This is a genomic window from Micromonospora sp. NPDC005291 (assembly GCF_040607415.1).
GTDB lineage: Bacteria > Actinomycetota > Actinomycetes > Mycobacteriales > Micromonosporaceae > Micromonospora.
In genome coordinates, this window is record NZ_JBEXGR010000005.1 from 171,876 (window position 1) to 229,546 (window position 57,671).

Below are 57,671 nucleotides of genomic sequence, written 5' to 3' on the forward strand. Positions count from 1 at the left end.
AACTCCGGCGGCCCGGCGGTGCCGAGCAACCGCGCCCTGGACCACGCCCGCGGGCGGTACGTCTTCTTCATCGGCTCAGACGATCATCTCGGCCCGGAGGCCCTGGAACGCCTGGTGGACGCCGCCGACCGGTGGGGCTCCGACGTGGTGCTCGGGCGGATGGTCGGCACCAACAAGCGCTACGTGCACCAGGCCGTCTACGCCGAGACCCGGGAGCAGGTCGATCTCGTCGACAGTGCGCTGCCCTGGTCGCTGTCGAACACCAAGCTGTTCCGGCGGGACCTGATCGAACGGCACGGGCTGCGCTTCCGTACCGATATGCCGATGGGCAGCGACCAGCCGTTCACACTGGAGGCCTGCGTCCGCGCGAACAAGGTCTCCGTCCTCGCCGACTACGAGTACTACTACGCGGTCAAGCGGCACAACGCGCAGAACATCACCTACGCCAGCCGCTTCGAGGAGCGGCTGCGCTGCGCCGAGGAATTGGTTGGCTTCGTCGCCGGTCTGCTCGAGCCCGGGCCGCGGCGGGACGCGGTCCTGCTGCGTCACTTCAGCTGGGAGGTGGCGAAGCTCCTCAAGAGCGAGCTGCTCGACCTCGCCGCTGACGTCCAGGAGCGCGTCCACGACCGGATCCGCAAGTTGGTCGAGGCGTACCTCACCGACGACATCCTGGCCCGGTTGGCCCCCGACCTGCGGCTGCGGCTGGTCGTCGCCCGCGACGCCGAACTGGAGCGGCTGTGTGAGCTGATCCGGCAGCAGGCCGGGCGGACGCCACCCGAGATCAGCGTCGACGATGGCCGCTGGTATGCCCACTATGTCGGCTTCCGTGACCCGTCGCTCGGCTACCCGGACGAGTGGTACGACGTGACCGACGGCTCCGCGGAGGTGCTGGCGACGCTCACCGCGACCCGGCTGGCCTGGGGACGGGACGCCGCCGGCGCCCGGTCCCTGGTGGTCACCGCGCAGAGCCGCTGGGCGGAGCTGGCCGACCTGCCCGCCGAGGCGCTCCGGGTCAGTGCCGGGAAGGTGGCCGGCGTGACATCCGTCACCACCGGTGAGCCCGGTACCGTCGTACGGACGGTCTTCGCGGTGGACCGGCTGCTCGCGGCCGTGCTGCCCAACGGCGGACGGGAGACGGTACGGGCCGAGGTGAGCACCCCGGCCGGGGCCGGTTCCGCGCCGTTGCGGACCGACCGCCGGGTCGGCGCGCCCCGCCTGCTCACCCGCCACGGCGTCCGGTTGCACCTCGTCACGCCCACCACGAACCACAAGGGCCAGGTGATCGTCGCGATCACGCCGGTGGATGCCGGTCGGTTCCTTGCCCGCCTGCGCCGAATCTGGCCCTCTGGAGGAAAGTAGTTTCATGAACATCTGCGTCGTCGCGCTCGGAAAGATCGGCCTTCCGCTCGCCGTGCAGTTCGCCTCGAAGGGGCACCGGGTGATCGGTGCCGACGTTTCCGAGCGGGTCGTCCAGCTCGTCAACGATGGTGCCGTGCCGTTCCCCGGCGAGGCCGACCTGGACGTGAAGCTGAAGGAGGTGGTGGCGGCCGGGTTGCTGTCGGCCACCACCGACACCGCCGCCGCGGTCGCCGACTCCGAGGCCGTCGTCGTGGTGGTGCCGCTCTTCGTGGACGCCGACGGGGTACCGGACTTCGGCTGGATGGACGACGCCACCCGGGCCATCGCCCGCGGCCTGAAGCCCGGCACCCTGGTGAGCTACGAGACCACCCTGCCGGTCGGCACCACCCGCAGCCGCTGGGCGCCGATGCTCCAGGAGGGCTCCGGCCTCACCGCCGGCAGGGACTTCCACCTGGTCTTCAGCCCGGAGCGGGTGCTCACCGGGCGGGTCTTCGCCGACCTGCGCCGCTACCCGAAGCTGGTCGGTGGCGTCGACGAGGCGTCCGCCGCGCACGGCGTGCGCTTCTACGAGGCGGTCCTCGATTTCGACGAGCGCCCCGACCTGGAGCGCCCGAACGGGGTGTGGGACCTGGGCTCGGCCGAGGCGTCTGAGCTGGCCAAGCTGGCCGAGACGACCTACCGGGACGTCAACATCGGCCTGGCGAACCAGTTCGCCCGCTTCGCCGACACGGTCGGCGTCGACGTCACCAAGGTCATCGAGGCGTGCAACACCCAGCCGTACAGCCACATCCACTCGCCGGGCATCGCCGTCGGTGGCCACTGCATCCCGATCTACCCGCGGATGTACCTCTGGAACGATCCGGCCGCCACCGTCGTCCGCTCGGCCCGGGAGGCCAACGCAGCCATGCCGGAGTACGCGGTCGACCTGCTCGCCGCCGCGTACGGGGACCTGACCGACGTGGGCGTGCTGGTGCTGGGGGCGGCCTACCGGGGTGGAGTCAAGGAGACCGCCTTCTCCGGCGTCTTCCCCACCGTCGAGGCGCTGCGTCAGCGGGGCGCCAAGCCGTACGTCTCCGACCCGATGTACACCAGCGAGGAGCTGGTGGCGCACGGCCTGCCGGCGTACGACGGTGAGCCGCTCGGCGCTGCGGTCATCCAGGCCGACCACGCGGAGTACCGCAGCCTCGTCCCGGCCGACCTGCCGGGCGTGACCGTTCTGGTGGACGGTCGGCGGGTCACCGACCCGGCCCGCTGGGCCGGCGTCCGCCGGGTGGTCATCGGCGGCTGATCCCCACCCGTCCGCTCCGGGCCCCGGCCGTTCCACGGCCGGGGCCCGTTGCGGTGCGCCACCCGACGCACACCGCCGGTGAGTCGCCCCTCCCGCCCGTTCACCCACGAGACACCCCGGCAATACTTGTGTTACTTGCCCCGTTTAGGGCTGCGGCGGCCGATATCGAACGCCGTCAACACCGGTGAGCAGACAGGGAGCGTGTCGTTGTTCAGCAGAATACGGAGCCAACAGGGTGTCGCCGTCGCCGGCGTGACCCTGCTGAGCTACGGGATCATGGTTCTGGCCGGCGTCCTGGGCTGGGCGATTCCGTTCGTGGTCGCCGCGTTGGTCGCGACAGCGGGTGAGTTCGCCCTCGCCAACCGGTTCGCCGCCACAGCCGTGCTGCTGGAGAAGGCCGGTATCGAGCCGGTCTGGCGGTGGCTCGTCCGCGACCTCTCGGTGGTCCTGCTGATCGTCAGCACCGTCCGCCCCGGGGTGGCCGCCACGATCGGGATCATGCTGCTGCCGGCCGCGCTCTGGGCCGTCGCCGTCGGAACGACCGCGTTGAACCGGGTCGTCGAGGGCCGCGCCGCGACGCCGGCGTTCACTCGCAACATCGACCTCGGCGCGGTACGTAGGGCACCGGTACCGCCGGCCTGGGCCGAACGCGTCTCGGGCCTGCGGATGCCGGTGCTCAACTTCCTGCTGCCGCCGGCGGCCGTGGTGGCCGCGCTGGTCGACCGGATCACGCCCGTGCTGGTGACCGGTCTGGTCACCCTGGCCATCGGGCTCGTCGCGGCGGCCGTGCTGACTTTCACCCTGCTGCGTGGGCGTGGCCGTAGCCCCGGGGTGCTGCCCGCCGTGCACGACTGGCTGGCCCGGGAGCGTCCGGAGGTGGCGCTCTACTTCGCCGGCCCCGGCAAGGACGTCTACCAGGCCAACATGTGGCTCGCCCCGGTGGAGGCGGCGGGCCGCCGCGCGGTCGTGCTGCTGCGCGCCGAGGACGCCTTCGAGGCGCTGGCGGACACCCGGCTGCCGGTGATCTGCGTACCGGCCGGGGTCGACTTCATGAACCTCGATTTCAGCCCCGTCCGGGTGGCGCTCTACGCGGCGAACGTGGGCGCCAACATCCACATGATCCGCGAGCCGGGCGTCCGGCACGTCTTCATCGGGCACGGCGACAGCGACAAGCAGGCCAGCGTCAACCCCTTCAGCAAGGTGTACGACGAGGTGTGGGTGGCCGGTCGAGCCGGTCGGGAGCGGTACGCGCAGGCCGGGGTGGGCGTGCTCGACCGGGACATCGTCGAGGTCGGCCGGCCGCAGTTGTCCGGGGTGCGGACCTTCGGCTCCGGCGCGACCGACCGTCGGTTCACGGTGCTGTACGCCCCCACCTGGGAGGGGTGGCTGGACGACGACCCGCACCACACCTCGCTGGTGTCGATGGGGGAGCGGATCGTGTCGGGCGTGCTCGCCGCGAACGTGCGCCTGATCTACAAGCCGCACCCGCTGACCGGCACCCGCTGGCACAAGGCTCGGGCGGCCAACGACCGGATCGTCAGCCTGATCCGGGCTGCGGGCGGCAAGGTGGACGTGACCTCGCTGGACGGCGACGCCCATGTGGTCGTCACCGGCCGGGTGCCGGCCCTGTTCGACTGCTTCAACGTCACCGACCTGCTGATCAGCGACGTGTCCAGTGTGGTCTCCGACTTCGTGCAGAGCCAGCGGCCGTACGTGGTGGCCAATCCGGCCGGCCTGCCGGAGGACGAGTTCCGCCGCGCGTACCCCACGTCACGGGCGGCGTACCTGCTCTCCGCCGACTGCGGTGAGCTGGGGAAGATTCTCGACCTCACCCGGGCCGGCGACGACCCGATGACCGAGGCTCGGCGTGAACTGAAGGAGTACCTGCTCGGCCCGGACGAGCCGAACCCGATGGATCGTTTCCGCGCGGAGATCGAGCGTCTCTGCGCCTGAACTGCGCCGGTTGCCGGTGAGGGGCGCTCCGCTCACCGGCAACCGGTAACGGTCAATTCCGACGCGGCGGGTTCGCCACGTCCCGGGAGACGACCTCGCCCTTCTCGTCGACCCAGCCTTTCGGCCGGGCCGGGTTGCCGGCCACCAGCTGGTACGGCGCCACGTCCCGGGTGACGACCGAACCAGCGGCGATCATCGCGTACTCGCCGACCTCGATGCCGCAGACCAGGGTCGCGTTCGCGCCGATGGAGGCGCCTCGCCGGACCAGGGTCGGCGTGATCGTCCAGTCCGGATTCTGCGCCCGCGGCCGGAAGTCGTTGGTGAAGACCGCGCACGGGCCGACGAAGACCTCGTCCTCCAGGGTCACACCCTGGTAGACGGAGACGTTGTTCTGGATCTTCACGCGGTCGCCGACCGTCACGGTGGCGTCGACGTACACGTTGCGCCCGATCACGCAGCCCGCGCCCACCTGGGCCGACGATCGGATGTGGGCCAGGTGCCAGACCTTGGTGCCGTCGCCGACCTGGGCGCCGTCCTCGACGTCGGCGGTGGGGTGGACGAAGACCGAGGGGGCCGGTGAGGTGCTGTCAGTCATCCTTCAACTCGCATGTGTCGCAGGGCGCGCCGGGCGCCGTCGGTGACCCGCGCCGGCTCGGGCCGGAGACCGGGCACCGGTCGCGCGGATCGGGGCTGCCACGCTGCCCCGGGCACGGAGCGTGTCGTCGGGGCGCGGGACTCGGCGTAGCATATCGACCGCTCAGCCGAGCAGCGCCGCCACCGCCTCGGCGGCCGGGGTGTCCGCCGGCAACGCCTGCGCCGCCACCACCGCCGCGACTGCCAGCGGGCCGTACACGTGCGGGAAGAGTTGTCCGCCGCGCGACGGCTCCCAGCGCAGCGCGTCGCCCAGCCGCTCTTCCGCCACGCTCAGCAGGGTCAACCCGGTCGCCCCGGTGAAGTGCCGGCGCGCCGTCTCCACCACCTGGTCGCGGCCGGAGAGGTGGATGAAGCCGTCCTGCCGGTCCACGGCGGAGCCGGTGAAGGCGCCGGCGGCGAGGGCGTCGTCCCATTCCGTGGTCGGCAGCAGTTTGTAGATCACAGCGGCAGCCTACGGGGGCACGCCCGGGGTGCTCGCCCGGTTTTCGCCGGTACCGCCGCGCCCGTCGCCCCCCGCCGGGCATGCTCAGGTCAAGGGCCGCGGAGGGATGGGCGATGCAGAGCTACGACGACGACTGGACCGACAGCCAGCGCGCGCTGTACGACGAGTGTTACCGGGCCGGCGGCGAGTGGGCCGAGGACCCGGACACTCCGTCCGACGACGTACAGCACGTGATCAACCTGGCCGAGGCGGACGATGACGCCTTCCAGGACGCCGAGATCGACTATCCGCCCCTGGTCGACGCGGTCACCCAGGCCAGCGGAGTCAACGTCACCAGCGTGCCGGCCAGCCACGAGGACCCGGGTTTCCGCGGCTTCACCGACGGGGTCCGGGACGCCACCGCCGACGACGTCTTCGGCCTCTAGTCGACCCGTCGAGGTAGGCGGACCGCGCGCCGGCCGCAGGCTTCTGCCACCATTCGCAGAACAACGCTGCGACGGACGGGGGCCTGGGTGCGGATCCTGCTGGTGGAGGACGACCGCCGGGTGGCCGCCGCGCTCTCCTCCGCCCTCACCCGCCGTGGGTACGAGGTCGAGCACGCGGGCACCGTCGCCGCCGCGCTCTCCGCCGCCCCGTGCGACCTGGTGCTGCTCGATCTGACCCTGCCTGACGGGGACGGCACCGACCTGTGTCGGGAGCTGCGTCGCCGCAGCAGCCAGCTCGGCATCATCGCGGTGACCGCGCGGGGCGAGGAACGCGATCGGGTGCTGGGCCTGCGCCTCGGCGCGGACGACTACGTCGTCAAGCCGTTCTCGATGGTGGAGTTGCAGGCCCGGATCGAGGCGGTGCTGCGCCGGGCCGCGAACGCCCTCCCGGAGCGGCACTTCATCGAGGCCGGGTCGGTACGCATCGACGTGGCCGCGCGGGCGGTGACCGTGGACGGCCGCGCGGTCACGTTGACCCGCAAGGAGTTCGACGTACTGCTCTCGCTGGCCCGCCAGCCCGGGGTGGCGGTGCCCCGCGATCGCATCCTGCTCGACGCCTGGGGCACCACCTGGGCCGACCGGCACACGGTCGAGGTGCACGTCGGTTCCCTACGCGGCAAACTCGGCGACGCCCGCCTGGTGGAGACCGTACGCGGCGTCGGCTACCGGCTGCGCGACGCGTGAGGGGCTGACGTGCGCCGTCGACTGGTGATCAGCTACCTGCTGCTGATGGTGCTCGTCCTCATCGCGTTGGAGACCCCGCTGGCCGCCACCATGGCCAGCAGTGAAACTGAACGGATCCGCGCCGACCGGCTCGCCGACGCCACCCGGTTCGCCTCGTTGGCCGGGCCGGCGTTACGTGACGGCGGGCCGGGCGCGATCGAGTCGGAGCTGACCAGCTACGACAACCTGTACGCGATCGGCGCGGCGGTCGTCGACCGGGACCGGAGCACCTCGGTCTCCTCGCCGAGTTGGCAGCCAGGCCCGGGGACCGCGGCGGTGCTGGACATCGCGCTGTCCGGGCAGCAGACCAGCGCCCCCGAGTCGGTCTGGCCCTGGACGACGGGCCCGGTGGTGGTGGCGGTGCCGATCAACGACGGTGGTGAGGTGCTGGGCGCGGTGGTGATCGTGACCCCTTCCGGCCCGATCCGCCGGGCGGTCGTCTTCTGGTGGCTGCTGCTCGCGCTGGCTGGTCTGCTCGCCGTGCTGGCCTGCGTGCTCACCGCGTTCGGGTTGGCCGGTTGGGTGCTGCGCCCGGTCACCGAACTGGACGCGGTCACCCACGAGATCGCCGAGGGCGACCGGGGTGCCCGGGTGCAGCACCGCCTGGGCCCGCCGGAGCTACGCCGGCTCGCGGCCAGCTTCAACCACATGGCCGACGTGGTCTCCGACGTGATGGATCGGCAGCGTGCCTTCGTCGCGCACGCCAGCCATCAACTGCGCAACCCGCTCACCGCGCTGCGCCTGCGGGTGGAGGAACTGGGCCCCAGCCTCAGTGACCCGGACGGCCGAGCCGAGCACCGGCTGGCGCTGGAGGAGACCGACCGGCTGGCGTTGGTGCTCGACGCGCTGCTGACCCTCGCCCGGGCCGAACGGGAGGAGAACGAGCGGATCACCGTGGACGCGTCGGCGGTGGCCGCGTCCCGGGTGGCCGCGTGGGCGCCGCTGGCCCGGCACCGCTCGATCGCCTTGCGGCTGGCCACGACCGACGCCCCGGCGTATGCCCAGACTGTGCCGACCGCCGTCGACCAGGCGCTGGACGCGCTGATCGACAACGCGGTGAAGTTCAGCGGGGCCGGTGGGGTGGTGACGGTGACCGTGGTCCGACGTGACAACGGGGTGGCCCTGGAGGTGCGAGACTCCGGTCCGGGCATGACCGAGAGTCAACTCGGCCAGGCGACCGAGCGGTTCTGGCGGGCGCCGGACGTGCAGAACGTGGACGGCGCGGGTCTCGGCCTGACCATCGCCGCGGTGCTGGTGGACGCGTCCGACGGGCGGCTCACCATGCGCCGGGGGGAGTCCGGCGGGCTGGTCGCCGTCCTGTGGTTCCCGGCGCCTGAGGCCGACCTGTCAGTGGAGCCCTCGGACGAGGAATTGGCCGCCGACCTGCGGCCCACCCCGACGGGGTGAAGGCGGGCCGTCAGGGTTTGGCCGCGCGGTACCAGGCGGCGGCCCCGGGGTGCAGCGACAGCGGCGCGGTGACGATCGCCGAGCGCGGGCTCATCCGCCCCGCCGCGGGATGCGCGGCGGCCAGCTCGGCCCGGCGTTCCATCAGCAGCCGGGTCACCTCCCGGACCAGCGGCTCGGGCAGGTTGGCCCGGACGATCAGGTAGTTCGGGTTGGCCACCGTGGTCATCGCGTCCACCCCGTACACCGAGCGGGGGATGTCCCGGGAGACGTAGACCTGGCCGTAGCGGGAGCGCAGCGGCTCCGTCCATTCGCTGAGGTCCACGATCCGGGTGGCGCTGCGCCCGGCCAGCTCCTCGATGCCCCGCACCGGCAACCCGCCGGAGAAGAAGAACGCGTCGATCCGCCCGGAACGGAGCGCCGCCACCGAGACGTCCAGTCCGAGCCGCTCGCGGTGCACCTCGTCACCGCCGAGTTGGGCCACCTCCAGCAGCCGGGTCGCGGTGATCTCGGTGCCCGATCCGGGTGCGCCGACGGAGACTCGGCGACCGCGCAGGTCGGCGACCGTGCGGACCGGACCGCCGCCCGTGGTGACCAGGTGCAGTTGGTCGTCGTACACCCGGGCGATCGCGTCGACCGAGGGGCTCTCCGCCGTGGTGGCGGGCAGCACGTCGGCCTGGGTGAAGCCCAGCTCGGCCCCGCCGGAGCCGACCAGCTGAACGTTCTGCGCCGACGCTGCGGTGATCACCACGCTGGCCCGCACCTTGGGCATTTCCCGGTTGAGGATGGCCGCCAGGGACTGCCCGAACGCGTAGTAGACGGCGGTGGGGCTGCCGGTGGCGATCCGGATCGACGTCGGCTCGATCGGGGCGTCCCGGCAGCCGGCGGCGGTCAGGATCGTGGTCAGCAGCACCGTCAACAGGGCAGCCGTCCCCGCGTGGTGGCGGCCAGGCCGGCTGGACGAGGTACGACTCACGCGGTGCACTGTGCGCCGTCGGACCGGCGCGCGCAAGCCCCTTCCGGTGGTGCGCGACCTGATCACCGATCAGCAGGCCGGACGACGTGTCGGCGTCACGACCACGCCGCGCGCCGGCTCCAGGGCAGCGCTGCTGAGGATCCGCTGCCGGTCCGGGCCGTCGGCCACGCTGACCAGGAAGCAGCCGGTGCCCGGGCGGAGCCCGGCCGGCACGTCGAGCACCGCCGCGCCCCGAATCAGCACCGCGGCCAGCTCCCGGTCGGTGAGTCGTACGCCGAGGATGTGCCGGCGGACGTGCCGCCCGGCGGCCAGCAGCGCCGACCGCCAGGCCGCCGCTGCCAGCCGGGTCACCATCCGCCGGCGCGCCGGCGAGGCGCCGGGCAGCGGCCCGCCGAGCAGCTCACGCCGCCCCTGCCACCAACCGGCGTTCAACACCCGGGTGTACGCGCCCTGGTGCTCCTGGGGCACCCAGAGCCGGTGCAACTCGTAGCGGCGGCGCAGGCCGCCGACGGCCACCTCGTGGGTGACCGGGATGTCCAGCCGGGCGAGCAACTGCCGCATCCGCTGCGCGGCGTCCTGCCGGTTGAACTCCACCCCCGGCGAGCGCGCCGGGAGCGCCACGCTCGGCCGGGCGGCGGTCGGCGGCGGCGTGCAGCGCAGCAGGCAGGCGGCCTCGAACGCGTCGCCCAGCGTCAGCCAGTCCAGCGGGGGTGGCGATGCCGGGGAGCGGGGCCGGTCGAGCAGGGCGGGTTCGCGGGCCAACGGAGGCTCCCTTGTCGGAGTCTGGGTTCCCCTACCGTGGCCCCTGCGTCGCCGTTACGGAACTGGTCGCGCCCAGCCTTGAGCAAATCTTGCGGCTGCCCCGCCGCTACAGGTCGCTGACCACCAGATCCACCTGCCGCACCCGGCCGGGTGCGGTTGCCTGCTCGACGACGGTGTACTTCAACTCCCGCAGCGTGCCGACCATTTCCGCGGCGGTGCGCGGCCGGGCCCCGGCGACGAGCAGGTCACGGACCAGCCGCCCCTTGGTCGCCTTGTTGAAGTGGCTGACCACCGAACGCACCGGCACGCCGTCGACCTCGCGCTCGTGCAGCACCCGCACGGTGACGGTCCGGTCGGCCAGCTCCCCGCGCGGCGTCCAGGTGGCCGCGTACGCGCCGGAGCGCAGGTCCAGCACCGGGCCCTTGCCGGCGGCGGCGTCCAACGCCGGCGCCAACTCCTTGCGCCAGTACGCCGACAGCGCCCCGACGCCCGGCAGGCGAGCGCCGATCGGGCAGCGGTACGGGGGGATCCGGTCGGCCAGTCGGACCGCGCCCCACAGCCCGGAGCTGATCAGGATCGACCGTCGGGCCGCCCGCTGCGCCGCAGTCGGCAACGAGGTCAACTCCAGCGCCTCGTAGAGCACCCCGGTGTAGAGCCGCTCGGCCGGCGCGGTGGCCGCCTCCCGCAGCCGGGCGTTGCGGCGCAGGTCGCCCCGCTGGCCCTCGCTGAGCCCGAGCGCGGCCCGCGCCGCCGCCTCGTCCGGCCCGGCGCTCAGCGCCACCAGCGCGTCGAGCACCCGCTCGCGGGCCGGGTTCAGCTCTGGCAGCGAGACCTTGTCCGGGGTCCACCGCCGTCCGGTGCCGGCGTCGGCCTTTCCCTCCGAGGGCGGCAGCAGGATGAGCATCGGGTCTCCTCGACGGGCGGGACGGCGCCCCACGCGCCGGCCCGGCCAGCGTACGACCCGCCTCTATCGCCAGGGCCGCAGCGGGGTGTCGGGGTGGTACACGCGATAGCCGCCGACCTCCTGCACCGGCGCGGCGTCGGCCCGGTCGGCGAGCAGCGCCCGCAGCCGCCGATCCATCGGCGAGTCGACCTTCATCACGTAGCCCGGTCGCTCGGCCTGCCCGACCTGCCGCCAGTACGGCCGGTAGCGGTTCTGCCCGGGGGACAGGTCGCCGTCGAGCACCCCGCAGACCACCGTCTCGTCCGTATTGAAGATCAACCGGTTGCAGGTCCAGTAGTCCCCGTACACCTCGTGAGGGCCGTTGGTGCGCAGCGCGGCGGCCAACTCCCGGGCCTGGCGCTCCTCGGTCCGCGACGTGGCGGTGCCGGTGGCCGCGAAGAGCACGGTGATCACCAGCGTGGTCGCGGTCAGTGCGGCCAGAACGGCGGTGGACAGCGCCCCGGTGAACCGGCCGAGTGCGCCGACCGTGCCCCGCCAGCAGGCCACCGCTGCCACCCAGAGCGGCCAGAGCACCGCCGGCAGCGACAGTTGCAGCACCGACAGGTAACGGGCGTTCTCCAGTGGGTTGGTCGCGGCGAGCGGGCTGCGCACGTACGACAGCAGGGTCAGCGCCGCGCCGACGACCAGCGCGAGCTGCACCACCGGCCCGACCCGCTCGCCGCGCGGGGCTCCCGCGGCCCGGCGGTACGCGAGGACCGCGAGCACCGCGCCGGCCACCAGCAGCACCGGATACAACAAGCCGAACCACTGTTGCCAGCGTCCGCAGCCGTCCACCGGGCAGAGCCCGTGCGCCAGCGGAACCCCCTCCAGGAGGCCGCCGCGGATCCGGTCGGACCAGGGCGGGGTTGGCCCGGCCTTGGTGCTGACCTCCCGGAACACCGACAGCGAGTCCGCACCGGGCGGGGCTCGCAGGTTGTCCCAGAGCATCGGCGCCACCCCGACGACGACCCCCGCCACCAGCAGCAGGCCGGACCAGCCGAACAGCTCTCGCCGCACCGCCCACACCAGCGTCAGCCCGGCCACCGCCAGGTACGGCAGGATCAGCCAGTCCGACCAGGCGGCGAGCCCGACGAGCAGGCCGAACAGGGCGAACGCGAGCCGTCGGCGGTGGATCGTCCCGGCGGCCAGCCCCACGGTGATCAGCAGCATCAGCAGCACCGCCGGCTTCACCTCGGGTCGGCCACCGACGACGGTGAGTTGGTCGCGCACCACCCGCTCGCCTCCGAGCGCGAGCAGGCCCACGACGAAGGTGGCGAACCAGGGTGTGCAGAGCCGGCGGGTCAGCCGGTAGATCAGATAGAGGAAGACCGCGTACAACGCGAGCATCGGCAGCCGCAGCACCGGCCAGCTCGGCCCGGCCACCGCCACCAGGGGAGCGGCCAGGTACGACTCCAGCATCCCCATGTAGTGCTGCCCGTAGAGGAAGACCGGGCGTTCCCGGCCCTGCGCGATGTGCAGCGCTGCGAGGCCGAACGTCGCCTCGTCACTGTTCGACACCGGCACCGTGTACAGCGTCAGGACCAGTCGATACCCGACGCCGGCGAGCCCGAACAGCAGCGCGACGAGCGCCGGCCGGTCGAGTCTCGGGCGCCATCGCCCACGGTGCTGCTCTGGATGTGACACGACCACGCCCCCGTCGTCGTCCCGACGGAGTGTTTCACGTTTGGTGGGGTGGCCGGGGTGGATCGGCTCAGCCGGGGCCGGCTCGCGTGGCCGTGGCTGTCGACGTGTGGCAGGGTTGGCGGGTGCCACCCACTCCCGCCGGCCAGTTGGCCGTTACGAATCTGCACCGGGCCGCGCGGATCGAGGACGCCGTGCACCAGCTCGTCCAGCGACGGCTGCGGCGCACCGGCTGGCGGGTCAACATCGTCGCGTACACCGGCTATGGCGCGCCCGGCTGGGTGCGGGTGATGTGCCGGGTGCTGCTGGGCCGACCGGACACCCGCCAGCGGGGTCGGCTGGACAAGGTCCGCGGCTGGCGCAGCTTCACCACCCTGCCCAACAAGCACGTCACCGTGACCATCGAGGCCGGCGGGGTACGGCACGAGACGCAGGCCGACCGCAGCGGCTTCGTCGACACGCTGGTCGAGGCCGACCTGGCGCCCGGGTGGGGCACGGTCCGCCTCAGCGTTCCGGACGCCGAGCCGGTCGACGCGCCGGTGCGCATCCTCGACCCGGAGGTCAAGTTCGGCATCCTCTCCGACATCGACGACACGGTGATGGTGACCGCGCTGCCCCGGCCGCTGCTCGCCGCGTGGAACACGTTCGTGCTCGACGAGCACGCCCGCAACGCCGTTCCCGGTATGGCGGTGCTCTACGAGCGGCTGGTCACCGCGCACCCCGGCGCACCGGTCTTCTACCTCTCCACCGGCGCGTGGAACGTGGCCCCCACCCTGACCCGCTTCCTGTCCCGGCACCTCTACCCGGCCGGGCCGTTGCTGCTCACCGACTGGGGCCCGACCGCCGACCGCTGGTTCCGCAGCGGAATGGAGCACAAGCGGGTCACCCTGGCACGGCTGGCCAAGGAGTTCCCGGAGGTGCGCTGGCTGCTGGTCGGCGACGACGGGCAGCACGACCAGGAGATCTACCGGGAGTTCGCCGCCGCCCACCCGGAGAACGTCGCCGGGGTGGCGATCCGCCGCCTCTCCCCGACGCAGTCCGTGCTGGCCGGTAGCCTGCCCGCCCCGGCCGGTCGCCCGTCGTCAGGGCCGGTGGGTCAGAAGTGGTTGTCGGCCCCGGACGGCGCAGGCCTGTGGCAGTTGCTCCGCGAAGCCGGCCTGGTCTGATCTCCTCACATCTGCCGGTGGCGATGTGAGGTCGTTGCGGGAAAATCGTGAAGAATACTTGCGCAGCGGGTCGGCAGCATTGAACATATTTTCGTGCGCAGAGACTATGGTCAATATCTTGCAGGGCTGGCGCTGGTAGCGGCGCTGGTGCTCGGCGCGGCTGCCCCCGCCTCCCCGCCCACCCCGCCGGACACCGTGCCGGTGGCCGCCCAGGCGGCCTGCGTAACCGATCCGGCCACCCCGAAACGGCAGTTCCGGGGCATGTGGATCGCCAGCGTGGCCAACATCGACTGGCCCAGCCGCACCGGGCTCACCCAGGCGGCCCAGCAGGCCGAGTACCGGGGCTGGCTCGACCTGGCCAAGCAACGTCGGATGAACGCCGTCGTCGTGCAGATCCGCCCCGCCGCCGACGCGTTCTGGCCGTCGACGTACGAGCCGTGGTCGCAGTGGCTCACCGGCGCCCAGGGCGGCAACCCCGGCTACGACCCGCTGGCCTTCATGGTGGCCGAGGCGCACGCCCGCAACCTGGAGTTCCACGCCTGGTTCAACCCGTACCGGGTCGCCACCGACACCGACCTGACCAGGCTGGCGGCCAGCCATCCGGCCCGCAGGAACCCGGGCTGGGCCGTCGCCTACAACGGCCAGCTCTACTACAACCCCGGCATCCCCGCTGTCCGCGCCTTCGTGCAGGACGCCATGATGGACGCCGTCCGCCGCTACGACATCGACGCGGTGCACTGGGACGACTACTTCTACCCGTACCCGGGCAGCGGTGGCGGTTTCCCCGACCAGGCCACCTTCTCCCAGTACGGCGCCGGCTTCAGCACCATCGCCGACTGGCGGCGCAACAACGTCAACCTGCTGGTCCGGGAGATGCGCGACCGGATCCGGGCGGTCAAGCCGTGGGTGAAGCTCGGCGTCAGCCCGTTCGGCATCTGGCGCAACGCCGGCACCGACCCGCTCGGCTCGCGCACCACCGGCCTCCAGTCGTACGACGCGATCTATGCCGACACCCGCCGCTGGGTGAAGCAGGGCTGGATCGACTACATCGCCCCGCAGATCTACTGGCACATCGGCCACTCCTCGGCCGACTACGCGGAGCTGGTCCGCTGGTGGTCCGAGACCGTGGCCGGCACCGACGTGCAACTGCTCGTCGGGCAGGCCACCTACCGCGCCGGGGCGTCCGGGCAGGACGCCGCCTGGCAGGACCCGGCCGAACTGACCGACCACCTGACGCTCAACCGCACCCACCCCCGGATCCTCGGCGACATTCACTTCAGCGCCAAGGACGTCCGCGCCGACCGCATCGGCGCCGTCTCCCGGGTGGCGACCGACCACTACCGCCGGCCCGCGCTGGTGCCGGCCGGGGTGGGCGGCGCCCCGCCCGCCGCGCCGAACCTCACCTCGGCGGTACGCGGCACCGGCGGCGTGACCCTGAACTGGCAGCGCGGTGCGACCGGCAGCACGGCCTCGTACGCGGTGTACCGGCTGCCCGGCGACGGCGCGGTCGACCCCTGCGACCTCGCCGACGCCCGCAACCTGCTCGGCACGGTCCGCGCCTCGGGCAGCACCGGGACGTTCACCGACGCCACCGCCGCGGCCGGGTCGACCTACCGGTACCTGGTGACCGGGCTGGACCGGCTGCACCACGAGAGCCCGGCGAGCAACGCGCGGGTGGTCACCGGCACCGGCGGCACGTTCAGCGTGATCGTGGACAACGCCACCGCCGGTGGCTTCACCGCCGCCGCCACCTGGGGCACGTCGTCGTACCTCAGCACGCGGTACGGCGCCAACTACCGGTTCGCCGAGCCGCAGGCGGTCAGCGACCCGGCCTGGTTCAGCGCGACGCTGCCCGCCGCCGGCTCGTACCGGGTCGAGGTCTGGTACCCGGCCGACTCCGGCTACAACAGCGCCACGCCGCACCTGGTCGCGACGGCGAACGGGACCGTGACGGCCACCGTCGACCAGCGCAGCGGCGGCGGGCAGTGGCGGGTGCTGGGCACCTACGACTTCGCCGCGGGAACGCGCCAGGTCGTCGGGGTCAGCCGCTGGACCAGCACCCAGGGGTACGTCGTCGCCGACGCCGTCCGGATCACCCGGCTCTGAGGCGATCCCAGGAGGAGCGGATCAGCTCCCGCTCGGTGGCGGCGAGGTGGGCAACCGTGGCCAGCCAGGCCCAGGCGTACCGGTCCGGGTCGGGATCGGTACGCCGACCGAACGCATCCCGCCCGCGCCGGTCGGACTCGTCGGTGAGCGCGGCGACCACCGTGGCGGCGGTCGTGAAGCCGGCGCGGCGCAGCGGACCGGTCAGCGCGGTGCCCTCACCGCGGGCCGTCTCGACGACGGCACGGCGACCGCCGGAGACGGCCAGCTCCACCAGCCGGCGAACCCGCCACAGCGGGGACTCCGCGACCGGGTCGACACCGACGGCGAGGACCTGTTCGGTCATCGCGGCCGGGTCACGCGGCGGTAGGTGACCGCCCTGGATCTCCTCGTAGCCGAGGTCGGCCCGGCCGTGCCAGTCCGCCGGCAGCCGGAGCGTCGTGGCGGCACCGGGCACCGGGCCGACCGCGAGCGGGCGCAGGGTGCTGGCTCGGTCCGGGTCCAGCCGGCCGACCACCCGGATCCGCAGGCCCGGCCGGGAGGCGAGCCGCCGTAGGTTGGCCACGTGGGCCAGCATCGGGTGGGAGCCGGCCGGCGCCAGCCGGATCAGCGGGCCGTCCGGCACCGGCGCCCGCTCCGGTCCGGTGTCGGTGGCGGGGGCCAGCTCGCGGGCCAGCACCTGGTCCCCGACGGCACCCACGACCATCAGGTCACCGCCGACCAGCGCGGTACCGGCCCGGATCGGGTCCTCCGGGTCGTCGGCGGCGAGTTGGGCGGTCACCATCTCGGCGAGTGGGCGGGCGAACAGTTCCGCCAGCGGTCCGATGGCCCAGTCGGTCTCGGGGAGCGGGCTGGCGCGGACCCCCTTGCCGGCGCCGAGCCGGCCGTCCGGGGAAACCGTGGTGCCGGTGATCCGCAGGCCGCCGCGGGCCAGTACCGCGTGGTTGACCGCGACAGCGCCCATCTCGGTGACCGCCCGGGCGCAGTCCCGTGCCCGCTTCGGGCCGCCCGGTTTCACGTCGCCGAAGGAGAGCCGGCGCCCGTCAGCGGCGACCAGATGGGTGACCACTCCGGCGTATCCGTTCGCGCTGATCACCGGCTCCCGGCAGACGCCGTACACCTCCAGCGTTCCGTCCGGCTGGTAGGCCCGCCGGAGGATGCCGACCAGCGCCGGGTCGGGATCGCCGGCGGCCAGCCGGCCGACCACGTAGAGCAGGTCGTGCAGCACCTCGACCAGCTCGGCCAGCCGGTGGCCGGCCTGTCGTTCCCGTTGGGCGCGCAGGCCACGGACCGTGCGCAGCGCGGCGCTCTCGGCTCGCGGCAGGCCGGCCAGCCGCGCGCTGTGGGCGGCCCGCAGTAGTTCGGCCTGGGGAACCGCACCGGCGGCCGGCACGCCGGCCGCGAGCACTGCGGCGGCGGCCCGCCACAGCGCACCGGCGGCGGCCCGTTGCGCCTTCGTCGGTGCCGTGTTCTGGCCGGCACGACCGGCGGCCGATCTCTCGGTCCGTCCGGTCCGGCCGGTTTTAGCGCCATGGCCGTCCGGAGCGGACGACGCCCCGGCGGACGCCGGGTCCGGATGGGTAACCGGATCGGCGACCGGGCAGGTGACCAGGACTGCGGTCCGGTGCAGACAGCGGGGTGCCAGCAGGCAGCTGCACCGCGCCTGGTGCCCTCCGGTGACCGCGCCGGTCGGCCCGGGCGTGAGGGTGACCAGGGCCTCGGCGTCGCAGTCGACCGATACGCCGCCGTCGACCCGGCCGACCGGTACCCCGGCCAACCGTCCGACGGCGGCGTCCAGCCGCTTGTGCAGCCGGGGTGGCAGGGCGGCCACCGCCGCAGCGGCGACCTCCGGCAGCACCGGCGGCAACAGGTCGGTGGGTGTGCGGTCCGTCAACGTGATCCTCCGCGGATACGATCGCCCACCCAGCGGGCGAGTTCGAGCGGGCTGAGCGCGGCGACCGGCATCCCGGCCGCGACGAGTTGCTCAGCGACCGGTACCGAATAGCAGGGCGCGCCCCGGTCGTTCAGCGCGGCGCAGCCGAGCAGATGCACACCGGAAGTGGCCAGGGTGCGGACCTCGCCGAGCAGCCCGGCCAGCGGGTAGCCCTCCTCGAAGTCGCTGACCACCGCGACGATGGTGCGGCTCGGCACGGTCACCAGCGAGCGGGCGTGGGCCAACCCGGCGGCGATGTGCGTACCGCCGCCGACGCGCACCTCCAGCAGCAGCGACAGCGGGTCGTCGACCCGGTCGCTCAGGTCGACCACCTCGGTGGAGAAGGCGAGGAAGTGGGTGGACAGGGTCGGCACCCCGCCCAGCACGGCGGCCGTCAACGCCGACCACACCACCGACGCCTCCATCGAGCCGGACACGTCGACCACCAGCACCAGCCGCCAGTCGGCTTCCTTGCGGGTCCGGGCGTTGAAGACCGGGCGTTCCGGCACCACGACCGTCCGGCCGTCGTGGAGCCGCTGGGTGTGCTGCAGGTTCGCCCGCAGCGTACGGGCGAGGTTGATCCGGCCCCCGGGACGGCGGGACGGACGCGGGTTGGTCAGCCCGGTCAGCGCCGGACGCATCTGGGTGGCCAACTGCTTGGTCAGTTCCTCGACCAGCCGCCGGACCAGTGGCCGCAGTTTGGCCAGGTGCCCCTCGGGCAGTCCGCCGGCCAGTGACAGCACCGAGGTCAGCAGCTCCATCGAGGGGCGTACCGCGGCCGGGTCGAGCTCGGTGAGCACGTCGGTACGGCCGTTCTCGGCCGCCCGGGCGATGACCTCCTCTCGTACCGAGGTGCCGAAGAGCGCCTCGAGTTCGTCGGCCCACTCGCGTGCGGTCGGGAAGGAGGCATCCTGGCCACCCCCACCGCCAGCCCCCTGGCCGACGTTGGTGGCGCCCTCGCCCTGGCCCGCCCCGTACAGCTCGTCCAGGGCGCGGGCGTAGCGGCGGGCGCCGGCCGGCAACCGGTCGGGTTGGCGGCCGAGCAGCAGCCGCCACCGGTCGGTGGGGGTGAGCTGGGCAGCCGGCGTGTCCGGGCCGGGTTCGGTGTCGGCGGAGCCGCTCGGCGTGTCCGGGCCGGGTTCGGTGTCGGCGGAGCCGCTCGGCGTGCCCGGGATCGGTATGCGGCGGGCGATCAGGGCGGCCCGACCGGCAAGGTCGGCGGCGGTCCAGCGGGCCAGCATCTCGGGCGGGACGGACAGTGCCAGATCGAGCCGATCGCCGAGCCGGTCGGCGACGGTGTGCAGCAGCCGGTCCCGGGCCGCCGGGGTGAGCACGTCGAACCCGCCCCGCAGTGCCGGCAGCCGGTCCAGGAACTCGGTGTCGGTGAGCCGCTCGATCCGCTCCAGCAGCGGGTCCAGCGCAGCCGGGGCAGACTGCAGCAGCGGATGCGCCGCAGTGAGCAGACCCCCGAGCAGCCGGTGCAGCTGCCGACGGGTGTCCGGTCCGGTCGCCGCGTCGATCCAGCCGGCCATCCGGGTGCCCAGGACCTCCAGGTCGGTCAGGTCGAGCAGCACCCGGGCGGCCAGGGCGGCGCCCTGGATCAGCGGCGAACCGGCCCGGGCCAGGTGGCCGAGGGCCTCGTCCAGGCGCAGGCCGATCCGATCCTCGCCGGCGCGGACCGCGAGGTCGACCAGCGCGGCGGCGTCGGCTGTGGCGTCGCTGCCGGCCAGGCCCGGCAGCCCGCGGACCGCCGCGTCCAGCAGCACGACGGCCAGCTCGGCAGCCCGGGCCCGGCCGTCGGCGGTGGTGCCGGGCAGATGCTCGCGGCGCAGGGCCTCCAGCAGGTCCAGGGCGGCCAGCAGCTCGGGCAGCGTGCCGGTACCAGGCAGCACCACGGTGGCCAGCTCGAGCCGGTCCGTGACCAGCTCGGGCAGGTCGCAACGGGCGGCGTCGCGCAGCCCGGTGAGCAGCTGCGCGGCGGTGGGGCCCCCGTCGGCGGACTCCCGGCGGAACCGGTCCCGCAGGGTGCCGGTCGCGGCCAGCGCCGCGGTCACCCCGCGTACGCCGACCAGGTCCAGCCGGGCCGCCACGGACGGCGTCCAGGCCAGTTGCCAACGGGTGGTCAGGGCGGTGCCGTCGCCGGTGCCGGAGACCGCGATCGGCTCGCCGTAGCCGACGCCGCAGATCTGCAGGCGTTGCAGCAGATTCTCTCGCCGCCCGTCCAGCTCGGTGCGCAGCGGATCCAGCCGGACCTCCCGGGACTTCGGGCTGTCCGGGTTGGGCAGCCGCAGCGCGGTGAGTTCCGCCTCGACGGCGGGACCGAGGCCGGACCGCGGCGTACCGGGGGCGATCCGGCCGCGCTCGGCGCCGACCAGCACAATTTCCAGCGCCTTGGCCAGCGCTCGGCCGCGGCCGAGCAGTTCACCCTGGCCGAGCACGGTGGTCACCGCCTCCAGCACCTCGCCGCGGCCGGGGGCGGGCAGGTCCCGCAGCCGGGCCAGGTCGCCGGCCAGCCGTACCGTCTCGGCGGCCTCGCCGGTACCGGCGGTGTGACCGGCCGAGCGGAGTTCCCGGCACAGGTCGGTGACCGCCCGGGCGGCGGCGACCCGGATCTGTTCTGGGTCGCCGGCAGCGGTGAAGACGGACTGCTGCCAGCGCGGGTCACGGATCCCGGCTGGGTAGCCGGAGCGGGAGTCGAGCAGGTCGAACGTGTACGGCACCAGCGAGGTGATCGCCGTGTCGCCGCCCTTGGTGGTCGGCCCGGGCCGGGTCGTCACGGACCGGACCGTACCGGCCTGAGTGGCGCCGCCAGCCGTGCTGGCCGTGGGGGCGGGGCCAGCGTCGGTCGACGGGGTGGCGAGCAGGGCCGGGGCGTGGAAGGCGCCGATGACGGCGGCGACCCGCCGGCCGTCCGCGCTGGTCTCGGCCAGCACCTGGCGCATGTGTCGCTCGCGGGCCAGGTCCCGGGCCGGTATGCCGTCGCCGCTGGCGCTGTCGGTACGCATCGCCCATCCGACGCCGAGGGCGGCCCGACGGACCGCCTCCGGTGGGCAGCCCGGGGCGCGCACCTCGACCACCCGGTCCCACAGGTCGTCGCCGTCGCGGCCGGTGCCGCTGGCGCTGAGGGCGGCGGCGTAGCCGGACTGGCGCGGGCCGCGCACCGGCTCACCGGCGTCCGGGTCGCCCTCGGCGTCCGGCTCGGACCCGGCGATCGAGTCGGAGTCGGTGGCCGGTTCGATGGTGTCGGCGCTCCAGCCGGGGTCGGTCAGCGGCAGGTCGCAGCAGACCACCTCGACGCCACGCTGTCGGGCCCAGCGGATCGCGGCCAGTTCCGGAGAGAAGTCGGCGAACGGGTAGAAGCCCGTCGGCCCGTCCTCGCCGTGGCTGCCGACCAGGGCCAGCGGGGCCCGGGCGGCCGGGTCGGACAGGTACGGCAGCCAGCGCTGGAAGTCGGCCGGCAGCTCGATACAGACCACCTCGGCCGCGGCGGCGTCAAGCAGCGCGGGGAGCGCCGCCGCCAGGGCCGGGCTGTGATGCCGCACCCCGATCAGGTACGGCCGGACGCAACCGGCGAGCGCGTCGACCACGGCTCGTGGGTCGGCCGGCGTCGAATCGACAGTCGACGGGCCGGCCGCCACCGGGTCGGCGGTCGGCGGTGCCCCACCGGGCGACGTGCGGGGTACGGTCGTCACCGCAGGTTCTCCCGCAGATCCCAGAGCCGGCGCCACATCGCCGAGCCGTCCTCAGCGCGGCGGCGGACCGGGCCGTCCCAGTAGCCGAGCAGCCGGGCGTGGTCGTTCTGGTCGTCCTTGCGGACCACGCCCAACAGGTGCCCGGGGACCAGGTCGAGCGCGTCCCCGCCGGGCAGGTACGCGGCGGCCAACCCGAGCGAGGCCGCCACCTGCACCGCCTCGGCGGTGGACATCACCGTGCCGGGCCGTTCCACGTCCCAGCCCTCGCCCGACCGGCCGGAACGCAGGTCGCGGAACACGGTGACCAGGGCGTCCAGCACCGCGTTGTCCACGGTGTACGCCGCGCCGGCGCGCTGCACGGCGGCGGTGGCCTGCCGGCGTACCAGGTCGGTTTCGGTGTCCACATCCGAGATCGGGTGGATGGTCTCGAAGTTGAACCGGCGCTTGAGGGCCGAGGACATCTCCGAAACGCCCCGGTCCCGCAGGTTGGCGGTGCCGATCACGGTGAACCCGGGTGCCGCGCGGATCAGGCCGTCCTCGGTGCCGCTCAGCTCCGGCACGTTCATCCGCCGGTCGGACAGGAGGGACACCAGCGCGTCCTGCACCTCGGGCAGGCAGCGGGTGATCTCCTCGATCCGGACCACCCGGCCGGTACGCATCGCGGTCAGCACCGGCGAGTCGACCAGCGCCTGCGGGGTCGGGCCCTGGGCGAGCAGCAGGGCGTAGTTCCAGCCGTACCGGAAGGCGTCCTCGGTGGTGCCGGCGGTGCCCTGCACGGTCAGAGCGCTGGTGCCGCACACCGCGGCGGCCAGCAGCTCGGACAGCATGGACTTGGCGGTACCGGGCTCGCCGACCAGCAGCAGGCCCCGCTCGCCGGCCAGAGTGACCACGCACCGTTCGACCAGGCTCCGCTCACCGACGAACTTCGCCGGGATGGTCATGCTGGCCGGCAGTTCGGTGTCGGCCGGGCCGGTGCGCCGGTCGGCGGGCAGCTTCAGCGTCTCGCCGTCGCTGCCCCGGATGAAGGTGACCACGGCGCGCGGGGTCAGCGCCCAGCCCGGCGGCCGGGCCCCGTCGTCGTACGCGGCCAGGAAGGCCAACTCGTCGGCGTACCGCTGTTCGGCGGAGAGGACCTGGGCGGCGGTCTCCGGCACCACGGTGGGGCGGACGTGTTCCGTCACGGTCACGGATGTTCCTCGATCTCTATCTGGTTCGGGCGAGGGTCAGCGGCGGGTGCCGCGGGTGGGCAGGTTGTCGAATCGGGGCCGGTCGCCGTCGCGGAGGCGTTGCCAGGCCCGCAGGTAGAGGTCGGCGGCGGGCTCGAACGGGACGGTCACGCCGAGCCCGGCCGTACCGTCTGGTGCGAGGCCGAACAGGGTGGTCTTCCAGCCTTCGATCGGTTTCTGCCCGCGGCCGCGCTCCAGCCATGGGCCGGGCAGGAACAGCGACCGGCCGGCGCGGGACCGGCTGGCCTCGACGACCAGTTCGGTGCCGGCCAGTTCGGCGCGAGCCGCCTTCAGCCGGGCCGGCTTCCACCCGGTCCACTTCGTCGTGTCGCGGTCGGTCGGGTCCGGCATGGCCAGCAGCATCAGGTACACCGCCGCCGCGTCAGCGCCCAGGCCGTGTTCCCCGGCTGCCTCGGCGACCAGGTCGGGCACCGAGCGGGTCGGATCCTGCGGCCACCAGGTCCCGTCTGCCGCCCGCGCGCCGTCGCCCGGTTCCCCCGAATCGCCGAGCAGCGCCGCGAAGCGTGGGTCGCGGACCAGCCGCAGCGCCACCTCCGTCGGGTACGGCTTGGTCGCGTCTGCCCGCAGCGCCGTCAGGTACGGGTCCGTCCCGTCGACGTCGAGCAGGTCCGGCCGCAGCGCGGGCGAGGGCTGGGCGTCGGCGGTGGCCAGGACGATGGCGCCGTAGCGTTCCCAGCCCGGGCCGGTCGCCGACGGGGTGCCGGCCATCTGGCGGAACGCGGGCAGGGAGACGTACTCGTTGAGGTCGAGCAGCAGGTCGGGGTTGGCCAGCCGATCCCGGATCAGAGCCAGCGTGGCCGGCAGCGTGGCCCGGCACGGATCGCCGGCCGGCGTGTGGTGGGCGACCCAGGCGGCCAGGGTGACCGCGGAGCACAGCACCTCGCCGGTGAAACCCGTTGGCTGGCCGTCAACCGGCTGGGCCCGATCGCCCTTGATCTCGAAGGTCAGGTCGGTGTTCAGCTCGGCCGAGCTGGCGGGGCCGAGCACCGCCGGCAACGCCTTCGTGGGTGCCCAGTCGGTGCCGACCGCGCGCACCGCGTCGATGAAGAGCTGTTCGGGCACCACCGCCCGGCGTCCCACGGCGGCGTTCCAGACCCTCGCGGCGGCGGCCACGTCCACACCATCGGTCCACAGCCGGGCCGGGTCGTCCGGCAGCAGCGCCGAGACCGCGGCCAGCCGGACCGCCGGGCTTGACTCGTACAGCAATTCGTAGGCCAGGTTGACCTCGCGGGCCTGCTTGATTCCGAGTGTCTTGAGCAACTCGGGCGTGGCGGTGTCCATCGAGTTCCCGTACAGCAGGCCGGCCAGCACCAGCTTCCCGGCGGTGGGGGTGACGCCGGTCAGCTCGGCGAACTGCTCGGCCGCTTCCGGCCGCCAGGGCAGTGGGCCGCGCGCGGCCCACTCGGTGAGGAAACCGGTCAGCCAGCCGCCCGGCCGTTCGTCACCGACCGTTGCCGAGGACCGCACCGTGTACGGCTCGGGCACGGCGAACACGCCGGCCGGGTCGTGGTACAGCGCGTCGAGGAGGTAACCGCCGGCGGTGCCGAAGTGGTGGAGCACGGCGATGAACGCCCCGTCGGGCAACGGCAGGATGCCCGGTCGGGGGTATCGGGGTGCGCCGTCGAGGCCGGTGAGGTCGTCGTCCCGCAGGTACAGCGAGAATCGACGCCAGCGGGCTGGTTCGGCCGCCGCGCTCACGTCGAGCCGGTCCAGCTCGATGAGCAGGGCGCGCAGCGTCTCCCGGTGTTCGTCCGGGGTGACCGCCGCGACTGCCCGGTAGGCGACGGCGGCGACAGCGCCGAGCACGTCCCACCAGTTCAGGGCAACCGGCAGCGACGGCCCGTCGAGGTGCAGCCGTACGGCGGCTTCGCTCCCGGTGGCGGCGGATCGCTGGGCGGCGATCACCTGGAGCTGGGTGAAGGCGTGGGTCGAGCTGCTCGCCCTGGCTGCCGAATGCAGACCGTTGAGCGCCAGCTTGAGCTGCTCGTCGGTCGGCCCGCTCGCGGTGGCAGCCGGTGCCACCGCCTTCGGGGCGGACAGCGACGTGGTGAGCCGCTCGCCTACCGCCTCCAGGTCGGTGCGCACCTGGGCGGCCAGCCGCAGCACGCCGGCCACCCCGGCCAGCAGCGCGTCATGGCTGATTGTCGGCAACGTCGAGCGGACCAGTTCGACCAGGGCGTCCTTGCTGTCGACGGTGGCGGATGCGCCGGCCGTTGGGCCGACCACGGACCCCGGGAGGGCGATGGGAAGGCCGGTGATGGCCTGCGTGGCCGCGGTCAACCCGGATCGGGTCGCGGCCTGGGCGGCGGCCCGTGCGGCCGCTTCGGCCATGGCGGCGCGGCGTTCGTCGAGGGCAGCCTTGAACAGCGTGGCGGCGATGTCCCGGTCCACCCGGCGCAGGGCCGCGGAGCCGGCCGGATCCCGGTGCAGCATGTTGCCGAGGAACTCCCGCCTCGGCAGCGGGACCATGCTGGCGGTGTAGGGCCGGCCCGACGACGCTCCGGCGGTGGCTGACACCACACCGTCCGGGTCGACCAGGACGAAACCCTCGAGGACGGCCCGTGGCCGGTCATCGCCGGGCAGCATCAGCGCCGCGATCGGTTCCTGTCCCGGGGCCACGGTGACGGTACGGCCAGCCAGGTCCTCGCCGCGCACCGCGTCGTCCGGCAGGGTGACCACCCGCCAGCCGAGTAGACCGTCCACCGGAGCGGCGGCCGGGGTGGCCCGGTCGGACAGGGCCGGCCGCAGCCAGCTGGCCGACTCCTGGAGGCGGCTTCCACGCACCGGCAGCTCGGCCAGGAACCGGGGCAGGCTGCGTCGGCCGTGGGTGTTGCTGGCCGGGTCGTACTCGCGCCAGCCGTCGTCGCTGTTCTCCTCGTCCGGGCGGTAGACCCAGTGAGAGGTGCCGTCGGTGATGACCGGCAGCTCCACCGGGACAGCGGTGTCACGGGGGTGCAGCACGCCGCCGCCGGTGGTCCGGCCGCCGCCGGCCAGCGGCAGGGTGATCTCGTGCGGGTGCCCCTGGCCGCGAAGAGTGCCGTTGATGGCCTGGGGCTCGTCGGGTGACGAGTGCCAGTAGCCGCACAGGTCGTAGTTGAACGACTGGGAATGCCAGAAGACCAGCAGTTGGCCGTCGACGTAGTGGTAACCGGGCTGGCGCCACCTGTCGCCGGCCGGGATTCGCAGGTCGTGGCGGAGCACGATGCCCTCGGCGCCGAGCACGCGCACCGTGGTCGGCCCGCCCATGATCACGTACGGCCAGGCGTCCTGCTGGGTCACCTCGACCCGGTGGTCGCCGCCGGTCACCTCCTGCCAGGCCTGCTCCCAGTCCGGCCAGCCCAGCTCGTCGAGGAGCCCGCCGCGCAGGCTGCGGCCGACGTGCTCGGCGAGGTCGACGTCGAGGGCCTGCCTGAGCTCGCCGCCCACCGCCTGCGCGGCGGGCCCGTCGAGGTCGTCGAGGACCAGGCGCAACGCCTCGACCGGGAGGTTGCCCAGCCACTTCACCGCATCTGGAAGGTATGGCAGCCCGGTGGTGAACCGGTCGCGGATCCGGGCCCGCAGCCAGTCGGTCAGCAACGGCCGGACGCCCCGCGTTCCGGCCAGCCGGCGCTGGGCCTGCTGCTGGTCGTCGACCTGGTCGAGGCCTCGGCGTAGAGCCCCGGTGAACCGGTCGTCGCAGGCCAGGGCGAGCAGCTCCCGCTCTCCCTTGACACTCACCCAACGCGCAAGATCCAGGGTGTCGCGTTCCTTCGGCGGTGCCACCGGCAGGTCGAGGGCGAGCAGCAGGTCGAGCAGGTCCAGGTCGCCGGCGACGGCGAGGGCCTCGCCGCTGTCGGCCAGCTCGGCGCGCAGCCGGGCGGCCATCCGCTCGACGAGTGGGTACAGCTCCCGCAGTGGCCGGTGGCGGTCCAGGTTGGCCCGACTCACGAAGCGGCGCAGCCAGCCGACGGAGCCGTCCTGCGGACGGGCCGCGTCCGGCACCTCCGGGTCGGAGAGCCCGGCGAGCGCACCGGTGTCGGCCAACAAGGCCAGCCACCTGACCAGGTTGTTCCGGTCGGCGGGCATCAGATCGAGCAGGCTGCCACGGATCGCCGGGTCGCGGCCGGCCAGCGCCGTCACCGCCGGCAGGTGCGCCTTCCACCAGCCGGCCGGCGCCTCGGCGGCCACCGGCAGTCGCAGCAACTCGGCCAGGTAGGCCGCCTCGCGGTCGGCGATGGCGGCGGCGCCGGCCGCGCCAGCGGCCCTGGTGGCGGCCCGGACCAGCCGCTGCACCGCGTTGGCCGACTGCGCGGAGGGAACCACGCCGGCGGCCGCTGCCCGCAGGGCCAGCCGGCAGAACCGCTCCAGCGCCTCGTCGGCCGGCAACTGGGCGGACAGCTCCTTCGCGTAGCCGGCCAGGGCGGTCGCGGAGACCACCTTGGCCGATGCGAACTCCACGTAGACCTCGTCCAGCCGGTTGAGGTCGACCGGCAGGCCGTGCTGCGCCTCCGCCTTGCGCGCCTTGTTGAACAACTGCGTCGCGTAGGTGTCCTGCCCGGCGGCCAGGAACACCCGCGCCGCCTGCTCGAAGAACGTCGGCAGGAAGTGCGGCAGCGTACGGGCGAGGCGGTCGGCGACGCTCTGGTGCCCGTCCAGGGCGGCCTTCGGCCGCGACCTGACCTGCTTGGCCAGCTTCTGCAGCTCCGGCACCACCGCCAACGCGTGCCGGCCGTCCGCCGGGTGGTGCACCAGTACCCACTCCGGGAAGGCCAGCGGGCGGCGCGGGCCCAGCCCGACGACGGCCGGCTCGGCGCCCGGTGTCAGACCGAGGAACCCGACGGCCATGTCCTCGCCCTCGCCGAGGGCTGCGTCGACCAGGCGAACCACCGGCCGGTCGTCGAGGGCCGGGTGTCGGTAGGTGCGAGCGGTGAGGGGCACCGCCCGGTCGCCGACGCCGGCGGTGCCGGTCGGCAGCACCGCGCCGGCGGCCAGCAGGCTCTCCGCCAATTCCCCGTCCGATCTGGTCGTCATCCCGGTCACGCCTTCTCTTCCGTTCGGGCCAGGGCGCCGGACAGGGCCATCGCCATCCGTATTCCTTCCGACCAGGCCACCGGCCCGACCTCGGTCAACGGCAGCATCGGCCCGTCCACGACCGACCAGGAGAGGCTGCCGAGGGTCGCCTCGGAGTCCCAGTAGGTCTCGTCGAACCACATGGCGGCCTCGACCGTGCGGCCGGCCTCCCAGACCCGGCACTTGACCTGGCTGTTGGAGACCCGGAAGCCGAGCGTGGCGGCGCGGGCGGCCAGCCGGTTGGGGACCGTGGTGCCGTGGAAGTCGTTGATCGTGTTATCCCGGTCCTTCAGGTTGGCCGGCCTGCCCCAGATGTCCCGGTGCAATTGCTCGACCCGCTGGGTGACGTCCAGCTCGTCGGCGAACTCGCGCAGGTCCGCCAGATCGGGCACGCGCATCGGGTGGGGCAGCGTGGCGCTGGCCGGCGAGAGCCGGACGGTGTCCCCGTCGAGGTTGACCACCCGCAGGTCACCGGTGTCGGTGACGTCCCGCAGGAAGCCCGGCTCGGCCGGGTCGTCCCCGAGCACTACGAGGTCGCGCAGCGCGCCCTGCCAGGCCGGGTCCGGCCAGACCCGGGCCAGCAGCCCGGTCGGCACCGGCAGTGAGGACACCATCCAGGCGTCGACCCGCGCCAGGCAGTCGGCGGTGTGCCGATCCAGCCACTGGCTGAGCTGTCGCAACCGGTCCACCTCGGGGTCGTCGCGCAGCGACTTCGGCAACGTCCTCAGTGGACGACCGCTGGCCCGTGTGCCGGTGGATCGGGCCGCCACCTTTCCGTCCACGAGAGTGACCTCATAGGAGTCTCCGACCGCCAGCCAGCCCATCAGGAACACCCTCCACAGTGGTAGGCCGGCCGGATTTCGCGGCGAGTTGGCCGAGACTGATCAACGAGGGGGGACGTTAACAGCAGTGACCGACATGACAGGAACCCGTTGGCCGGGCGGCGGTGGGCGACCCCGCCGCCTCAGTCCCGGCGGAGCCAGACTGCGCCCAGTGGGGGGACCTGGAGGGCGGCGGAGGCGACCATGCCGTGCCACGGCACGTCCTGCGCCTGCACCGCGCCCATATTGCCCACCCCGGACCCGCCGTAGTGGTGCGCGTCGGTGTTGAGCACCTCGGTCCAGGTGCCACCGGCGGGCAGGCCGATCCGGTAGTCGTGCAGCGGAGACGCGGAGAAGTTCGCCACGCACACCAGCGTCGAGCCGTCGGGGGCGATCCGGACGAACGACACGGTGTTGTTGGCGACGTCGTCGCCGGCGATCCATCGGAACCCGGCCGGCTCGGTGTCCTGCGCCCAGAGCGCCGGAGTGTCCCGGTAGACCCGGTTGAGGTCAGCGACGAGTCGCTGCACGCCGGCGCGGGCCGGGTCGTGCAGCAGGTACCAGTCGAGGCCGCGCTCCTCGCTCCACTCCCGGTCGTCGGCCAGCTCGGAGCCCATGAAGAGCAGCTGCTTGCCCGGGTGTGCCCACATGTACGCCAGCAGCGCCCGTACGTTCGCCAGCCGCTGCCACGTGTCGCCGGGCATCTTGCCGGCCAGTGAGCCCTTGCCGTGCACGACCTCGTCGTGGCTGATCGGCAGCACGTAGTTCTCGCTCCAGGCGTACGCCAGGGAGAAGGTGAGCTGGTGGTGGTGGTGCTGGCGGTAGATCGGGTCCTTCGAGGTGTAGAGCAGGGTGTCGTGCATCCAGCCCATGTTCCACTTGAACCCGAAGCCCAGCCCGCCCTCGGCTGTGGGGCGGGTGACACCCGGCCAGGCGGTCGACTCCTCGGCGATCATCACGACCCCGGCGTGGTGCTTGTAGACGGTCGCGTTGACCTCCTGCAGGAACGCGAGGGCCTCCAGGTTCTCCCGGCCGCCGTACTGGTTGGGGGTCCACTCGCCGTGCTGGCGGGAGTAGTCCAGGTAGAGCATCGAGGCGACGGCGTCCACCCGCAGCCCGTCGACGTGGAACTGGTCGCACCAGTAGAGCGCGTTGGCGACCAGGAAGTTGCGTACCTCGCTGCGACCGAAGTCGAACACGTAGGTGCCCCAGTCGGGGTGCTCACCGCGCTGCGGGTCGGGGTGCTCGTAGAGCGGGGTGCCGTCGAAGCGCGCGAGGGCCCACTCGTCCTTGGGGAAGTGCGCGGGCACCCAGTCCAGGAGCACGCCGATGCCGGCGGCGTGCAGCTGGTCGACCAGGTGCCGGAACTCGTCCGGGTCGCCGAACCGCGAGGTCGGCGCGTAGTAGCCGGTCACCTGGTAGCCCCAGGAGCCGCCGAACGGGTGCTCCATGACCGGCAGGAACTCCACGTGGGTGAAGCCCAGCTCGGTGACGTACGCGGTGAGCTGCTCGGCCAGCTCGCGGTAGCTCAGGCCGGGCCGCCACGAGCCGAGGTGCACCTCGTAGACGCTCATCGGCTCCTGGTGCGGCTGCCGTTCGGCGCGGCGGGCCAGCCAGTCCGCGTCGGACCACCGGTAGGTCGAGTGGTGCACCACAGACGCGGTGGCCGGCGGCACCTCGGCGTACGCCGCCAGGGGGTCGGCCTTGTCCCGCCACTGCCCGTCGGCGCCGAGGATCCGGTACTTGTAGCGGGCCCCGACCCGCGCGTTGGGCACGAACAGCTCCCACACCCCGCTGGAGCCCAGCGACCGCATCGGCCAACCGTCGTCCGCCCCCCAGCCGGTGAAGTCGCCGATCACCCGGACGCCGCGGGCGTTGGGCGCCCAGACACTGAACGCGACGCCCTCGTCGAAGACCCGGGCGCCGAGCGCCTCCCACAGCCGCTCGTGCCGGCCCTCGCCGATCAGGTGCAGGTCCAGCTCGCCGAGGGTCGGCGGGTAGCGGTACGGGTCGTCGTGCGTGGTGCCATCGGCTTCCACCCGGTAGTCGAGGACCGGGCCCTCGACGGTGGTCTCGAACACACCGACGTCGTGTACCCGCTTCATCGGGTGCCGTTCGTCGCCGACGAGCAGCACCACGTCGTCGGCGCCCCGGCGCAGCGTGCGGATCGTCGTCGACCCGTCGGCGGCGGGATGCGCGCCGAGCAGCGCGTGCGGGTCGTGCGTCGCGCCGGTGATCAGCTGGTCCATCGGGCGTCCTTCGGTGCGGCGTCGGTCGGTGCGGAGGCGGACGAGCGGGAGGCGGACGAGCGGCGCGCGGCCGAGCGGGAGCCGGACGAGCGGGGCGCGGCCGGTGCCGGGGTCGTCGGCGCGGTGCCGCCGGAGAGGTCGTCCGGCACCTCGGTGACGGTGAGATCCGCCGGCTCGGTACCCGCGGGCACCGGCGGTGCGGACGGCGTCGGGCGGCGCACGGTCAGCACGTGCGCCGGTTGCAGGTACGGGTCGAGCCGCACCGCGTTGCGCTGACCCCAGTCGTAGCTGGTGCCGGTGAGTTCGTCGTGCACGGTGAACCGTTCGTGCCAGTCGAAGCCGAGCGCCGGCATGTCGAGGGTGGTGTTGCCCCACTGCACGATGCGCGGGTCGAACGAGCAGATCACGATGACGGTGTTGCCGGTCTCCGGGTCGTGCTTGGACCAGCAGAGCAGCGCCGGGTTGTCGATCTCGTGGAACCGCAGGTTGCGCAACTGGTGCAGGGCCGGGTTGTCACGGCGTACCCGGTTGAGGGTGGCGAGGAACGGTGCCAGCGAGCGGCCCTGCGCCTCGGCGCCGGCCCAGTCCCTCGGGCGCAGCTCGTACTTCTCGTTGTCCAGGTATTCCTCGGCGCCGGGGCGGGCCACGTGCTCGAACAGCTCGAAGCCCGCGTACAGGCCCCAGGAGGGGGAGAGCAGCGCGGCCAGCACCGCCCGGATCTTGAACATCGGCGGGCCGCCGTGCTGCAACGACTCGTGCAGGATGTCCGGCGTGTTCGGCCAGAAGTTCGGCCGCATGTAGTCGGCCGCCTCGATCAACTCCTCGCAGTACGCCCGCATCTCGGCGGCCGTCGTGCGCCAGGTGAAATAGGTGTACGACTGCGTGAAGCCGATCTTGCCGAGGCCGTGCATGATCGCCGGACGGGTGAACGCCTCGGCCAGGAACAGCACGTCCGGGTCGACGGCCTTCACCTCGGCGATCAGCCAGTGCCAGAAGTCGAACGGCTTGGTGTGCGGGTTGTCCACCCGGAAGATCCGGACGCCCTCGCCGACCCAGTGCAGGACCACCCGCAGCACCTCGGCCCGGATGCCGGCGGGGTCGTTGTCGAAGTTGACCGGGTAGATGTCCTGGTATTTCTTTGGCGGGTTCTCCGCGTACGCGATGCTGCCGTCGGCCCGGGTGGTGAACCACTCCGGGTGCTCGGTGACCCACGGGTGGTCCGGCGCGCACTGCAACGCCAGGTCCATCGCGACCTCCAGGCCCTGCGCCGCCGCCGCGTCGATGAAGGCCCGGAAGTCTGCCGGCGTACCCAGATCGGGGTGGATGGCGTCGTGGCCGCCCTCGGCGGCGCCGATCGCCCACGGCGAGCCCACGTCGGTCGGCCCGGCGGTGAGCGCGTTGTTGGGGCCCTTGCGGTTGACCCGGCCGATCGGGTGGATCGGCGGCAGGTAGAGCACGTCGAAGCCCATTGCGGCCACGCCGGGCAGCCGCTCGGTGGCGGTGGCGAAGGTGCCGGATCGGTCGCCTACCGCGCCCTCGGAACGGGGAAAGAACTCGTACCAGGCCGAGTAGAGCGCCCGCTTGCGGTCAACCCAGAGGGAGTACGTGTCACCGGCGGTGACCATTTCCCGCACCGGGTGCTCCCAGAGCAGGTCGGCCAGGGCCAGAGCCGGGTCAACCCGCTGCGGCAGCGGCAGGTCGGTGTCGACCAGCGCGGTGAGAGCTGCGGCGACCCGGGGCCGGTCGGTCGCCGGCACCAGCTCCCGGGCGGCGGCGAGCACCCGCGCACCCTCGGCCAGGTCGTTGGCCAGGTCGGCCGGCCCCTGCCCGGCGGCGATCTTCTTGGTCACCGCGTTCTGCCAGGTCAGATACGGGTCCTGGAACGCCTCGATGTGGAAGGTCCAGGAGCCGACGGCGTCCGGTCGAATGGTGGCGTGCCACCGGTCCTGGCCGGGCTCGCCGGGGCGCATCCGGGTGAACGGCCGCCGCGCGCCGTCCGGGCCGGCCCACACCACGGTGCAGCCCAGTGCGTCGTGCCCCTCCCGGTAGGCGCGCGCCGACACCGGAATTGGCTCGTCGACCACCGCCTTGGCCGGGTATCGCCCGCACGAGACGACGGGGGAGACGTCTTCGATCGGGAACCGTCCAGTCACCCCGCCAACCTACTGCGCGAGATCCGTTCGCGCCCGGCCAAGCAGGTCGTGCGTCATCGACGACGCCTGGCAGGGCGTATCGGGTATCATTATAGATACGTGACAGGGGGTCGGGTATGCGGTTGAATAGCAAGGGCCAGGTCACCATCCCGGCAGCGCTGCGGGCCCAGTACAACCTGCACGAGGGCGACGAGGTGGACGTGGTGGAGGAGGGCGGTGCCCTCCGCATCGTCCGGATCCACGGCGCCGACACCCGGGGGCAGCGCCTCGTGCGCCACATGCGCGGCCGGGGCAGCGCCAAGGACACCGAGCACATGTCCACCGAGGAGTTGATGGAGATGCTGCGTGGCGAGTGACCGGCTCCGCGTGCTGCCGCCGCGCCCGTCAGATGCGGTGACGACCCTGGTTGACACCAACGTGCTGCTGGACATCCTGACCGATGACCCCAAGTGGGCGGAGTGGTCCGGAGCCGCCCTCGCCGAAGCGCGAGACGCCGGCAATCTGGTGATCAATCCCATCGTGTACGCCGAGGTGTCGGTCCGTTTCGACCGAATCGAAGAGCTGGACGAAGCATTGCCGGCGGGGGACTTCCTTCGCGAGGAGCTTCCTTACCTGGCGGGCTTCCTCGCCGGCAAGGCATACGCGCGGTACCGCAGGCTGGGCGGCGTGAAGCGATCGCCCGTCGCTGACTTCTACATCGGCGCACACGCGGCGGTCTGCCGGTACAACCTCTTGACCCGTGATGGGGCGCGATACCGCACGTACTTCCCGAGCCTGACGCTGATCACGCCAAGCGACTGACTGTCGCTCAGTGCGCGTCCCGGGCCCGGCCGTAGGTCCGGCCTTTCGGCCTCTCGGCCGTCCCGCCGACAAGATCCACACAATGTCGGCGACGTTGCTGTTTCAATGCCTGTTGATACAGCACTTTCGCCGACGTCGTGTGGATCTTCGCGGTGGGGCTGGCGTGAGCGGACTCAGGCCGGCGGGTGCGGTGCCACGAACGAGCCCTTGCGCCAACGCATCGATCACTACCAGAGATTAGAACAGGTGTACGACAAGCTCCGTTCGTGATCTCCAGTAGTCTCGCGTCCATGATCAAACGGGTGAGAGTTGCGGTGGTGGGCGTCGGAAACAACACGTCAGCGTTGGTGCAGGGAATTGCGTTGTACCGCCACAGCGGCAGTCTGGTGGGTATCCGCCGGCCGATCATCGACGGGCTCGGGGTGGGTGACATCGACTTCGTCGCGGCGTTCGCCACCTCGGAGGAGAAGATCGGTAGGGACCTGACCGAGGCGATCTTCCTGCCGCCCAACAACTTCCCTCAGCTCGATGGTGAGCTTCCCAGGGTGAATGTCCCCGTGACCAAGGGCCTTGTCGACGCGACCGAGGTGGATCGGGTGGCAGCGGCGCTGGCCGGGGCGGAGGTGCTGCTCTACTCGGCCCCGAGTGGCCGGCCGGAGACCGCGCGGGCGTACGCCGAAGCCGCCCACAGAGCTGGTGTCGCCTTCATCAACACCACCTCCGACCCGATCGCCCGCGATCCGCTCTGGATGAACAGATTCGAGGCGGCTGGCCTGCCGCTGGTCGGCGATGACCTGGCCAGCCAGTTCGGCACCTCGGTGCTGCACAAAGCGCTGCTGCGGCTACTTGAGGAGCGGGGTCTCACTCTGGTCAGCTCCTACCAGGTCAATCTGGGCGGCACCGAAGACTTCCGTAACCTGGTCGAGAACCCCGATACCAAGAAGCAGTCCAAGCTCAACGCGTTGTCGGCGACCGACAAGGTGCAGGTGGCTCCGCTCGGGTACCTGTCGCATCTCCAATCGCAGAAGGTGGCACACCTCAACCTTGAGGCGCAGGGTTGGGGCGAGACGGCGGTGAGCCTTGACGTGAAACTGAAGGTCCATGACCCGAGTGGTGCTGCCGGGGTCAACATCGATCTCATTCGCATCGCCGCCAGCGCGCTACGAAACGGGCATGGTGGTCATCCCGCCGAGGCGACGTTGTTGCTCAAATCCCCGCCCGGGACGGCGATCTGAACGGATCGGCCCGCCGCCCCAACCAATTGGTCTGCCGGGTTGTCGGATGCCTCGTCAGCGGCCGATCTTGTCCAGCTCGGCAAGGTCCTCGTCGGAGAGCGAGAGTCCCGCGCCGGCGATGTTCGCGCGCAGGTGCGCCGTGGACGAGGTGCCGGGGATGAGCAGGATGTTCGGCGAGCGCCGCAGCAGCCAGGCCAGGGCGACCGACATCGGCGTGGTGGCCAACCTGGCGGCCACGGCCGACAGGGCCGCGGACTGTAGCGGGCTGAAGCCGCCGAGCGGGAAGTAGGGCACATAGGCGACGCCCTGTTCGGCGAGCGTGTCGATCAGCTCGTCGTCCTGGCGGTACGCGAGGTTGTACATGTTCTGCACGCACACGATCGGGGCGATGGCCTGCGCCTCGGCGACCTGATCCGCCGTCGCGGTGCTGACTCCGAGGTGCCGGATCAGGCCCTGCTGCTGGAGTTCGACGAGCGTCTCGAACGGCTCAGCGAGCGAACCGGGTTGGGGTCCCTCGGCGTTGCCGAGCCGGAGGTTGACCAGATCGAGCACCTCAAGGCCGAGGTTCTCAAGGTTCTCGTAGACGGCCCGGCGCAGGTCTTCCGGCTCTCGGGCCGGGGGCCAGCCGCCCTGCGGGTCGCGGGTCGCACCGACCTTGGTCACGATGTGCAGCGATTCGGGGTACGGGTGCAGCGCTTCGCGGATCAGCTGGTTGGTGACGTGTGGCCCGTAGGCGTCGCTGGTGTCGATGTGGGTGATGCCGCCCTCGACGACGTCGGTGAGGACGGCGAGCGCGCCGTCGTGGTCCGCAGGCGGCCCCATGACCCAGGGGCCGGCGAGTTGCATGGCGCCGTAGCCGAAGCGGGTGACGCTCAGGTCGCCCAGCATCCAGGTGCCGCCGGGAAGGGAAGTGGGGGACATGTGCAGACCTCTGATCCTCGTGTTGGGCTCGTGCTGGTGCCGAACCGTTGCGTGCTTCACGATAGGGAGGTAGCTTCCTCTCGGGAAGTAGGCACCTTGAGGTGCGTAACGCACCAGCGGTAGGAGGGAGGGTGATGGCAACGATGACGGCGGCCCAGAAGAGGGCACAGACCAAGGCCGAATACGACGCTTTCCTGGCGGGATGCCCGAGCCGCAAGCTGCTCGACCGGGTCTCCGACAAGTGGGTCACATTGGTCCTGGCCGCTCTGGGCAGCGACGGCTCGCATCAGTTCGGCGCCGACTGCGCCGGTGAGCCCCGGTCGATGCGCTACTCGGAGCTGTCCCGCCTGCTGGCCGGCGTCAGCCAGAAGATGCTCACTCAGACGCTGCGCTCCTTGGAGCGTGACGGTCTGATCACCCGAACTGCGACGCCGACCGTGCCCGTCACTGTCTCCTACGAGCTGACCGACCTCGGGCTCTCACTGCACCAGATGATGCGCGGCATCAAGGCTTGGGCCGAGATGCACATGGACGATGTGCTCGCCAACCGCGCGACGTATGACGACCGCGCCGCCTGAACCGCAGAGCGGCGGCGTCACACCAGGCTGATCAGCCTGCCGCGCCGGCCGAGCGGTAGACGTCGAGGGTCTGCCGGGCGATGGCATCCCAGGAGAAGTGTTCCACCGCCCGCTGCCGGCCAGCCAGGCCGAACCGCGCGGTGCGCTCCCGGTCGGCGAGCAGCGTGTTGACCGCCGCCGCCAGGTCGGCGACGAACTTCTCCGGCGCCAGCGGTCGGCCGGACCCGTCGGTGGCCTGCTCGATGGGGACCAGCAGGCCCGTCTCATTGTCGGCCACGACCTCCGGGATGCCGCCTGTCGCAGTCGCCACCACCGCCGTCTCGCAGGCCATCGCCTCCAGGTTGACGATGCCCATCGGCTCGTACACCGAGGGGCAGGCGAAGACGGTGGCGTGGGTGAGCACCTGGATCACCTCGGGCTTCGGCAGCATCTCGGCCACCCAGACCACCCCGGAGCGGTTGGCCCGCAGGTCGGCCACCAGCTCCTCCACCTCGGCGGCGATCTCCGCGGTGTCCGGTGCGCCGGCGAGCAGCACGAGCTGGGTGTCCGCCGGCAGCTCCCGGGCGGCCCGCAGCAGATACGGCAGCCCCTTCTGCCGGGTGATCCTTCCCACGTAGACCACGCTGGGTCGGGACGGGTCGATGCCGAGCCGGTCGAGCACGTCGGTGCCCTGGTCCGGTGCGTACTGGATGGTGTCGATGCCGTTGTAGACCACCCGGACCCGGGCCGGGTCGATCTGCGGGTAGGCGGTGAGCACGTCGTTGCGCATCCCCCCGCTGACCGCGATCACCGCGTCGGCGGCCTCCATCGCGGTGCGCTCGATCCAGGAGGAGAGCGTGTAGCCGCCACCGAGCTGCTCGGCCTTCCACGGCCGCAGCGGCTCCAGGCTGTGCGCGGTCACCACGTGCGGCACCCCGTGCAGCAGCTTCGCGGTGTGGCCGGCGAGGTTCGCGTACCAGGTATGGCTGTGCACCACGTCGGTGCCGGCCGTGCCGGCGGCCATCTCCAGATCCACGCCCATCGTGCGCAGCGCGGCGTTCGCACCGGTCAGGCCGGGCGGTTCGGCGTACGCGGTGACGCCCGGCTCGGTGCGCGGCAGACCGAAGCAGTGCACCCGCACGTCGGTGAGGCGGCGCAACTCCCGCGCCAGGTACTCGACGTGCACCCCGGCCCCGCCGTAGACCTCCGGCGGGTACTCACGGGTGAGCAGATCGACGCGCAGGGATCCAGCGGCCGGGGAGGAGTCGGTCATGTGCGCACCCTAGTGCAGAAGAGTCCTCGTACGAGTGGTGAAGTGCGACGCGGGTGGATAGCGTCGGGGCATGGCTGCCAAGGTGCTCGCGATCGTCCTGGCGGGTGGTGAGGGCAAGCGCCTGATGCCACTCACCACGGACCGGGCCAAGCCGGCCGTCCCGTTCGGCGGGATGTACCGCATGGTCGACTTCGTCCTCTCCAACCTGGCCAACGCCGGCTATCTCAAGATCGTCGTGCTGACCCAGTACAAGTCCCACTCCCTCGACCGGCACATCACCAAGACCTGGCGGATGTCCACGCTGCTCGGCAACTACGTCACGCCGGTGCCCGCCCAGCAACGTCGTGGCCCCTGGTGGTTCGCCGGCTCGGCCGACGCCATCTACCAGAGCTTCAACCTGATCAACGACGAGCAGCCCGACTACGTCATCGTCTTCGGCGCCGACCACATCTACCGGATGGACCCGCGGCAGATGGTGGAGGACCACATCGCCTCCGGCGCCGCGGTCACCGTCGCCGGCATCCGCCAGCCGCTGTCGACGGCCGACCAGTTCGGCGTCATCGAGGTCGGCGAGGACGGCCGGCGGATCCGGGCGTTCCGCGAGAAGCCCACCGACGCCGTCGGTCTGCCCGACGCACCGGACGAGATCTACGCCTCGATGGGCAATTACGTCTTCACCACCCGGGCGCTCTGCGAAGCGGTCGAGCGCGACGCGGAAGACAAGACCAGCAAGCACGACATGGGCGGCAGCATCATCCCGATGCTCGTCGAACGGGGCGAGGCCAACGTCTACGACTTCCGCGACAACGAGGTGCCGGGCAGTACCGACCGGGACCGGGGCTACTGGCGCGACGTCGGGACGCTCGACTCGTTCTACGACGCGCACATGGATCTGATCAACGTGCACCCCGTGTTCAACATGTACAACTTCGACTGGCCGATCTACACCGAGCAGCCGCCGTGGCCGCCGGCGAAGTTCGTACACCAGTGGGGTGAGCGGGTTGGCCGCGCGGTCGGCTCGATGGTCTCCCCGGGTGTGGTGATCTCCGGCTCGCTGGTGGAGAACTCGATCGTCTCGCCGAAGGTGCGGGTGCACTCCTGGGCGCACGTCGAGGGCTCGGTGCTGATGGAGGGTGTGGATATCGGCCGGCACGCGGTGATCCGGCGGGCCATCCTGGACAAGAACGTGTTCGTCCCGGAGGGCGCCGAGATCGGCGTCGACCTGGAAAAGGACCGGCAGCGCTACACCGTCTCCGACAATGGCATCGTGGTTATCGGCAAGGGCCAGAAGGTCGAGCTGTGACCACCCGTACTTCCTCCAGGAGGATCCCGCAGTGACCCACCCCCGTGCCGGCCAGCCCGCCGAGCCCGCCGACCTGGTCGACGTGCCGCGCCTGGTGACCGCCTACTACGCCGAGCATCCGGATCCCGCGGACCCGGCGCAGCAGGTCTCCTTCGGCACCTCCGGCCACCGGGGCTCCAGCCTGCGCAACGCGTTCAACTCCGACCACATCCTCGCGGTCACCCAGGCGCTCTGCGACTACCGGCGTGAGCAGGGGCTGGACGGTCCGCTCTTCCTCGCCCGGGACACCCACGCGCTCTCCGCGCCGGCCGCGGTGGATGCCCTGGAGGTCCTCGCCGCCAACGGGGTCACCGTGCTGGTGGACAGCCGCGACGGCTACACCCCGACCCCGGCGCTGTCGCACGCGATCCTCACCCACAACCGGGGGCGTACCAGCGGGCTCGCCGACGGCATCGTCATCACGCCGTCGCACAACCCGCCCGACGACGGCGGCTTCAAGTACAACCCCACCAACGGTGGGCCGGCCGACACCGACGTGACCCGGTGGATCCAGGACCGGGCCAACGCCATCCTCGCCGCCGGGCTCAAGGAGGTCCGGCGGGTCACCTACGCGCGGGCCCGGGCCGCCGACACCACCGGGGAGTACGACTTCCTCGCCGCCTACGTCGACGACCTGCCGGCGGCGATCGACATCGACGCGATCCGCGACGCCGGGGTGCGGATCGGTGCGGATCCGCTGGGCGGGGCGAGCGTGGCGTACTGGGGTGAGATCGCCGAGCGACACCGGCTGGACCTGACCGTGATCAACCCGACGGTCGACCCGACCTGGCGGTTCATGACCCTGGACGGCGACGGCAAGATCCGGATGGACTGCTCCTCGCCGAACGCGATGGCGTCGCTGATCGCCGCCCGCGCCGACTTCCAGATCTCCACCGGCAACGATGCCGATGCCGACCGGCACGGCATCGTCACCCCGGACGGCGGTCTGATGAACCCCAACCACTACCTGGCGGTGGCGATCGATCACCTGTTCCGCACCCGCACCGCCTGGGGTCCGGCCGCCGCGGTGGGCAAGACGCTGGTCTCCTCGTCGATGATCGACCGGGTCGCCGCCGACCTCGGCCGGCCGCTGCTGGAGGTGCCGGTCGGCTTCAAGTGGTTCGTTCCGGGTCTGCTGGACGGGGCGGTCGGCTTCGGCGGCGAGGAGAGCGCCGGCGCGTCGTTCCTGCGCCGCGACGGCTCCACCTGGACCACCGACAAGGACGGCCTGCTGCTCTGCCTGCTCGCCGCCGAGATCCTGGCCACCACCGGGCGGAGCCCGAGCGAGCACTGGGCGGAGCTGGCCGAGCGGTTCGGCGCACCCGCGTACGCCCGGATCGACGCCCCGGCCACCCGGGAGCAGAAGGCCGTGCTCGGCAAACTCTCCCCGGAGCAGGTCACCGCCACCGAGTTGGCCGGTGAGCCGATCACCGCGACGCTGACCACCGCGCCCGGCAACGGCGCGCCGATCGGCGGTCTCAAGGTCAGCACCGAGTCCGGCTGGTTCGCCGCGCGCCCCTCCGGCACCGAGGACGTCTACAAGATCTACGCCGAGTCCTTCCAGGGCCCCGACCACCTCAAGCGCATCCAACAGGAAGCCAAGACCCTGGTGGACGAAGCCCTGGCCCAAGCCTGACCCCACCCCACCCCACCCCACCCCCCACCCCCCAGCCGCGGTGATCAAGAGGTTTGCGTCACGACACGCCGGGCGGGCTGACGCAAACCTCTTGATCACCAGAAGCGCGGGGTGGGTTGGGGTTGGGGGTGGGTGGGGTTAGCAGCGTGGGGGGAATTCTTGGTTGGCGGCGTTCTGGAGCTCTTTCGGGAGGAGTTCGCGGAGCTGATCAGGTAGGAAGGGCAGGTCGAGCAGGCTCATCTTCAACTGGTTGCGTTCCTGGTAGCGCAGCCGATCGAAGCGGACCACCAGGCCGGCGTTGCGGCGGTAGCTGATGTCCACGGTTCCCTCGGTCGCCGCGTCGCGGAACACCAGCCCGTCCATCTCCACCACGACCGCCGACGACTGAGGATTCAACTCCAGCCGGATCTTCTCGTCCGGGGACAGCACCACCGAGCGGGAGATGCCGGACATCGGCGCCGACGGGGTGATGACCACCGCGTCCGCCGCCGGGGAGATCAGCGGGCCGCCGGCGGCGTAGCTGTACGCGGTCGAGCCGATCGGTGTGCTGACGACCACCGCGTCGGCGCGGTAGTAGCCGTACTTCTGGCCGTCGACCGCGAGGGTGGCGGTGACGAAACCCGAGCCGGGCTGGCGGACCAGCGCGATGTCGTTGAACGCCACGATGTCGTCGCCGCACACGTCGCAGGCCAGGCAGGCGTGCGACTCGAGGGTGAAGTCCTTCGACAGCAACCGGCTCAGCGCCTCGGGCAGCGCCGGGGGCTCGACCTCGACGAGGAAGCCGAGCCGGCCCAGATGCACGCCGAGCACCGGCTTCGGGTCACGGATGGCGGAGCGCAGCGCGCCCAGCATGGTGCCGTCACCGCCGATGCTGATCAACGCGTCGGCGCGAGCGGCCACCTCGTCCCCCGGTACGGGCTCGACACTGGCCGGTACGCGGTGCTTGTCCTCCGCGCGCACCACCAACGACTTGTGGTGGCGCGTCGCCCACCGTTCGATGATCCCGACCACCTCGGTGACATCCCGGGTGGGGTGCAGTACCAGACCCAGCCCCGACACCAGTACAGCTCACCACATCGGCGTCGGACGCGTCCGGCGTACCGCTGAAGGTGCGCCGACGGCCCGTGGACCGTCGGCGCACCTCGCTGCCGTCAGCGGCGGGGCCGGCCGGTCAGGTGGGTCAGTGAGCGGGCGACCAGATCGTTGCGGGCCGCCGGGGTCAGGCCTTCCAGGCCGAAGCCCAGGTAGACGGTGTCCGGGGTGACCACCACCGAGCCCTCCTCGAACGCCTGCTGGCTGCGCGACCAGTCGTTGGCGTTGCCGCCGGAACCGGCCGGCGGCCCGGCCACCGTCCAGCCGCCCAGATCAGCCGACTCGAACGACGTCTCCGCGACAGCGGACCCGTCGACGAGCACCCGGGCGTCGTCCAGGAAGACGCCGAGACCCTGAGTGCCCCAGTCCGAGGCGTACGAGATCGACACCTCGACCTGCTTGCCGGCGTACGCGGACAGGTCGACCACGAACTCCTTCCAGCCGCCGGAGGAGCCGGTGGCCGCGTTCCAGCTGCCCGTGCTGCCGGTGGGGGAGCAGTCCGCGCCCTGGTAGTGCCCGAGGAACGGGTGCAACTGCTCCACCCAACCCTCGGCGCAGCTGTCCCCGGTGGCCGTGCCGGTCTTGCCGTTGGCGTCCGGCAGGGTCGTCCAGGTGTCGCTACCCACCTCGTGCGCCTCGACGAAGAGGAAATCCCAGTTCTCCTCGATGTCGTACGAGGTGAAGAAGCGCAGCTCACCGCTCGTCGCCCCGGTCAGGTCCACGGTGCGGGAGAGCCGCTTGTACGACTCGTCCGTCTGGCCGCTGTACAGGTACCACTCGCCGGTGCGCGGGTCGAACGGAGCACCTCCCGGCCTGGTCCAGCCCACCGGTGCGGAGCTGGCGAACTGGGGGAACTCGTCCGGCGGTAGGAAGCTCGACGTGGTCAGGAACGAGGCGGTGTGCGCCTGGTTCTGCGCCGACCCGGGCGCGTTGAGCTGCCCGGTGAAACCGGTGAACGCCGCGCCGCTCCCGGCGACCGGGTACGGCTCCCCCTCGGGCGAGGTGCCGCCGTCGGTGACGTAGGTGTGGGCCCCCAGCCAGTACTGCTGGAAGTCGTTCAACAGCGGCAGGCAGGTGGGGTCCTCGCCGTCGGTGCACTCCGGCGGCGCGTCCGGGTGGTACACGTACGACCCGTTGGAGCCCTGGGCGTACAACGCGTACTGGCCGCTGACGAGCAGCTTGCCGCCCTCGTTGAGGTAGTCCCGGACGGCCAGTTCGGTCTCCAGGGCGGCCTTGGCCGCAGTGCCGGGCACCTGACCGGGGGAGCGCAGGATCACGTCGTCGCCCGTCTCCCAGACCACCGCCTTGTAGTGGGACAGCACGCCCAGCGGGTGTGGCGCGGTGCGGCCCATCGCATCGAAGTCGTACACGTCGCTGCTGGGCCCTGCGGCGGTCAGGGACGCGGCGACCTCGTCGGCGTACTTCGCGGTGGTGCCCGTCTGTGTCGGGCTGAGCCCGGTGACGTCCTCCATCGCGAGGATCAGCACGTCTCCGCCGACGTCGGTGTGTACCCGGTAGGTGAAGTGCTCGCTGGCCACCACCCCCGTCCGCTGCTTGACCCCGGTGAACCAGACCTCCACCCGGTCACCCGGCTTCGTTCCGGCTACCGTGCCGCGCAGCTCGGCGTAGTAGTCGTCGTGCGTGTCGCCGTACCGCTCGCCACCGCGCCACTCGCGGACCGGCGCGGTCTTCGGTCGCCCGCCGTTGACGACGTAGTGCATCCGTACGTTCTTGAGCGTCCGGCGGGTGATCGAAGCGACCTGCTGGGTGCGCCCGTACGAGGTGTCGAACGAGTCCACCACAAAATCCGGGGTGCTGCGCCCGACGACCGACACCGGGTCGTCCGGGTCCGCCGCGGAGCGCGCCACGGCCAGCGCGAACGGCAGGTTCTTGCCGACCTCACCGGCGATCAGCTTCTCGTCGTCGGGGAAGATGAAACCGCTGACGCAGTCCTCCGGGCGCCACTCGTCGTCCGGGTCGACCTCTGAGGCGGATTCACACGTCGACATCTCAGGCGTGAAGCCCAGCGTGCCGTACTTGACGGTGGCGTGGCTGTCGGTGTCACCGTTGGTGGTGTACAGCTCGGCGGAGATGTCGGGGTCGTAGCCGGGCACCGCCGGGTGCGCGTCGTCGCCGGCCATCGTCTCGTAGATCACGTCGTCGGGGGTGGGCGTGCTCACCTGCCAGCCGACGCCGTAGAGCAGCAGCTGGGCCGCCGAGTGGTAGTTGACGAAGAACTCGAAGCCGACCCGGCGGAACAGCTTGTCCAGTGCCGTGGTCTCCGGCTCCGAGTTGGGCCCGGGGCCTCGGTACGTCTCGCTGTTGGGCTCCGGCGATGAGCCCTCGTTGTCGTAGCCCCACTTGTAGCCGAAGTTGCGGTTGAGGTCGACGCCGTCACCGGAGCCGATCTGCCCGTCGCCGTTGTTGTCGCGCAGGTTCTTGCGCCACAGCCGGTTGCCGGGGGTGAAGGTGAAGTCGTAGCCGTCCGGGTTGGCGACCGGCAGGAACCACAGCTCGGTCGTGTCCAGGAGGCGGGTGATCTCCCGGTCGGTGCCGTAGCTGTCCAGCACGTGGTGCATCAGCCGGCGGGTCATCTCCGGCGTGATCCACTCTCGTGCGTGCTGGGCGCCGGCGTAGAGCACCGCCGGTCGCCGGCCGTCCGCGACGGTTCGCGCGTTCTTCGTGACCTTCACGGCCACGATTGGCTGACCCTGCTGGCTACGGCCGATCGTCTCCACCTTGGTCAGCTTGGGGTAACGGGCTGCGGTGGCGTTCAGCTCGTCCCGCAGGCCGCCCGGCTCACCGTAGGGGCGAAACGCCGTCCAGCCGGCTGCGGCCTGCTCCCGCAGCGCCTGCGACGCGTCCTTGCCGCGCACCTTCTTCACCGACAGCGGGACGCCCTTGTCGGTCAGCCGCTTGGCCTGCTGGCGGCTGAGCACCGTCTCGACCTCTGTGCGGCCGGCCGAATCCGTCTTCGCGTCGTGGCCGAGGTCGACCCCCGCCGCGCGCAGCTGATCCCGCTGCTTCGCGTCGACGGTGCCGACGTACACCTCCAGGCCGTCGCGGGCGCCCGGGTCGGATGGTGGCCGCGCGCTCGCCGGTGGGGTCAACGCCAGTGCGCCGAGCAGGGTGACCACGCCGGCGATAGCCAGTCGTCTCGGTCTCATCGCGCCTCCTTGGGTGAAGGACCTGTAGGCGCGAGCCTCGGTGGCGGCGTGATTGATGTCAATAGGTCGATGGGAGTGGGGCTGCCGACCGTGTCGGCGTCAACGCCTGGCGTAATGGTTCCGGATCCCGGCGATCCCCGGCCGCCAGCAGGGCATCGTCAGCGTCGGGTCGGAGTCAGCGTGCCAGCGGTATGCCCGTGCGACGTCCGGGCAGCGGACCGGGCAGGATGCCGCAGAGCCGGGCGAGCTGATCGGTGACCTTGTCAGGTTCGTCGAACGGGTCCAGTCCAGCGACCTCAAAGGGGTCCAGGACCGGGACGGTCACGTGTGAGATCAGCGGGTGCAGCGGCCGATGGTCGGTCTCCCCCTGGCCGAACAGGTCCTCGTGCAGCTTCTCCCCGGGCCGCAGCCCGGTGTAGATGATCGAGACCGGGCTGGCCGCCTGCTCCACCATCCGACGGGCGAGATCGTCGATCCGCACCGGCTCGCCCATGTCGAGGACCAGAGCCTCCCCGGCGCGTCCGATGGCGGCCGCCTGGAGGACCAGGTGCACCGCCTCCTGCACCGTCATCAGGTACCGCGTCACGTTCGGGTCGGTGACGGTCAGGGGCTGTCTCGCCTCGATCTGCCGCTGGAAGGCGGTCACCACCGACCCCCGGCTGCTCAGGACGTTGCCGAACCGGACGCTCAGAAAGGTGCCGGGGTAGGTCGCTGCGGCGTGCGCGGTCAGCATCTCCGTGATGCGCTTCGAATAGCCGAGCACGCTGATCGGGTCGGCGGCCTTGTCGGTGGAGATGTTGATGAAGCGAGCGACATCCCGGCAGGCGTCCAGGACGCTGAGAGTCCCCCAGACGTTGGTCTTGACCGCCTCTCCCGGATGACGTTCCAGCAAGGTCAGGTGCTTCAGTGCCGCAGCGTGGAAGACGATCTCGGGACGACGCTCCCGCATGATGCGCCGGATACCCTCGTCGTCCCGCAGGTCGGCGAGGATGAGTTCGGGGCCGTCCAACAGCGCGCGCCCGGTGAGCGACATCTGGAGGCTGTGCAGGGCCGACTCGTCCCGATCCAGCATCATCAGCTCACCGGGGTTGGCGCGCATGATCTGCCGGCACAGCTCCGAGCCGATCGAGCCCCCAGCGCCGGTGACCAGGACGCGTCGGCCGGTGAGCCCGTTGTCGTCCAGGGTCAGATCCCCGACCACCTGGCGTCGGCCGAGCAGGTCACTGATCTGTACGTCCCGTACATCGCTGACCGTGATCCGATGGTCCACCAACTCCCGGACCGGTGGAAGGACCTTGAATGTCGCGCCGGTGCGGAGGGTGGCCTCCCGCACCTCACGGATCAGCGTGGCGTCGGCGTTTGCCACGGCAAAGATCACGGTGGTCGCCCCGGTACGGCGGATCGCGTCAATGAGGTGGCGTCGGCTGCCCAGCACAGGGACGCCGGCGATGCGGAGGTCGTGTTTGCCGGGGTCGTCGTCGAGCGCGCCGACGGGCAGGTAGCGGCCCTTCGGGTCGCTGAGCATCGCGCGTACCAGGCCCTGCCCGGCCTCGCCGAAGCCGAAGAGCAACACCGGTGTCGCCGAACGGGCATCCGGACGCATGGCGCGGTCCCGCCGGTGCCGGTGCAGGAGACGGAAGCTGAGCATCAGCAGCAGTGCCAGAGCACCACCGATCACGGGGCTGCTGGCAGGTACCGGGCGCTCGCCGAGCGCAAGGAGGGCAATGAGGACCACCGCTGCCGTGGTGGCGGTGGTACCGGCGAGCCCACGGACCTCCTCCACGCTACCCAGAGGCTGGCGACCGGAATGAATCCGGCGAAACGCGCTGACGCCGACATGCAGCACGGCGGCTGCCCCACCGAGAAACACCGCGTTGGCCGCCTGCCCGATGGTGAGAGCGAGCTCGTACCTCGCCCAGCCAGCGACAGTGAATCCCCCGACCCAGGCGAGGGCGTCGGCGGCAAGGAAGATGGCGGTCCGACGGCGACTCACCCTGGCCCGGCCGGTGGCTGTCGACGTCGTTGGCTGAACCCGCTGCATTTCCTGCGGCATGTACGACTCCCTGTCCTGTCCGTGGCCGACGATGACCCAGGGCAGGTCAGGGGCCACGCACGTCCCCTAACTGCTTAGCGGAATATGGCCTCCCAAGTCCGGTTTTCACATTTTCATGACCGGTTGTCTGATTCAGTGTCGAGACGTTCGACGGGGTGCCGTTACCGGCGAGGCTCCTCGCGACGTGGCGGCGCCTGGTCGGCACGGTCCTACGCCGAACGCTCGCGTACACCGGGGCGTTTCGCCCGGTCGGTTGATTCGTTGGGCCAGGAGCGACCAACCACGTCCAAAGGGGGCACGCGCGATGACCTGGCCCGGGGCTCCTCTCGACCCCGGCGGGACGATCGGTGGGATCGAGGCGCGGAGGGAACGGCCAACCGGGAACAGGGCGGCAGGTGCCCACCGGGAGTTTGCCGGTCGGTTGCTGCGCCACTACCCGGTGACTGTCGTCGTGCTCGCTCCGTACGCATTGTTGATCCTGCCGATGGCGCTCTTCTACCAGAATCCGCAGACCGGCTTCATCGTGTCCCTGGTAGGACTCGCGTTGCTGGGCAGCGTCGCCGTGGAGACGATCAGCCGACTGTTCGGGCGCCCCGACCCGCGATGGCGAGAGGGCATCCGGCGGGCCCACGCCCGGTATACCTGGCTCTACCCGGTCGCCAGACTGGTCACGCTGATCAGCATCGCGGCGAACGTGCTCGGGGCCCACCTCGGTCGGGGAACCATCGTCAACCAGGTCTCCGGCGAGTTGTCCGACGGGCCGGTCGCGCTGGTGAGCACGCTCTTCTCGGGCTGGCAGGTCCTGGGGTTCGCGTTGTTGGTCGCCAGCTACCTCAGCGGTCGGCTGTCTCTGGCGAAGCTGTACGGCTGGCTGGCCGTCCTCGTCGGCGCGGAGGCCTATGTCGCCATGCTGACCGCCCTCACGGCGCCACTGGTCGGGCTGGTGTTCTTCGTGGCTGCCACCGGGGCGCTCTGCGGCGTCTTCCGGTTGCGCCACCTGGTGCTCTGCGCGGTGGTGCTCTTCCTCCTGTGGCCGGCCCTGTTCGCGCAGCGCAACAGCATTCGGGAGGATCGCGGGGTCGCGGTGGACACCCAGGTCACCGCCACGGACCGACTGCGCCTGGACAGGCAGCTCAGCGTCGTGTCGGGCTTCCAGGTCCCGGTCGACCTGGGCCAGCCTGGGGTCACCGACTACCTCCGGTACGGGCTGGTTCCCCGGGTGCTCGATCCGGACCGGCCGGCGCTGTCCACCGGGCAACGGATCAACCAGTACATCGGTGGCGGCCCGACGTCGGCCTACACCTTCCTGCTGTTGGGCAACATCTGGTTCTTCGACGGCCCGATCGGCGTGATCGCCGTGCACGCCTTCTGGGCCGCGGTGGCGGGGGTGCTGCTGCGGTGGCGGGGCGCGCCCGGCCCGTTCCGGCTGAGCCTCTTCTGCCTCGTGCTCTCCGACCCGCTGCTCTGGTCCAACACCTACCCAGATTCGACCATCAGCTTTCTGCAGCACGCGGTCTCGGCAATACCAGTCTTCGTCCTGCTGTGGTTGAGCCGCAGCGCCCCGGACCGGTCCGGCGGGCGCCCGGACATTGTCCGGATGTCCCCGATCGCGGGAACCGCCCGGTGACCGTACGTGCCCGCCATCGCGCGGCCGGCCCGACCGGCGCCCGGGACGGCCCACGGACCGGCCGTCGTGCCCTGCTCGCACTGCTCGTCGGAGGGCTCTCGAGCGGCGGCAACCTGCTGCTGGCGATCACCGTCACCAGGCTGGAGTCGGTCGGCGGGCTGGGCCAGTTCGCCCTGGCCTTCTCGTTCTACATCCTCGGTTCCGGGCTGGTGCGGAGCACGGTGACCGACACCGTGCTGGCCACGGGGACCGGGGTTGTCGCGTCGGCCGCCCGGCGGGCGATCCTGCTCGGCGTTGTCAGTGGTGCGCTGATCAGCGCGGCCGGTGCGGCGTCCGGCTCGCCCTATCTGGTGGTCGTGGGCCTCGCCCTGCCCGGGTTGGTCCTCTACGACTACGCCAAGGCGATCGCCGTGGGCATTGGCGCTCCCTCGGGGGCGATGGCCCAGGAGATCACCTGGGCCGCGCTCACGGCGTGTGCCGCGCTGGCCGGCCTGCTCGGGCTGATCGATGCGCCTCACGTCTTCGCCTTGTGGGCGGTCGGCGGCGGTCTGGTCGGTCTGGTCGTCGCGGCTCGGCACCGGTACGCGCTGCTGCCCGGCTGGCGCGTGGGGCGGGCCGAGACCCGCGTCGCGGCGGGATTCGGCGCGCAGTTCCTGTTGACCACCGGATCGGCGCAGCTCGCGCTGACCGCGGTGGCACTGGTCGCGGGCACCGCGGTGGTCGGGGCGTTGAGCGCCGGGCGCACCCTGCTGGGTCCGGTGAACCTGGTGCTGTCGACCGCCGCCACGCTGATCCTGCCGCAGTTGGCCCGCACCCGTGCCGACTCGGGCGCGGCGCGGACGAGGACGGCTGTCCGGCTCGCGCTGCTCGTGGCCGCCGCGGTCCTGCCGCTGACCATCGCGGTCGCCCTGCTGCCGGACGCGGTCGGCACGGCACTGCTGGGCGCCAACTGGACCGTCGGTCGGAGCCTGCTGGTGCTGCTCGCGCTGGAGAGCCTCCTCGCCGTGCCGGCCGCGATCGGCTTCGCCGGGCTGCGGGTCGAGCAGGCGAGCCGGCGGGCGATCGTGCTCGGCATCCTGCTCGGCGGGCTACGCGTCCCCGCGGTCGTCGCCGGGGCAGTCCTGTTCGGCGCACCCGGCGCGGCCGGCGCGCTGGTCGTGCTGGCCCTGGTCAGCGCGGTCGCCTGGGGCGGCAGCTACCTCTTGCTGCTGCGGGACCGCGCGGTGGACCGCACGCTCGCGGCCCAACCGGCCTGACCCCGACCCGCGCCCGACCGGTCGGCGGTGGGCCGGCGCGGCCGGGCGCGGGCGGGGTCAGGCGGCGGGACAGGCGATGGTCGCCAGGGCGGCGCGGACGCGCTCCACCACCGCCTTGACCGCCGGTTCGGTCAGATCGGCGTACGTGGGCAGGTTGATGCCACGCCGGCTCAGGTCATCGGTCACCGGACAGTCCGCGCCCGGATCATGGTGTGCGGGCAGTTCGGGGACCGGCACGAAGAAGGGGCGGGTTTCCACGCCGAGCCGGGTGAGCGCACGGGCCAGTGCGTCCCGGGACGCCGCGTCCCCCTCGGCTCCGACGAGGAAGGCCGCCATCCAGGGCGCGCGGCGGACTCCGGAGACCACCGGCTGCGCCGACAGCGCCGGCTCGTCCGCCAACTGCTCCTCGTACCCGGCGATCACCCGGTCCCGGTTGGCGATGATCTCGTCCGCCCGGTCGAGCTGTGCGCAGAGCATCGCGGCGCACAGGTTCGTCATCCGGTAGTTGTAGCCCAGCACCGGGAAGTAGTAGCGCCGTCCCGGATCCATGCCCTGGTTGCGCAGCAGGCGCATCCGATCGGCCAGGGCGGAGTCGGAGGTGGTCACGCAGCCGCCCTCGCCGGAGGTGATCACCTTGTTGCCGAAGAATGAGAAAGTCGTCACGTCGGCCAGCGAGCCGGTGGGTTGCCCGTCGAGGGTGGCACCGAACGACTCCGCCGCATCGGCGACCAGGAGCAGGCCGTGCCGGCGGCAGAGTTGGCGCAGGGCGGGATAGTCGGCCGGGTGCCCGTACAGGTCGACGGCGATGACCGCACGGGTACGCGGGCCGATCGCGGCACTCACCGCGGCGGGGTCGACGCACCAGCTCTCCGGTAGGACATCCACACAGACGGCGCGCGCGCCGCAGTACGCCACGGCGTTGGCGGTCGCCACGTAGGTCAGTGCGGGCACGATCACCTCGTCGCCCGGCCCGATGCCAGCCGCCGCGAGGACCAGGTGCAGAGCGACGGTGCCGTTGCTGGTCGTCACCGCGGTGCCCGTGGCGCAGCGCTGGGCGAAACGTTCCTCGAAGTCACGCAGGTACGGACCCTGCGACGAGATCCACCCGCTTCTCAGCGCGTCGACCACGTAGCGCTCCTCCAACTCGGAGAGGCTCGGTCGGGCCACCGGGTAGGTGTCGTCCGCGATGCTCATGATGCTTCCCCCTCTGCGGCGACCGCGGCGGGGTCGAATGTGGCGACGAACGGGGACCGTGGCACCGGATTCGACCCGCCCTGCGCTGCCCAGCGCAGCACGTCGAGGTAGTCGCGGCCGGTGGCTTCCCAGGTACGGCCGGCGAGTCGTTCGTTCGCGTGGCGTGAGGCAGCGGCGTAGCGCTCCCGGTTGTCGAGTAGCTGCCGCACCGCGTCGGCGAGGGACCGCGGATCCTGCGCGCGGAAGACCGCAGCGTCGGCGCGGGTGAACTCCAGCTGGGCGAGCAGCGGTTCGACGTCGGCGCAGGCGACGGGGAGCCCCCAGCTGAACGCCTCCAGCATCGCGCCGCTGGCAGCCTCCCAGAGCGAGGGCACGACCACCGCGTCGGCTCGGGCGTAGAGGGCGTTCAGTGCGTCCAGGCTGACGAAGCCGGGGAAGGACACCCGTCCGCGCAGGTCGGGTAGTGCCGCTCGGGCGAGCAGCCGGCTCGCTTCGGGTTCGACCAGCGGCCCCGGGCAGATCAGACGGCAGTGGGGCAGCAGCGCCATCGCCTCCAGCAGGGTCGCGTGGTTCTTGTGCTCCGCGGTGGAGGACGGATAGACCAGCAGTCCCGGTTCGGGCCGCGCGTGTGCGCGCTGCGGTGCGGGTTGGAACGTCGGGGTCGGGATGAGCACGGTCCGCTCCGCGGCCTCGGGGAAGAGGCGCAGTGTCTCCTGGTACGGGTGTGGCCAGGTGACGACGATCGCCGCCGCACGGGCCACGTTCCTCCGAATCACCGCCGCGTAGCCGGGGGCGTGGAAATCGGCCCGCAGGTGGCGTAGGTCGTGCAGGACGACGACCGACCTGCCGGGCCCGATCGGAGCACTGTGGAACGGGAACAGGGTCACGTCGGCGTCGGTGTGTCGCACGACGGACCGTTGCCGGACCGCGTTGACCGCCGTGCGGACAGCGAGGGAGTTGCGGATCGCCGTCGGCGTCCAGCGGCGTAACAGCTGGCCGGCGGGGTTGTCGGAGCGTAGCGGCTGAGCCACCTCGGTCCAGGCGAGTCGCGTGGCGGGCACCTGCTCCCGCCACTGGGCCAGGGTGCCCCGTAGGACGTTCACTCGCAGGTCGCAGGAGGTGTCGGCGGCCATGCCGGTCAGCAGGCCGTAGGTGAAGGCTTCGAGCCCGGCGGCATGACCGGGACGAATGGGTGAGGCGTCGACGGCAATTTTCATCGGTCCACCCGGACCAGTCGCCCCATACGCTCGTCCTCAAGGAGTTGCCGGTCGGCGTCCACCATGACTCGGACCAGGTCGGTGAAGAGTGTCTTTGGTGCCCAACCCAGGGCGCTCCGGGCCTTCGTGTAGTCGCCGATGAGGGCATCGACCTCCGCTGGACGAAGGTAGGCGGGGTCCAGTTCCACGTACCGCTGCCAGTCCAGACCGACCCGGTCGAAGGCGGTCTCGACGAACTCCCGCACGGTGTGGCCCTCACCGGTGGCGATCACGTAGTCGTCCGGGGTGTCCTGTTGGAGGGCCAGCCACATCGCTTCGACATACTCCGGCGCGTAGCCCCAGTCCCGAACGGCGTCGAGGTTGCCCAGGTAGAGCTTGTCCTGAATGCCAGCCTCGATCCTGGCCACCGCACGGGTGATCTTGCGGGTGACGAAGTTCTCGCCGCGGCGGGGGCTCTCGTGGTTGAACAGGATGCCGTTGGCGCAGAACATGTTCCAGGATTCGCGGTAGTTGACCGCCGACCAGTAGGCGTAGACCTTGGCGCACGCGTACGGGCTACGCGGGTGGAACGGGGTCTCCTCGCGTTGTGGGGGCGGGGTTGAGCCGAACATCTCCGATGACGACGCCTGGTAGAACCGGCAGCCGATGTCGGCGGAGCGGGCCGCCTCCATCATGCGAAGCGCGCCGAGCCCGGTGACGTCCGCCGTGTACCCGGGAATGTCGAAGGAGACCCGGACGTGACTCTGCGCGCCGAGGTTGTATATCTCGTCGGGGCGGATGTCCCGAATCAGCGCAGTCAACGAGGCAGGGTCGGACAGGTCGCTGTAGTGCAGGAAGAGGCGGGCCTCACCGCTGCGTGGGTGGACGTCGACGTGGTCGATCCGCTCGGTGTTGAAAGAGGACGAGCGCCGTTTGATCCCGTGCACCGTGTATCCCTTGTCGAGTAGGAGCTCCGACAGGTAGCTGCCGTCCTGCCCGGTGATGCCGGATATGAGTGCCACTCGTGACATGAAGTCCCTCTCCTGCTGAGCCAATTTCCCGCGAGTTCCTTATATCGGCTTCGGGCTCGGCAACCGTGCGGTTTCATGTACTGGGCGGAGTTTCGTCTGTGTCGTATATATGAGAGAGGAGTTCAGTCACGGATCGATGAGTCGATCGTTGGGCCAATCGATCCTGTGGTGCGAAGCGAGGAGCGAGGATGGCCGGCGACCCCACCCCCGCGGCTGATACCCGAGAACGATTGGCGACCGTCAACGAGAACAAATTCCGCGTTCTTGTCACTGCCGGTTATTTCGCTCCCGGCTGGCGTGCCGGAGGACCGGTCCGGTCCATTTCAGAAGTGCTCCACCTGGCCAGCGACGACATTGAGACGTCCCTGCTGACCCGCGACCGTGACCTCGGTTGCAGCGACCCCTATCCGGGGCTCTCCGGTAGCTGGGCCCGGGTCGGCCGGACGAACGTCTTCTATCTCGGAGTTCGTCGGCCAGAGCACTGGCGGTCGCTGTGGCGCTTCCTACGGGAGGGCCGATTCGACCTGTTGTACGTGAACAGTGTCTGGTCGGCGTTTTCGATCCTGCCCATGGTCGCGGCCGGGCTCGGTCTGCTGCGGGTGGGCCGCATCCTGGTCGCTCCCCGAGGTGAGTTCGGCGCCGCCGCTCTCCGGGTGCACGGGGTCCGTAAGCGGATCTTCCTGGTGGGCTGGCGGTGGATGCTGCTCGACCGTCGGGTGCTGTGGCACGCCACCACGCCGGCCGAGGCCGCTGACATCCGCCGGGTGCTGCCCCGGGCGCGGATCGGTGTCGTCGCTGTCAGCCGTGGCCCCGAGCCGGATCGGGCGCCGGCCGAGTTGCCCGCGACCCGCCACGCGCGGCTGGTCTTCATCGGGCGGATCTCCCCGATGAAGAACCTCGACCTCCTGCTGGCCGCGCTCGCCTTCGTGCCGGTGCCGGTACGGCTGGACATCTACGGCCCGGTGGAGGACCCGGCGTACTGGCGGCGCTGCCGGGAGCATCTGGCCGCGCTGCCCGAGTCGGTCGCCGTCAGCTACCGGGGTGAGTTGCCCCCCGAGCAGGTCCGCGGGACCTTCTCGCGGTACGACGCGTTCGTGCTGCCGACACGGGGGGAGAACTTCGGCAACGCCATCGCGGAAAGCCTGTCGGCGTGCTGCCCGGTGCTCTGCTCCGATCAGACACCATGGACCGCGGTGCTGCGGGACGGTGGTGGTCTGGTCCTCACCGAGCTGACCGCGACGGCGTTGGGCGCCCTGGTCACGCAGGTGGCCACCGCCACGCCCGAACAGCGGCACTCGGCCCGCGTCGCGGCGGGGGCGGCCTACCGTCGATGGCGGGAGAGCAGGCCGCCGGTCAGTGTTCTCGACCAGGCATGGCGGGTGATTCGCGATCCGGCGTACCGGGTGCCCCCGCAGGGGCGGACATCGTGAACCCCGGTCAGCCCGGCCGGCGCGGCGCGCGCCCCTCAGAGCATTCCGCCCAGCGGGCTGAATCCGAGTATCTGCGATCAGGAGGCCTCAAGTGACCCGCGTGATGACCGTCGTCGGGACCAGACCAGAGATCATTCGGCTGGCCCGGGTGATCGACACGCTCGATCGGACCGTGGAACACACGTTGGTGCACACGGGACAGAACTGGGATCCCGCGTTGTCCGATGTCTTCTTCACCGAGTTGGACGTCCGACAGCCGGATCTCTTCCTGCGGGCGGACACCCACTCACTCGGCAGCCTCCTCGGTGCCGTCCTGGTCGGCACGGAGAAGGCGATCGCCGAGCTGCGCCCGGACGCGCTGTTGGTACTGGGTGACACCAACAGCGCGATCTCGGCACTGATGGCCCGTCGGATGAACGTGCCGGTGTACCACATGGAGGCCGGTAACCGGTGCTTCGACCTGAACGTGCCGGAGGAGACCAACCGCTGCATGGTCGACCACGTCGCCGACTTCAACCTGGTCTATTCGGAGCACGCGCGGCGCAACCTGCTCGCCGAAGGGTTGCACCCGCGTCGCATCCTGCACACCGGCTCACCCATGCGCGAGGTGCTCGACCACTACCGACGACAGATCGAGCAATCCACCGTGTTGGCGCAGCTCGAGCTCGAACCGGGCGGCTACTTCGTCGTCAGCGCGCACCGGCAGGAGAACGTCGACCACCCGGACCGGCTCCGTCGGCTGCTGGAATGCCTGCGGGCCGTACGTGACGAGTGGCAGCTGCCGTTGCTGGTCTCCACGCATCCACGTACGCGCAAGCGGCTGGAGGCACTTGCTGGTGACGGCCTGCACCTTGAGGGCGTGGCCTTCCACGAGCCGTTCGGCTTCTTCGACTACGTGACCCTGCAACGTCATGCCCGATGCACCCTCTCCGACAGTGGCACCGTCAGCGAGGAGGCGGCGATTCTCGGGTTCCCGGCGGTGACCCTGCGCGAGTCCATCGAGCGTCCTGAGGCGTTGGACAGCGGGGCGATCGTGATGACCGGCCTGGAGCCCGACGGGGTCGTTGAGGCCATCCGGGTCGTCGTGGCGCAGGTGGCCGACGGCTCCGTCGCCTGTCCGCTCGACTACCAGGTGCCCGACACGTCACGCCGGGTGGTCGACTTCATCCTGTCGACGGTGCGCCGCCATCACGACTGGGCGGGCATCCGCCGGTGACCGATCCGCTGGCCGGGCCGGCACGCCCATGACCACGACGCCGTCGACCACATCGCGGGTCACGCAGGCGCCGGCGCCGACGGTGGCGTCCCTGCCGACGGTCAGCCTCGGCAGGACCGCGGCGGTGGTGCCCACCAGGACGCCCTCCTCCAGCCGGCAGTGTCCGGAAACCGCGGCGAGCGGGTTGACCGAGACATAGTCGCCGAGCACGGCGTCGTGGCCCACGGTGCAGTTCTGGTTGAGGTGCACGTGGCGCCCCAACCGCACGTTCGTCGTCACCCGAGCGCCACCGGCGAGGAAGAGTCCTTCCTGGTAGACGCAGTCAGGGCCGATCTCCGCGGCCGGATGGACCACTGTGGCGGCCGGTAGGGCGTACCGGGCGATGGCCCGGTCGGTCTCGCGACGCAACCTCGGATGCCCGACGCCGAGCGCGACATGGGTGCTGGTCGGTTGGGTGGCCAGCCACCGGGTCGAGCCGAGGAAGGCGACGCCGAGGCGGTGCACCAGCTCGACGCTGGGCTCGGTGGGGTAGTCGTCGACGAAGCCGAGAACCCGCCAGGGAGGCTCGCCGGCTGAGTTGGCATTCAGTAACCGAATTACCCCATATACCTCACGGCCCATCCCACCCACGCCTACGATCACTACGTCGGTCGTCAACCGCGGCTCCCTCGGCTACGGAGAACGTTGACCGCTCTCCGTCATCTGAACCGGTTGTTGGTGCCGGTGGTGACGGGTTCAGCGTCGGCGATGGTGACGGCCGGGCGCCCGTGGGCCGCGAAAGCGCCGGCTCCACCTGTGCCGACCCCCGGGACAGCACGTTGAAGGTGAGCCGAAATGAACGAGCTGACAAGGACGCGTGTCCCCGACAGGGCGGGGACACCAAGGGCGACGGGCCGATCCACGACCGCGGCGACGTATCGCGTGGTCGCCACCGCGCGCGTGTTCGAGCCGGGCTTTCGTGGCGGCGGGCCGATCCGTTCCTTGCGGTTCATTCTGGACACCCTGCCGGATGATCTCGATGTCACCCTGATCACCGGTGACCGGGACCTCTGCTCGTCCACACCGTACCCCGAGCTGTCCGGGCGGCTGGTGCGACGCGACGACCGCTCCGCCGTCTTCTACCTCGGCCCGTTCGCGGTCCGGCACTGGGCCCGACTCGTGCGGCACCTCCGGTCGCGCCCGGTTGACCTGATCTACGTCAACAGCCTCTGGTCGCTGTTCTCGGTCCTGCCGATCCTGGCGGTGGCGCTGCGACTGGTGCGCGTTCAGGCGATCATGGTCGCCCCGCGAGGGGAACTGTCGTCCGGCGCACTCGCCATGAAGTCGCGCAAGAAGCGGCTCTTCCTGGCCGTCTGGGCCCCGCTTCTGCGCCGGCTCGATGTGCGCTGGCAGGCGTGCAGTTGGCTGGAGGAGAACCAGATCCGCGCGAACTTCCCGTGGGCGCAGATAATGGTGAACGGCAACGAGTGCCCGATCCCGGAGCACCCGGCACCCCAGGTCGTCGCGCACGACGGGCCGCTGCGGTTGGTTTTCGTCAGCCGGATCTCGCCGATGAAGAACCTGACCACGGCGTTGGAGGCGGTCGCCGGGGCGACCCGCCC

The 57,671-nt window shown here is 71.6% G+C and carries 41 protein-coding genes (2 of these 41 cut by a window edge); 19 read left to right on the plus strand and 22 right to left on the minus strand.

All coding sequences use genetic code 11. The annotated features are described in order from the left end of the window. The 3 genes from ABZT18_RS09485 to ABZT18_RS09495 all read left to right on the plus strand — a co-directional run. On the plus strand, positions 1–1,359 hold the 3' portion of the coding sequence (locus tag ABZT18_RS09485) for a glycosyltransferase (RefSeq protein ID WP_354993939.1). Its footprint begins 210 nt before the window's first position; only the last 1,359 of its 1,569 coding nucleotides appear in the window; its start codon lies off the left edge, out of view; the stop codon is at positions 1,357–1,359. 4 nt (positions 1,360–1,363) lie between these two features. Then, positions 1,364–2,647, plus strand: a complete 1,284-nt coding sequence (locus ABZT18_RS09490) for a nucleotide sugar dehydrogenase (protein ID WP_354993938.1) — start codon at positions 1,364–1,366, stop codon at positions 2,645–2,647. Positions 2,648–2,854: 207 nt separating this feature from the next. Further along, positions 2,855–4,600 (plus strand): CDP-glycerol glycerophosphotransferase family protein, encoded by a 1,746-nt coding sequence (locus ABZT18_RS09495; protein WP_354993937.1) that lies wholly within the window; start codon positions 2,855–2,857, stop codon positions 4,598–4,600. 52 nt (positions 4,601–4,652) lie between these two features. Here the strand turns inward: ABZT18_RS09495 and ABZT18_RS09500 are convergent, their stop codons facing one another. Beyond that, a complete protein-coding gene (locus tag ABZT18_RS09500) occupies positions 4,653–5,195 on the minus strand; it encodes an acyltransferase (RefSeq protein WP_354993936.1) in 543 nt (180 codons plus the stop codon). Positions 5,196–5,357: 162 nt separating this feature from the next. Continuing rightward, positions 5,358–5,696, minus strand: coding sequence for a DUF952 domain-containing protein (locus ABZT18_RS09505; protein ID WP_354993935.1), 339 nt, complete (start codon positions 5,694–5,696; stop codon positions 5,358–5,360). A 113-nt stretch (positions 5,697–5,809) separates the two neighbouring features. Between ABZT18_RS09505 and ABZT18_RS09510 the strand changes: the two genes are divergently transcribed. The 3 genes from ABZT18_RS09510 (at position 5,810) to ABZT18_RS09520 (ending at position 8,311) form a co-directional block, all read left to right on the plus strand. Further along, a complete protein-coding gene (locus ABZT18_RS09510; protein ID WP_088947217.1) occupies positions 5,810–6,121 on the plus strand; it encodes a hypothetical protein in 312 nt (103 codons plus the stop codon). A gap of 87 nt (positions 6,122–6,208) precedes the next feature. Beyond that, a complete protein-coding gene (locus ABZT18_RS09515; RefSeq protein ID WP_354993934.1) occupies positions 6,209–6,865 on the plus strand; it encodes a response regulator transcription factor in 657 nt (218 codons plus the stop codon). Positions 6,866–6,874: 9 nt separating this feature from the next. Beyond that, a complete protein-coding gene (locus ABZT18_RS09520) occupies positions 6,875–8,311 on the plus strand; it encodes a HAMP domain-containing sensor histidine kinase (RefSeq protein WP_354993933.1) in 1,437 nt (478 codons plus the stop codon). A 10-nt stretch (positions 8,312–8,321) separates the two neighbouring features. On the opposite strand, the gene ABZT18_RS09525 is transcribed toward ABZT18_RS09520, so the two are convergent. The 4 genes from ABZT18_RS09525 to ABZT18_RS09540 all read right to left on the minus strand — a co-directional run bounded on the left by ABZT18_RS09525 (position 8,322) and on the right by ABZT18_RS09540 (position 12,639). Continuing rightward, positions 8,322–9,293, minus strand: a complete 972-nt coding sequence (locus ABZT18_RS09525; protein WP_354993932.1) for a TAXI family TRAP transporter solute-binding subunit — start codon at positions 9,291–9,293, stop codon at positions 8,322–8,324. Between the two features lie 60 nt (positions 9,294–9,353). After that, on the minus strand, positions 9,354–10,046 hold the full coding sequence (locus ABZT18_RS09530) for a hypothetical protein (protein WP_354993931.1): 693 nt from the start codon (positions 10,044–10,046) through the stop codon (positions 9,354–9,356). A gap of 106 nt (positions 10,047–10,152) precedes the next feature. Beyond that, positions 10,153–10,950 carry a peroxide stress protein YaaA gene (gene yaaA / locus ABZT18_RS09535; protein WP_354993930.1) on the minus strand — a complete coding sequence of 266 codons (798 nt, stop codon included), beginning with the start codon at positions 10,948–10,950 and terminating at the stop codon, positions 10,153–10,155. 63 nt (positions 10,951–11,013) lie between these two features. Beyond that, the gene (locus tag ABZT18_RS09540) at positions 11,014–12,639 is read right to left on the minus strand and encodes a hypothetical protein (protein WP_355250903.1); all 1,626 of its coding nucleotides are present in this window, start codon (positions 12,637–12,639) and stop codon (positions 11,014–11,016) included. A gap of 116 nt (positions 12,640–12,755) precedes the next feature. Here ABZT18_RS09540 and ABZT18_RS09545 point away from each other — a divergent pair, with 116 nt between their 5' ends. Then, the gene (locus ABZT18_RS09545; RefSeq protein ID WP_354993928.1) at positions 12,756–13,796 is read left to right on the plus strand and encodes a phosphatase domain-containing protein; all 1,041 of its coding nucleotides are present in this window, start codon (positions 12,756–12,758) and stop codon (positions 13,794–13,796) included. A 93-nt stretch (positions 13,797–13,889) separates the two neighbouring features. After that, complete coding sequence (locus ABZT18_RS09550; RefSeq protein WP_354993927.1) at positions 13,890–15,902, plus strand: family 10 glycosylhydrolase; 2,013 nt, start codon at positions 13,890–13,892, stop codon at positions 15,900–15,902. Here ABZT18_RS09550 and ABZT18_RS09555 read toward each other — a convergent pair. The 7 genes from ABZT18_RS09555 to ABZT18_RS09585 all read right to left on the minus strand — a co-directional run bounded on the left by ABZT18_RS09555 (position 15,889) and on the right by ABZT18_RS09585 (position 33,043). Continuing rightward, the gene (locus ABZT18_RS09555; protein ID WP_355250906.1) at positions 15,889–17,793 is read right to left on the minus strand and encodes a hypothetical protein; all 1,905 of its coding nucleotides are present in this window, start codon (positions 17,791–17,793) and stop codon (positions 15,889–15,891) included. The genes ABZT18_RS09550 and ABZT18_RS09555 overlap by 14 nt on opposite strands. Further along, the gene (locus ABZT18_RS09560; RefSeq protein ID WP_354993925.1) at positions 17,790–21,524 is read right to left on the minus strand and encodes a DUF5682 family protein; all 3,735 of its coding nucleotides are present in this window, start codon (positions 21,522–21,524) and stop codon (positions 17,790–17,792) included. The genes ABZT18_RS09555 and ABZT18_RS09560 overlap by 4 nt, the downstream gene beginning before the upstream one ends. After that, positions 21,521–22,711: an AAA family ATPase gene (locus ABZT18_RS09565; protein ID WP_354993924.1), complete on the minus strand. Its 1,191-nt coding sequence runs from the start codon at positions 22,709–22,711 to the stop codon at positions 21,521–21,523. The genes ABZT18_RS09560 and ABZT18_RS09565 overlap by 4 nt, the downstream gene beginning before the upstream one ends. A 36-nt stretch (positions 22,712–22,747) precedes the next feature. After that, positions 22,748–27,781, minus strand: a complete 5,034-nt coding sequence (locus tag ABZT18_RS09570; RefSeq protein ID WP_354993923.1) for a hypothetical protein — start codon at positions 27,779–27,781, stop codon at positions 22,748–22,750. A 5-nt stretch (positions 27,782–27,786) separates the two neighbouring features. After that, complete coding sequence (locus tag ABZT18_RS09575) at positions 27,787–28,644, minus strand: DUF4132 domain-containing protein (protein WP_354993922.1); 858 nt, start codon at positions 28,642–28,644, stop codon at positions 27,787–27,789. 140 nt (positions 28,645–28,784) lie between these two features. Beyond that, positions 28,785–30,890, minus strand: a complete 2,106-nt coding sequence (gene glgB, locus ABZT18_RS09580; RefSeq protein WP_354993921.1) for a 1,4-alpha-glucan branching protein GlgB — start codon at positions 30,888–30,890, stop codon at positions 28,785–28,787. After that, the gene (locus ABZT18_RS09585; protein ID WP_354993920.1) at positions 30,878–33,043 is read right to left on the minus strand and encodes a maltotransferase domain-containing protein; all 2,166 of its coding nucleotides are present in this window, start codon (positions 33,041–33,043) and stop codon (positions 30,878–30,880) included. Before ABZT18_RS09585 ends, glgB begins: the two co-directional genes overlap by 13 nt. A gap of 116 nt (positions 33,044–33,159) precedes the next feature. On the opposite strand from ABZT18_RS09585, the gene ABZT18_RS09590 reads away from it, so the two are divergent. From ABZT18_RS09590 to ABZT18_RS09600, 3 genes are all read left to right on the plus strand, one after another. After that, a complete protein-coding gene (locus ABZT18_RS09590) occupies positions 33,160–33,399 on the plus strand; it encodes an AbrB/MazE/SpoVT family DNA-binding domain-containing protein (protein ID WP_354993919.1) in 240 nt (79 codons plus the stop codon). Then, positions 33,389–33,844 carry a type II toxin-antitoxin system VapC family toxin gene (locus ABZT18_RS09595; protein WP_354993918.1) on the plus strand — a complete coding sequence of 152 codons (456 nt, stop codon included), beginning with the start codon at positions 33,389–33,391 and terminating at the stop codon, positions 33,842–33,844. The genes ABZT18_RS09590 and ABZT18_RS09595 overlap by 11 nt, the downstream gene beginning before the upstream one ends. A gap of 290 nt (positions 33,845–34,134) precedes the next feature. Continuing rightward, on the plus strand, positions 34,135–35,079 hold the full coding sequence (locus tag ABZT18_RS09600; protein ID WP_354993917.1) for an inositol-3-phosphate synthase: 945 nt from the start codon (positions 34,135–34,137) through the stop codon (positions 35,077–35,079). Between the two features lie 54 nt (positions 35,080–35,133). Here ABZT18_RS09600 and ABZT18_RS09605 read toward each other — a convergent pair whose 3' ends face one another. After that, a complete protein-coding gene (locus tag ABZT18_RS09605) occupies positions 35,134–36,000 on the minus strand; it encodes an aldo/keto reductase family oxidoreductase (RefSeq protein ID WP_354993916.1) in 867 nt (288 codons plus the stop codon). Between the two features lie 134 nt (positions 36,001–36,134). On the opposite strand from ABZT18_RS09605, the gene ABZT18_RS09610 reads away from it, so the two are divergent. Next, the gene (locus ABZT18_RS09610) at positions 36,135–36,578 is read left to right on the plus strand and encodes a helix-turn-helix domain-containing protein (protein ID WP_354993915.1); all 444 of its coding nucleotides are present in this window, start codon (positions 36,135–36,137) and stop codon (positions 36,576–36,578) included. Between the two features lie 31 nt (positions 36,579–36,609). Here ABZT18_RS09610 and glgA read toward each other — a convergent pair whose 3' ends face one another. Then, positions 36,610–37,830 (minus strand): glycogen synthase, encoded by a 1,221-nt coding sequence (gene glgA / locus ABZT18_RS09615; RefSeq protein ID WP_354993914.1) that lies wholly within the window; start codon positions 37,828–37,830, stop codon positions 36,610–36,612. Between the two features lie 70 nt (positions 37,831–37,900). Between glgA and glgC the strand changes: the two genes are divergently transcribed. Together glgC and pgm are read left to right on the plus strand one after the other, a co-directional pair. Continuing rightward, positions 37,901–39,133 carry a glucose-1-phosphate adenylyltransferase gene (gene glgC, locus ABZT18_RS09620; RefSeq protein ID WP_355250909.1) on the plus strand — a complete coding sequence of 411 codons (1,233 nt, stop codon included), beginning with the start codon at positions 37,901–37,903 and terminating at the stop codon, positions 39,131–39,133. 31 nt (positions 39,134–39,164) lie between these two features. Further along, positions 39,165–40,808 carry a phosphoglucomutase (alpha-D-glucose-1,6-bisphosphate-dependent) gene (pgm, locus tag ABZT18_RS09625; RefSeq protein ID WP_354993912.1) on the plus strand — a complete coding sequence of 548 codons (1,644 nt, stop codon included), beginning with the start codon at positions 39,165–39,167 and terminating at the stop codon, positions 40,806–40,808. 138 nt (positions 40,809–40,946) lie between these two features. On the opposite strand, the gene ABZT18_RS09630 is transcribed toward pgm, so the two are convergent. From ABZT18_RS09630 to ABZT18_RS09640, 3 genes are all read right to left on the minus strand, one after another. Beyond that, complete coding sequence (locus ABZT18_RS09630; protein ID WP_354993911.1) at positions 40,947–41,867, minus strand: NAD(+)/NADH kinase; 921 nt, start codon at positions 41,865–41,867, stop codon at positions 40,947–40,949. Between the two features lie 92 nt (positions 41,868–41,959). Next, positions 41,960–45,067, minus strand: coding sequence for a M14 family zinc carboxypeptidase (locus tag ABZT18_RS09635; protein ID WP_355250912.1), 3,108 nt, complete (start codon positions 45,065–45,067; stop codon positions 41,960–41,962). A 175-nt stretch (positions 45,068–45,242) separates the two neighbouring features. After that, entirely contained in the window at positions 45,243–47,120 is a 1,878-nt protein-coding gene (locus ABZT18_RS09640; protein ID WP_354993909.1) for a polysaccharide biosynthesis protein, read from the minus strand. A 304-nt stretch (positions 47,121–47,424) separates the two neighbouring features. Here ABZT18_RS09640 and ABZT18_RS09645 point away from each other — a divergent pair, with 304 nt between their 5' ends. After that, positions 47,425–48,747, plus strand: coding sequence for a hypothetical protein (locus tag ABZT18_RS09645; protein WP_354993908.1), 1,323 nt, complete (start codon positions 47,425–47,427; stop codon positions 48,745–48,747). Beyond that, positions 48,744–50,003, plus strand: coding sequence for a hypothetical protein (locus ABZT18_RS09650; RefSeq protein ID WP_355250915.1), 1,260 nt, complete (start codon positions 48,744–48,746; stop codon positions 50,001–50,003). Before ABZT18_RS09645 ends, ABZT18_RS09650 begins: the two co-directional genes overlap by 4 nt. Positions 50,004–50,060: 57 nt before the next feature. On the opposite strand, the gene ABZT18_RS09655 is transcribed toward ABZT18_RS09650, so the two are convergent. Genes ABZT18_RS09655 through gmd form a run of 3 tightly spaced genes read right to left on the minus strand, consistent with a single transcriptional unit; the run spans position 50,061 to position 53,424 of the window. Further along, positions 50,061–51,197: a DegT/DnrJ/EryC1/StrS family aminotransferase gene (locus tag ABZT18_RS09655; RefSeq protein ID WP_354993906.1), complete on the minus strand. Its 1,137-nt coding sequence runs from the start codon at positions 51,195–51,197 to the stop codon at positions 50,061–50,063. Then, entirely contained in the window at positions 51,194–52,414 is a 1,221-nt protein-coding gene (locus ABZT18_RS09660; protein WP_354993905.1) for a glycosyltransferase, read from the minus strand. Before ABZT18_RS09660 ends, ABZT18_RS09655 begins: the two co-directional genes overlap by 4 nt. After that, the gene (gene gmd / locus ABZT18_RS09665) at positions 52,411–53,424 is read right to left on the minus strand and encodes a GDP-mannose 4,6-dehydratase (protein WP_354993904.1); all 1,014 of its coding nucleotides are present in this window, start codon (positions 53,422–53,424) and stop codon (positions 52,411–52,413) included. The genes ABZT18_RS09660 and gmd overlap by 4 nt, the downstream gene beginning before the upstream one ends. A gap of 329 nt (positions 53,425–53,753) precedes the next feature. On the opposite strand from gmd, the gene ABZT18_RS09670 reads away from it, so the two are divergent. Beyond that, positions 53,754–54,854: a glycosyltransferase gene (locus ABZT18_RS09670; protein WP_354993903.1), complete on the plus strand. Its 1,101-nt coding sequence runs from the start codon at positions 53,754–53,756 to the stop codon at positions 54,852–54,854. A 91-nt stretch (positions 54,855–54,945) separates the two neighbouring features. Continuing rightward, complete coding sequence (wecB, locus tag ABZT18_RS09675; protein ID WP_354993902.1) at positions 54,946–56,070, plus strand: UDP-N-acetylglucosamine 2-epimerase (non-hydrolyzing); 1,125 nt, start codon at positions 54,946–54,948, stop codon at positions 56,068–56,070. Here the strand turns inward: wecB and ABZT18_RS09680 are convergent. After that, on the minus strand, positions 55,999–56,727 hold the full coding sequence (locus tag ABZT18_RS09680) for an acetyltransferase (protein ID WP_354993901.1): 729 nt from the start codon (positions 56,725–56,727) through the stop codon (positions 55,999–56,001). The two genes, wecB and ABZT18_RS09680, sit on opposite strands and share 72 nt — an antisense overlap. Before the next feature lie 324 nt (positions 56,728–57,051). On the opposite strand from ABZT18_RS09680, the gene ABZT18_RS09685 reads away from it, so the two are divergent. Beyond that, positions 57,052–57,671 carry the 5' portion of a glycosyltransferase family 4 protein gene (locus tag ABZT18_RS09685; RefSeq protein WP_354993900.1) on the plus strand. The gene runs 454 nt beyond the window's last position, so 620 of the gene's 1,074 nt are visible here — the first part of the coding sequence; it begins with the start codon at positions 57,052–57,054; the stop codon falls past the right edge of the window.

Excerpts from the sequence above, each read along its gene's own strand:
- ABZT18_RS09490 (WP_354993938.1), top strand. The coding sequence starts at position 1,364 with ATGAACATCTGCGTCGTCGCGCTCGGAAAGATCGGCCTTCCGCTCGCC.
- ABZT18_RS09500 (WP_354993936.1), bottom strand. The coding sequence starts at position 5,195 with ATGACTGACAGCACCTCACCGGCCCCCTCGGTCTTCGTCCACCCCACC.
- ABZT18_RS09510 (WP_088947217.1), top strand. The coding sequence starts at position 5,810 with ATGCAGAGCTACGACGACGACTGGACCGACAGCCAGCGCGCGCTGTAC.
- yaaA (WP_354993930.1), bottom strand. The coding sequence starts at position 10,950 with ATGCTCATCCTGCTGCCGCCCTCGGAGGGAAAGGCCGACGCCGGCACC.
- ABZT18_RS09570 (WP_354993923.1), bottom strand. The coding sequence starts at position 27,781 with ATGACGACCAGATCGGACGGGGAATTGGCGGAGAGCCTGCTGGCCGCC.
- ABZT18_RS09575 (WP_354993922.1), bottom strand. The coding sequence starts at position 28,644 with ATGGGCTGGCTGGCGGTCGGAGACTCCTATGAGGTCACTCTCGTGGAC.
- glgB (WP_354993921.1), bottom strand. The coding sequence starts at position 30,890 with ATGGACCAGCTGATCACCGGCGCGACGCACGACCCGCACGCGCTGCTC.
- ABZT18_RS09590 (WP_354993919.1), top strand. The coding sequence starts at position 33,160 with ATGCGGTTGAATAGCAAGGGCCAGGTCACCATCCCGGCAGCGCTGCGG.
- ABZT18_RS09600 (WP_354993917.1), top strand. The coding sequence starts at position 34,135 with ATGATCAAACGGGTGAGAGTTGCGGTGGTGGGCGTCGGAAACAACACG.
- ABZT18_RS09605 (WP_354993916.1), bottom strand. The coding sequence starts at position 36,000 with ATGTCCCCCACTTCCCTTCCCGGCGGCACCTGGATGCTGGGCGACCTG.
- ABZT18_RS09610 (WP_354993915.1), top strand. The coding sequence starts at position 36,135 with ATGGCAACGATGACGGCGGCCCAGAAGAGGGCACAGACCAAGGCCGAA.
- glgA (WP_354993914.1), bottom strand. The coding sequence starts at position 37,830 with ATGACCGACTCCTCCCCGGCCGCTGGATCCCTGCGCGTCGATCTGCTC.
- glgC (WP_355250909.1), top strand. The coding sequence starts at position 37,901 with ATGGCTGCCAAGGTGCTCGCGATCGTCCTGGCGGGTGGTGAGGGCAAG.
- ABZT18_RS09635 (WP_355250912.1), bottom strand. The coding sequence starts at position 45,067 with ATGAGACCGAGACGACTGGCTATCGCCGGCGTGGTCACCCTGCTCGGC.
- ABZT18_RS09640 (WP_354993909.1), bottom strand. The coding sequence starts at position 47,120 with ATGCCGCAGGAAATGCAGCGGGTTCAGCCAACGACGTCGACAGCCACC.
- ABZT18_RS09645 (WP_354993908.1), top strand. The coding sequence starts at position 47,425 with ATGACCTGGCCCGGGGCTCCTCTCGACCCCGGCGGGACGATCGGTGGG.
- ABZT18_RS09655 (WP_354993906.1), bottom strand. The coding sequence starts at position 51,197 with ATGAGCATCGCGGACGACACCTACCCGGTGGCCCGACCGAGCCTCTCC.
- ABZT18_RS09660 (WP_354993905.1), bottom strand. The coding sequence starts at position 52,414 with ATGAAAATTGCCGTCGACGCCTCACCCATTCGTCCCGGTCATGCCGCC.
- gmd (WP_354993904.1), bottom strand. The coding sequence starts at position 53,424 with ATGTCACGAGTGGCACTCATATCCGGCATCACCGGGCAGGACGGCAGC.